The sequence below is a fragment of the Bacillus sp. FSL M8-0266 genome (genome assembly GCF_038613425.1).
Lineage (GTDB): Bacteria > Bacillota > Bacilli > Bacillales > Bacillaceae > Bacillus > Bacillus pumilus.
The window spans coordinates 2705935-2763605 of the sequence record NZ_CP152015.1 but is presented as its reverse complement, the minus strand read 5'-3'; the positions used below and the strand labels follow the sequence as shown (position 1 = coordinate 2763605).

Here is a 57671-nt window from a genome sequence, read left to right as displayed (position 1 = left end):
AAAATCATCACATCCAAAATCGAATGGGATGAAATGAGGGCGCCTAACATCCGCTCAAGAAATACATATTGGAAAGAAAACTGGGAGCCAATAGCAGATCAAGTAGTGCCATTTGAAGAAAGCATCGAAGTAATAGAAGGCATTGAGCTGCATCATACAGGCGGTCATAGCAATGGCCATAGCATCTTAACGCTCACAAGTCAGGGCGAAACAGCGATTCATTTAGCTGACATTATGCCAACGCACGCTCATAAAAATCCATTATGGGTCTTGGCATATGATGATTACCCAATGACTTCAATTCCAGCTAAGCAAAAATGGCAGGCATATGCAGAAGAAAAAAATGCGTGGTACTTGTTTTATCATGATGCGATTTACCGCGCTGTTAAGTGGGATGAAGATGGGCAAATCACACATGAAGTCAAAAGAGAAACAGGGAGATAAAAGATCATCTGCATGTTTTTTCGCCTTTCACACAAAATAACGACAAAATGAACTTGTGAAAGGAAGAGTGCAGGTGAACCAATTTTATCGTGTACATGGTGATGTCATTGAAACACCATTAAGAGGGATGGAAGTCATGTCCGTCCCTTATTTAAACAAAGGGGTTGCATTTACGAAGGAAGAGCGGGAAGAGCTTGGTTTAAAGGGATTTCTACCGCCTAAAGTTTTAACATTAGAGGATCAGGCAAAGCGTGCATATGAGCAGTTCAAGGCACAGCCGGATGAACTTGGGAAAAATGTGTATTTAACATCACTTCATGACAGAAACGAAGTGCTTTTTTACAAATTATTAAATGAGCACTTGGCAGAGATGCTGCCGATTGTCTATACACCGACGGTTGGAACAGCCATTCAGCGTTATAGCCACGAGTATCGAAAGCCAAGAGGGCTTTATTTATCAATTGATGACTTGGAAGGCATGGAAGAGATATTTGCCTCTTACGGTGTGGATGAATCCATTGACTTAATCGTTGCGACAGATGCAGAAGGTATTTTAGGTATTGGAGACTGGGGTGTTGGCGGTATTGCCATTTCAGTCGGGAAACTTGCTGTTTATACAGCTGCAGCAGGCATTGATCCTAGCCGCGTGCTGGCCGTAGTACTTGATGCCGGGACGAACCAAGAAAGTCTCTTGAATGATCCGCTTTATGTTGGAAATCAGCATTCTCGCGTTCGAGGCGAGCGTTATGATCAGTTTATCGATCAATATGTAGAGCTTGCCCGCGCAACCTTTCCAAATGCACTCCTTCACTGGGAAGACTTTGGGACAAAAAATGCACGAGCCATATTGGAAAAATATAAGGAACGGATCTGTACATTTAATGATGACATTCAAGGAACTGGAGCTGTTTCACTTGCTGCGGTTCTGGCATGTGCAAAAGCTTCGAAGGTTCCGCTGAAAAATCACCGAATCGTCATTTTCGGAGCGGGTACGGCAGGGATTGGCATAGCGGAGCAGATCCGTGATGCGATTGTCAGAGACGGAGTCAAAGAAGAGGAATCATATGATCATTTCTGGTGTATTGATAAAACAGGTTTACTTACAGATGATTCGCCTGACATTCAGCCATTTCAAAAGCCATATGCAAGACGTTCTGACGAAGTAAAGGATTATGCCCGTAATGGTCCTAAGCATTCCATTGATTTATTAGAGGTCGTCAAACAGGCTAAACCAACCATCTTAATTGGCACCTCGACAGTAGGAGGAGCATTTACAGAGGAAATTGTGAAAGAAATGGCGTCACACGTAGAGCGCCCAGCCATTTTACCGATGTCGAACCCGACACCTCTTTCAGAAGCAAAGCCTGCAGATCTCATTGAGTGGACAGAAGGTCGCGCCCTTGTGACAACGGGAAGCCCATTTGACCCTGTCGAATATGGTGGCGTGACATATGAAATTGGGCAAGCGAATAATGCTCTTGTGTTCCCAGGGCTTGGTCTTGGAACGATTGTGTCTAAAGCACGCCTCATGACAGATAGCATGTTTGTTGCGAGTGCTGAAGCGATTGCCAGCATGGTCAATGTCGGAAAGCCGGGTGCAGCGATGCTGCCAAGTGTTGATCAGCTTCGAACCGTTTCAGCGACAGTAGCTGTTCGTGTGGCGCAAGCAGCGATCGATGAAGGAATTGCAGAGGAAACGCCTGAGGACCTTATTCAGGCAGTACAGGACGCTATGTGGCATCCTGTGTACAAAAAAATCAAAGCCATATAAAAAAGAAGCTTCGCAAGGACACCCTTTGCGAAGCTTTCTTTATCAAGCCACAGAATCAATGACATCCACAATCATGCCTGTTTTGGCATCAATCATGACCTCGTACTGTTCAAGCTCGCCAAAGGCTGAGCGAGTAATGCCAGATTTGTACACATCAATCGTTTCACCATTTACGTTATACGGTTCTGGTACAGTATAAATCCAAGAGCCATCAATCGGGCCGCGCTGTTTAAAAGCGGATTTCACAATTTTTAATGCTTTTTCAGACGAGATATACGTAGGGAAAAATACTTTCTTTGCAACAATTGCAGCGGCTACGCCAATACTCGCACCAATCAGAACATGTTTTAACTTCAACGTGCTGCACCTCCGTATTGCTGTTTTTTCCATTATACAAAACTTGTCCATTGATGTTAAGGAATCCGAATAGTTGAAAGCATATTCAAAATTTCTGGAGAGATACTTGGAAAACCGAAAGAATTCTTATAGTATAAAGTGAGTGTTATTTTTATAGGAATATATATGGTCATTACATAGAAACGAGGTAAATCGTAGAATGAATGAAGAAACATTGTCGCTTTTCCGAAATTTAACAGAATTACAAGGTACTCCAGGTAATGAGCACCATGTGCGTGCTTTTATGAAAAAGGAACTTGAAAAATATTCTGACGAACTCATTCAGGATCGTCTTGGCGGTGTGTTTGGGGTTCGCAAGGGACCAGAGAACGCACCTAAAATCATGGTGGCTGGTCATATGGATGAAGTGGGATTCATGGTTTCATCCATTACAAAAAACGGGATGATACGCTTCCAAACACTCGGCGGCTGGTGGAGTCAAGTCATGCTGGCGCAGCGTGTCGACGTTCATACCGATCACGGGCCAATTCCTGGTGTCGTCTCTAGTACACCGCCTCATCTTCTAACACCAGAACAAAAAAGCAAACCTGTGAAACCATCAGACATGCTCATTGATATTGGTGCAGACAGTGAAGAAGAGGCAAAAGAACTTGGCGTTCGCCCAGGACAGCAAATCGTGCCTGCAACAGTCTTTACCCCTATGGCGAATCCTAAAAAGATTTTAGCGAAGGCTTGGGATAACCGCTATGGCTGCGGACTTGCGATTGAATTATTAAAAGAAATAAAAGACGAACCACTTTCATGTCATCTGTATTCAGGTGCAACGGTTCAGGAAGAAGTAGGGCTTAGAGGGGCAGAAGTAGCTGCGAATATGATTCAGCCGGATCTGTTTTTTGCTTTAGATGCAAGCCCTGCAAACGATGTGACAGGTGACAAAACCCAATTCGGCCAGCTTGGTAAAGGTGCACTTTTGCGTATTTTTGATCGAACCATGATTACGCACCGCGGGATGAAAGACTTTGTACTTGATACGGCTGAGTCAAACAATATTCCATACCAATACTTCGTATCACCAGGTGGTACGGACGCTGGACGTGTGCATATTTCAAACCAAGGTGTGCCTTCTGCTGTCATTGGAGTGTGTGCTCGCTACATTCACACAAGTCATTCAGTATTGCATGTGGATGACTATGCAGCGGCAAAAGAATTAATCGTCCGTCTTGTGAAAAACTGTGATCAAAGTACAGTGGATTCTATATATCAACAGGTGTAAATGTAATCAAAAGGCTGCCTCTTTCAAGAGAGCAGCCTTTTGTTATTGCTGTTCAAACACGTAAGATAACGCTTTGATCGCTTGGTTCACGGTTTCCACAGTGATATTCGCTTTATTTGATAGTTCCTTTAACGGATGGTGCAGTTCTTTTGGGCGGATCAAAATGAGAGGTTTCCCTTTTGCGATGGCAGCAGATGCATCCATTGCCGTGTTCCACTGTTTATATTTCTCACCAAAGCGGGCAATGACGACGTCTGCCTTGTTTAATAGGATCTCAGTACGGAAATTGTTCAAATCAGAAGCAGCATCATCTTTGAATATGGCATTCGGCTGCTCACCTAAAATGTCCTCACCAATGTGATCGGAGCGGTCATGATTCTCCATTGGACCAACAAATGTCACTGGCAGTTTCAACGATTGGCTTTTCTCCTTGATTTCATCACGCCACTTGCTATGAATTTCTCCTGCTAAATAGACGGTTAATTGCATAACGATCTCCTCCTTTTGTACAAACTTAGTAAAGGTTTGCCCTGTTTCTTTTCATGTTACACAAGAAGTGCTTGATAAAGCAAAAAAAATATGATTATGATATTCATGGTAGAGACTATTTTTTCATCGTAAGAATACTACATATAATAGGAAGGACAGGCCTTTTCGTCTTTCCTATGAGAAAGCAGGAAGACGACGTTGATGACTTATTTGAAAAGAAAGGGAATCTCCCTTTCGCCAAAAGTGTACTTCATTGATGCACTCTCTTATATGGCTTTAGGTCTATTTGCTACATTAGTAGTAGGTCTGATTTTAAAAACAGCAGGCGGTTTGTTATCACTTCCGCTCATCATCAAAATGGGAACACTCGCAATGGGGCTCATGGGACCAGCGATTGGTGTAGCCGTGGCGTACCGGTTACAGGCATCTCCATTGATCATTTTTGCAAGTGTTGTTTCAGGTGCTGCAGGAGCAGAGCTTGGTGGACCTGCTGGAAGCTTTGTCGCAGCATTAATTGGTGTAGAACTCGGCAAACTGGTCAGTGGTGAGACAAAAATTGATATTATTTTGACACCGCTTGTCACCATCATCACTGGTTTTTCCACCGCCGCTTTGATCGGTCCAGGGATTGAAGCCATGATGACAGGGCTTGGCAGGCTCATCATGTGGGGGACTGACCAAAGTCCGCTGATCATGGGCATGCTAGTAGCAACCATTGTTGGACTTGCCCTCAGCTCACCAATTTCAAGTGCTGCGCTTGCACTCATGCTTGATTTAAGCGGTCTTGCTGCTGGTGCTGCAACGATCGGCTGCTGCGCTCAAATGGTCGGCTTTGCCGCTGCAGGCTTTAGAGAAAATCGTTTTGGTGGTCTTGCTGCTGTCGGTATTGGCACGTCAAAATTGCAGCTGCCGAACATTGTAAAAAATCCCCTTATCCTTATTCCGCCGACGATAGCGGGCCTCATTCTCGCGCCAATTGGTATTATTGGCTTTGGGATGGTCAATAATGCGGCAGGGGCAGGAATGGGAACGAGTGGCCTTGTTGGACAGCTCATGACACTGACGGTTATGGGATTTCATCCATCTGTTTTTCTAGCGATTGCTCTTTTGCATATCGTTGGCCCGGCAGTGATTAGTTTGGTAGTATCAGAATGGATGAGAAAGAAAGGCTATATACAATTCGGAGATTTAACCATACAAACTGGAGGAATGAAACATGAAAAAAATTGAATCAAACGAAGAATTACAAAAAGTGATTCAAGAAGACTTAACAGTATTGCTATTTTCAGCGGACTGGTGCCCAGACTGCACCTTTATCGAACCATTCTTGCCAGAGCTTGAAGCAAACTACCCAGAATTTGAGTACTTCTATGTGGATAGAGATCAATTTATTGACACTTGCGCAGAGTGGGAAATTTACGGCATTCCAAGCTTTTTAGTATTTAAAAATGGGCAAGAGATTAACCGCTTTGTCAGCAAGGATCGTAAAACGAAGGAAGAGATTGAAGCATTTTTAACAGATTCTCTTTCTAAATAATGAAAGGAGAGTCTAAATCATGGCAAAAATGACATCAAGACAGCTTGCGAACGAACTCAAAAGCCGTCTGACAAATGACAGCTGGTCACACCAGTTTGACCGAGAAAAAGACACGCTTCGTATTGAAGATAAACAAACAGGCAAAGGGATCACACTAGAGCTCCCGCCAATCATTGCAAAGTGGGAAGTAAAGCCTGATGAAACATTGGATGAGATCGTTTATTATGTGAAAGAGGCGCTAAGTGCCATGAAAGGCGAAGCGCAGCACATCTCAGGAAAAGAAAAGCAAATTTATCCGGTCATTCGATCCACTTCCTTTCCCGAGACATCAAGTGACGAGATTCCGCTCGTTTTTGATGAGCATACAGCTGAAACGAGAATCTACTATGCACTTGACCTTGGAAGCACCTACAGGTTAATTGATGAAAAGATGCTTCAAAAGGAAAACTGGACAAAAGAGCGAATCAGGGAAACCGCAAGCTTCAATGTCCGCTCACTTGAAACTGTGGTGAAAATGGATGAAGTGGCAGGCAACCGCTTTTATTTCTTCCGTGCGAATGACGGATATGATGCAAGCAGACTTTTAAATGAATCGATTTTACAAGAATACGCGCAAAAAATAGAAGGACAGATGGCCATTTCTGTCCCCCATCAAGATGTATTCATCATTGCAGATGTTCGCAATGAATCAGGCTATGATATTTTAGGACAGATGTCGATGAGCTTCTTCGCCAGCGGCACGGTTCCGATTACCGCATTGTCATTTTTATATGATGAGGGCAAGCTTGAACCGATTTTTATTCTTGCTAAAAGCAGACCAAAACAGCAGTAGAAGGGAATTTTGAAGAATGAACGTTTTTTATAATGCAGAAGGTGTAGGCGACACACTCCTTATTTCATTGAAAGATGTGACGAGAGAAGAAGTAGGTCATGAGACGTTTGGAGATGTCGTAAGAATCTTCAATCAAGAAACAAAAGAAACAACAGGTTTTAATATCTTCAATGCGTCCACTTACATGAAAATTGAAGAAAACGGATCTGTACCGCTTTCTGAAACACTTGTTCAAGATATCAACGAAATTTTAAACCGCAATGGTGTCAGTGAAACGTTGACTGTGGATCTATCACCAAAATTTGTTGTCGGTTATGTAAAGGAAAAAGAAAAGCATCCGAATGCAGATAAATTAAACATTTGCCAAGTGGATGTTGGCGATGAAACATTACAAATCGTGTGCGGTGCACCAAACGTTGATCAAGGTCAATATGTCGTGGTTGCAAAGGTTGGGGCAGTGATGCCAAGCGGTTTAATCATCAAAGATGCTGAGCTAAGAGGTGTTCCATCAAGCGGAATGATTTGTTCAGCAAAAGAATTAGATCTTCCAGACGCGCCTGCTGAAAAAGGAATTCTTGTTCTAGAGGGAAGCCATCAAGCTGGCGAACCCTTTCAAGCATAACCTCCCATAAACGGGCACATCAGAGCGAAGATTGTGTTATACCAAAAGTCACTAAGTACGTACTTAGTGACTTTTTTTCATCTACAGACAGCACAAATAGCAAAGAGCGGCACTTTTCTCGCTTTTCTGCATGAAAAAGCAATGGTATACTAAAAATCGCCCAAGAAAACGTAAGGGGAGTTAAAGTGAGTGATAAATGATGAGTTGGTTAGATAAATTTTTTAGTGTATTTTTAGGAGAAGAAAAGAAAGAAGAAAAAGCTGTGAGACCTGAGGAAGGTCCAGTTGCACCAAAGCAGCCAGTTTTTGAACAGCATAAAGAATATAAAAAAATTGAAGATACAAAAGTCTATTATGAATATCCGACAGGCAACTTCCGCTTTCCGCTCGTTCCAGATGAACCTCAGCGTGACGGAGTAAAGCAGGAAAGAAGACGCCCAAAGCAAGGCCAGCCAAAGGCTAAGCAGAAGACCTATGAGTCAAAACAAACGGTTCAGCCTGACATGAATAAAAAGCCATTCAAACCAGAGCAAATTCCATCACCGATCTATGGCTATCATCAGGATATGCGGCCGAAACGAACAGAGTCGAAAGAAGAATCATCTTCTGTTCAAATGAAAGCAGCAGAAACAGCGCAGCGTGTCACCCTGTTATCAGAAGAGGCAGAGCGTGAACGAAATGTCAGACAGCAAATGAACATTCCATCAATACGGAAAGAAAATCGTATGGAAGAAACAGTTCCAGCGCCAGCAGAAGAAAGAGTGGACATGCAAACAGACGTGACCCCGCTTACTTTGCAAGAGGAGCTCGCTTATCACGATCACGTTCAATCAACGATGGAGCGTTTAAATGACGAGCCTTTCATTCAAACAGAGGAAAAAGAGCCAGCCTTTTCTGAGCCTCAAGACCACATTGAAGCTGACTTACATCATCAGCAAGCCGAAGTATATCACGAACCGCCGGTAGAGTCTGAGCCTGTACAGGATGTTTCCAGTGAAAACGAAGAAATACAAGACAAACCGGTAGAACAGTTTGTAGATCATACTCAGGAAATAGAAATAGAACCGTTGACATTCGAAACAGCGGAAGACACGCATTCCGCTATTGAAATGGAAGTAGACATGCCGGCAGAAGAAGTAGAGGTACTAGACGTCATCTCAGCAGAATCAGTCGAGGAAATAGAAGCTGATTCCTTAGAAGACCATCAAGAAGAAGTGCCAGCGGCAGCATTAGAAGAAACAGAGCCAGTTGCCGAGCATGATCTGCAAGAAGAGCAATTGATAGAAGAAGCGGAAATAGTAGAAGATCAAGTGGTGCCAATAGAACAAGAAGCAGACGAACAGACCGCTACTGAACGAGTAGAACCTGTCATAGAGCAGCAAGAAAAGCAAGAACAAGTGCATGAAGTGATGGAAGAAAAACCGAAACAGGCATCTCCTCAGCCACAACGTACAAGTGGACAAACCTCAACGGTTCCTTTTAACGTCATGATGTTAAAAAGTGATCAGCGCGTGCAAGGACAAAAGAAAGCAGCAGATGCCCAAGGATATGTGTTTCCAAGCCTCGCCCTTTTAGACGTACCTCCAGCTCAAAAAGAAGAGGACGGGACATGGGTGAAAGAGCGAGCAGAGCTACTCAATGCCACGCTGAAAAATTTCAATGTCAGAGCAAGTGTCGTTCATGTCACGCAAGGCCCTTCTGTCACAAGGTTTGAAGTACATCCAGAACCAGGGGTCAAAGTGAACAAAATCACGAACCTGTCAGATGATATTAAACTCAGTTTGTCCGCAAAGGATATTCGAATTGAAGCACCGATTCCAGGAAAGAACACGATCGGGATTGAAGTGCCGAACCTTCACAGCAAAATGGTTTTCTTACGAGAGATGATCAGAAGCAGTGCGTTTAGAGACAATCCATCTCCTTTAACAGCAGCACTCGGATTAGATATCTCAGGACAGCCTGTTGTCGTTGATTTGCAAAAAATGCCGCATGGCTTAATTGCTGGAGCAACAGGTTCAGGAAAAAGTGTCTGCATCAATACCATTTTAGTGAGCTTAATGTTTAAAGCATCACCAGATGAAGTGAAAATGCTGTTAATCGACCCTAAAATGGTCGAATTAGCGCCGTATAATCATATTCCGCATCTCGTGAGTCCTGTTATCACTGATGCTAAGACAGCGACAGCTGCTCTGAAATGGGTAGTGGATGAAATGGAAAGACGCTACGAGCTGTTTGCGCACTCTGGTGTGAGAGAAATCAAACGATTCAATGAGCTTGTCAAAGAAAAACAAATGGGTGAAAAACTACCTTATCTTGTCGTGGTGATCGATGAGCTTGCTGATTTAATGATGGTTGCACCAAATGAAGTCGAAGAAAGCATTTGCCGAATCGCGCAAAAAGCAAGAGCGTGCGGCATTCACTTATTGATTGCGACACAAAGACCTTCTGTAGATGTCATCACAGGTCTGATTAAAGCCAATATTCCAACAAGAATTGCTTTCTCTGTCTCAAGTCAGGTAGATTCTAGAACGATCATCGACATGGCAGGTGCAGAAAAGCTTCTCGGAAAAGGAGACATGCTCTTCTTAGAAAATGGCTCCGGCAAGCCGACGAGGCTGCAAGGGAACTTTGTATCAGACCGCGAGATCGATCAAGTGGTGGCACATGTGAGGAAACAGCGTAAGCCTGTGTTCCTTTTCGAACAGGAGGAATTAATGCTCCAAGGCTCTGCGATTACAGATGAAGACGAATTGTTTATGGATGCCTGCCGTTTTGCCATTGAGCAGAATAGTGCTAGTACATCGAGTTTGCAGAGAAGATTTAGAATTGGCTACAATCGTGCAGCCAGATTGATCGACATGATGGAACGCGAGGGCATGATCTCTGGTGCAAAAGGCAGTAAGCCAAGGGAAGTCCTCATGACACTGAGTGACTTAGAACAGCTGATCTAAACAAACCACTTCATTTTTTTCATAAACATGGTATGATAGCACATAGGTGCAATTTTGGAATTGGACGCTTTTCGCATGCCTGTCAGAACGCTTTTTTATGTAAAATAAGCGAAAGCAGGTGTTAGAAATAGGAAAGTTGTCGGATACTAATCATAGTTAATATTGATTAGAATAGGAAGATCGGAAAAAATCTTTATTTGGAGCTGCGATCTGTGAGCCGCTAGAGGCGAAAATCACAAGTTGCAAATTGAAATGAGCGTCATATACTGTAAGTCAGATAGACGTTTGTTGGAGGTACAATTATGACTGTTTATCATTTTGTTGGAATAAAAGGGACAGGTATGAGTCCACTGGCCCAAATTCTTCATGATACTGGGTATACTGTCCAAGGATCGGATATCGAAAAACATATCTTTACACAAAAAGCATTAGAAGAACGAAATATTAAAATTCTTCCATTTGACCCAGATAATATTCAGCCAGGGATGACCGTCATTGCAGGTAATGCATTTCCTGATACACACCCTGAGATTGAACGCGCCCTTTCTGAAGGGATTCCTGTCATTCGTTACCATAAATTCCTTGGAGAATACATGGATACATTCACAAACGTTGCGATTACTGGTGCTCATGGTAAAACGTCAACAACAGGTCTGCTTGCCCATGTGATGCAATCAGCGAAACCAACTTCATACTTAATCGGTGATGGATCTGGTATGGGGAAAGAAAACAGCGAGTATTTTGTATTTGAAGCATGCGAATACCGCAGACACTTCCTCAGCTATCATCCAGACTATGCGATCATGACCAATATTGATTTTGATCATCCTGATTACTTCTCGGATATTGACGACGTGTTTGATGCGTTTCAAAACATGGCACTTCAAGTGAAAAAAGCCATTATCGCTTGCGGTGATGATGAGCATCTGCCTAAGATTCAAGCGAAGGTACCTGTTGTGTACTACGGTTTCAATGAAGAAAATGATTTCCAAGCACGCAATGTTGTGAAAAACACGGAAGGCACTACATTTGATGTCTTTGTACGAAATACGTTTTATGATACCTTCTACATCCCTGCCTATGGAAATCATAATGTCCTTAATTCATTAGCTGTGATTGCATTATGTCACTATGAAGCCATTGATGTAGAACTCATCAAAGGGGCACTAACGACATTTGGTGGTGTCAAACGCCGCTTTAATGAAAAAGTAGTCGGTGAGCAGGTTTTAATTGACGACTATGCCCATCACCCAACGGAGATTGAAGTCACAATTGAAGCAGCACGCCAAAAGTATCCAGACCGTGATATTGTCGCTGTCTTCCAGCCACATACCTTCACACGTACACAGCAATTCTTAAGTGAATTTGCTGATAGTCTGAAAAAAGCGGACTATGTATACCTATGCGATATTTTCGGTTCAGCCCGTGAAAACATTGGGAAGCTGAGTATCGAAGATTTACGAGAAAAAATCCCGCAGGCCCAATTGATTGCAGAAGAAGATACATCTGTGCTGAAAGCGCACAAAGATGGGATTCTGATCTTTATGGGAGCAGGAGACATTCAAAAATATTTGCGTGCTTATGAAAAAGTCGCTGTATAAATACTTAAACGAAAAGTGCCGTTTTGATCGGCACTTTTTTTATTTTGAATAAAATGTGACAAAGGGGCTAAATGTGTCAAGAACTGCTGCTTTTTTTCATTCGCTGTGGACAGGAATTAGCCAATAAGTGTAGAATTATTAATCAATCGGTCATTCTAAGCGATGTTTGAATGATACAACGAGAGGGTATTGAATTAAATATGCCCGCAACAAAGGAGGTATCAGATGATTATTATTCTATATCTAAGCGTTGCACTGATCGCAATTGCTTTCCTCATTCTTGTCATCTACTTGTCCAAAACATTAAAATCCTTACAGCTGACATTAAAGAATGTTGCATCAACTTTAGAAGGTCTTGAAGGTCAGATGCAAGGGATCACCACAGAGACAGCACAGTTGCTACATAAGACGAATCAGCTTGCTGAAGATATTCAAGACAAATCGGCAAAACTCAACACAGTTGTGGATGCGGTGCAGGGAATTGGCGGCTCGATCAACCAATTTAATACAAGCATAAAGCAGGCAGCTGGTGCGGTTTCTTCATCCGTTGAACGAAATCAAGAAAAAGTCACGGATGTGGTAAGCTGGAGTAACGCAGCACTTGAAATTTATAAAAAATGGAAACAACGAAAACACCAAAAATAAACCATTTTCGCATAGGAGGAATAATCATGAGCAAAGACGGAATCAATAGCAAAGACTTTTTGATCGGAACACTTATTGGTGGCATAGTTGGTGCAACAACAGCATTATTCTTAGCGCCGAAGTCAGGGAAAGAGCTTCGCGATGATTTGAACAACCAAGCGAATGCTTTAAAAGACAAAACAGATCAACTCACAACAGATGCAAAGGAAAAAGGCACTGAATATGTGACGATTGCGAAAGATAAAACGTCTGAATTATCTCAGCTGGTGGCAGAGCAGTCAAACCAAATTTTAGACAAAGTGAAAGACATAAAAGAACGTGCAGCTGGAAAAGCTAATCATGTGAAAAGTGAAGCAGAAGATGCGGCAGCTGATCTTGCGAGCGAAGCGTCAGATGTAGCAAATGAAGCCAAAGTAAGAGCACAAGAAGCGAAATCAGAAATTGAAGATGGCATTAAAGATGTCAAAGAAAAAGTAGAACAATCAACTAAAGGCTAACTCTTACTGCACAGAGTGAAGAAGGAGAACATCATGTCAAAACAACTCATTGAAACAGAAGAACAGTTTGATCAACTAACGAATCAAGATGGGACCTTTGTCTTTTTTAAGCACAGTTTGACATGTCCGATCAGTCAAGCGGCTTTTCAAGAGTTTGAAGCATTTGCGTCTGCACATGAAGACGTGCCAACTTATTTCTTGCAAATTCAAAACACAAGAGAGCTTTCATCCTATGTGACAGAAAAGTCAGGGGTAAAGCACGAAAGTCCCCAGGCACTCGTCTTTAGCGGTGGAAAAGTAAAATGGCATGCATCCCACTCAAGCATTACAAAAGAAGCGCTTGAACATAATGTGTAGAAGAAACGTCAGCAATTGCTGACGTTTTTTTGATAAAAAAAGGTTTACTTCAATCAAAACTATGCTATAATCTTACACATAATACTTTATCGCTTAAAAGCGTTTGGGTAATAAAGAAAATTTTCGTGACAATTCCGAAATCTTTGTTTATAATAAACCCTATCATGAGAGAATGAAAAAAAAGCGAGAACAGGCAGAGGAAAGGATGACAAAAATGAGCAACAATGAACTAGAACAATTGAGACAGCAGGCAGATGAACTAAATCTTCAAATCTTAAAACTGATCAATGAAAGAGGAAGCATTGTAAAAGAAATTGGAAAGGCGAAAGAAGCGCAAGGTGTCAACCGTTATGATCCTGTCAGAGAGCGCACAATGCTGAACCAAATTCTTGAAGCAAATGATGGACCATTCGAAAACTCAACAATTCAGCATATTTTCAAAGAGATTTTCAAAGCAGGCCTAGAGCTTCAAGAAGATGACCACAGCAAAGCACTTCTTGTTTCTCGTAAGAAAAAATCGGAAAATACAATCGTGAACATCAATGGAGAAGCGATCGGTGATGGGAAACAGCGTTTCATCGTTGGACCATGTGCTGTTGAAAGCTACGAGCAAGTCGCAGAAGTGGCGGCAGCAGCGAAACAGCAAGGACTAAAACTACTTCGCGGAGGTGCATTTAAACCACGCACAAGTCCATACGATTTCCAAGGACTTGGTGTAGACGGTCTGAAAATTCTAAAGCGTGTAGCGGATGAATACGGTCTTGCTGTCATTAGTGAAATCGTCAATCCTGCTCATATTGAAGAAGCGATTGAGCATATCGATGTCATCCAAATTGGTGCACGAAACATGCAAAATTTCGAGCTATTAAAAGCAGCCGGATCTGTGAAGAAACCAGTTCTTTTAAAACGTGGTCTTGCAGCGACTATTTCAGAATTCATCAATGCAGCTGAATACATCATCGCCCAAGGAAATGACCAAATCATCCTTTGCGAGCGCGGTATCCGCACATATGAAACAGCGACAAGAAATACACTAGATATTTCTGCTGTGCCAATCTTGAAACAAGAAACACATTTACCAGTCTTTGTTGATGTGACGCACTCAACTGGACGTAGAGATCTTCTCCTTCCAACAGCGAAAGCAGCTCTTGCGATTGGAGCAGACGGTGTCATGGCAGAAGTACATCCAGATCCATCTGTTGCTCTATCTGACTCAGCGCAGCAAATGGACATTCCTCAATTCGAAAAATGGTTAGATGCGTTAAGACCACTTGTCAACATTCACGCATAATCATAGATAGAAAAGCCGCCGGATGACTGCCCGGCGGTTTTTCTATGGATAAAGTACGATGAAGATTGGGAATGAAAGGAAAAGAGCACATTGCAAGCTTTAAAAGTGCTTGTTCACAATGTTTTCATTTTTAAAATTCAATAGCATCTGCTAAGATCGTTGTCATAGCTGACGTTCTAGACGATTTTTCATGAAATATGATTCAATTTACAGGTAACAAGCTCATTAAAGTTTGTTTAATTTAGTTATAAAAAGAAAGGGAACGTTTTCATATGGTGAAAAAACGTGTATAATTTCATAAAAGAATGTCATTTTGATGTAGATTGAAAAATTATGTGTCTCTTTTCATCGTTTTAATGACAAATAGGATATTATTTTCCTCGTATCTGACATGTCTCTATCCAATTGGTGAATGCTATAGATATGAAGTGTATTTGAAGGAGTGATTTATGTGAATAATGTTACAATATATGATGTAGCAAGAGAAGCAAATGTAAGTATGGCAACGGTATCACGCGTAGTGAATGGGAATCCGAATGTAAAACCAACAACAAGAAAAAAGGTACTTGAAGCGATTGATCGCCTTGGCTATCGCCCGAATGCTGTGGCACGAGGCCTTGCAAGTAAAAAAACAACAACGGTTGGGGTCATCATCCCTGATATTTCTAGTATCTTCTATTCGGAGCTTGCTCGCGGAATTGAAGATATCGCCACAATGTATAAGTACAACATCATTTTGAGCAACTCAGATCAAAATACCGATAAAGAGCTCCATCTTTTAAATACAATGCTAGGTAAACAAGTAGATGGAATTGTCTTTATGGGTGGAAATATCACAGATGTGCTTGTTGAAGAATTTAAGCGCTCTCCTGTGCCAATTGTTCTTGCTGCATCTGTTGAAGAGCAGGCTCAAACACCATCTGTCAACATCAACTACGAGCAAGCGATTTATGATTCAGTTCAGCTTTTAGTTGAAAAAGGACATAAGCGAATTGCCTTCGTATCTGGCCCAATGTCAGAACCGATTAACTCTATGAGAAAGCTTGCAGGCTATAAGCGTGCGCTTGAAGAAGCGGGCATCGCATTTGACGATGCGCTCGTCGCTGAAGGCGATTATTCGTATGATTCTGGAATTGAATCACTTGCTCACTTGCTTGAGCAGTCTGACAAGCCGACAGCTGTTATTGCGGCTACGGATGAAATGGCGCTAGGTGTCATTCATGGAGCACAAGATAGAGGCGTATCCATTCCTGAGGATTTAGAAGTGATTGGTTTTGATAACACGAGACTTTCTCTCATGGTGCGTCCTCAGCTGACAACTGTTGTTCAGCCGACGTATGATATTGGTGCTGTCGCAATGAGACTGCTGACAAAGCTGATGAACAAAGAGCAAGTGGATGACCAAATTGTGGAACTTCCACACAGAATTGAAGAAAGACAATCAACAAAATAAAACGAAAAAGCAGGCTTACACATCAGTGAATGCCTGCTTTTCTTATGCATTTTTCTTTTCTCGTCTAACGGGCATCAGTGCTTTTTCTACAGTTTGAGCATTTTTTTCTGTGATTTCTGCTTTTCTTGGGATCGGTGGATATAAATCGTCAGGGTCTCCCCATGTGGATGGGAGGGTGACGGGCGATTGTTTATGCCAAGCCTGAACCCAGTCCTGAGGCAGTTCATCAGGCGGTGTAATGCCTTTCATTTCAAGCCAAATCCGGCTCCACGCCCTTGGCACGACACGCCAAATATCATATCCTCCTCCGCCGACAGCGATCCATTTGCCATCACAATATTGATGCGCTAACTCATGGGCAAGTCTAGGAATTTCCTCATATATTTTCATGGTGGCAGATAAATGGGTTAACGGATCATAGTAGTGTGCGTCTGCACCGTTTTGCGTCAAAATCACATCTGGTTTAAAAAAAGCAGCAATTTCAGTCACTGCTGTTCGGTATGCTTCAAGGAACGATTCGTCTTCTGTAAATGCATCAAGCGGAATATTGTAGGCGTAGCCATAGCCTTTATCATGACCTCTTTCCTGTACTTGTCCAGTTCCAGGGAACAAATAGCGTCCCGTTTCATGAATTGAGACTGTACAAACCTCAGGGTCGTCATAGAAGCTGAATTGTACACCATCTCCATGATGGGCATCCGTATCAATATATAAAATTCTTGCACCGTATGTCTTTTGAATATATTGAATCGCCACTGAGCTGTCATTATAAATACAGAAGCCAGATGCACGCCCTTTAAACCCGTGATGAAGTCCACCGCCAAGATTCAGTGCATGCTGCGAGTGTCCCATCATTACTTGGTCAACGGCTGTGAGTGTCCCGCCAACAAGGAGAGAAGCTGCCTCATGCATACCTGCAAACATCGGTGTATCCTCCGTGCCAAGACCGTAGCGCTCACCCTCTGCTGTAGAGAGCTTTCCTTCACTAGCCCGCTGCACAGCTTGAATATAATCGGCTGTATGGACGAGCTTTAATTCCTCAAGGGTCGCCATACGCGGTGCGACGATCTCATCATTTGTTAACGCCTTCATTTTTTGAAGCAGGTCATATGTTAAGTAGACACGAAGCTGATTGAAGGGATGGTCTTGGTGAAACTGGTACGTTTGAAAAGAGGGTGAAAAAACAAAGGTCGCTTCCTTCATTTGATCGTCTGCTCCATAGGCCACAGCACCTTATAGCCTTTTGCACGAATCAGCTTCGTCACATGATCTGCATGCATGGTTTGAAGGCGGAAGACGAGTACTTTAGATGATTCATTTGCATGCGGATACACAAGCACACTCAGCATTTGAATATGCTGCTCCTTTAAAATGGTCGTAATGTCAGCAAGACCTTCTGTCATTTGGTCCACTTCTACCTCTAAGTGTGACCCAGGCTGATCTGCACCTGTCAGTCTGACAAACGTACGAAGCAAATCAGTCTTTGTGATAATGCCTACAAGCTTGCCGCGTCTCACTACTGGAAGGCAGCCAATTCCGTGTTCAAAAAAGACACTAGAAATCTCTTCAACGAAATCAAGCGGATGAGCAGTAATCGTCTCTAATACCATGATCTCTTCAACAGGCCGCTGAATAAAGAGCTTCCTTTTTTCTGTTTCAAATATACTTGGACTGGCATTTTTAATATCTCGATCTGTCACCATCCCAATGACAGAACCTTGATCAGATACGATCGGAATATGCCGAATGTGATGTGCACTCATTTTTTTTATGGCTTCTTCAATCGTATCGGTTTTTCGCAGCGTGATCACATCACGCTCCATAATTTGTTCAATCATCATTGTTTACCAATCCCCTTTGCCAAAAAAACGAATTGAATGTTAATACATAAAGCGTTGATGGAAGCGAAGACGATCGAAACGCTCAATCGAATCAGGATTCACATTTTTCCCGATTCTGGCCATTAAACAATTGGCTGGATGTGAGCTGATCTCTGGCTCGTCTGTTGCAAACCAAACAAGACCGCCTGCGTTCATCATTTTCTCCATCATCTTGCGGTACTCCCACACGTTTTTCTTTGTCCCCTTTAAATCCCAATGCCAGTAATATTCAGTTGTAATGATGATATAATTCTCCATTTGCTCATCCATCATGCTCACATCAAGTAAATGCTTACCAAGTGAGCAGCCTCTAAATGGAGGAGCGACCTCAATCGCGCCAAGCTCGATTAAATTGTCCATGTTGCCCTCTGACCAGCGCTCAAGCGGATCAGGATATAAATACGTGACATAGCCGACAACAAGCTCATCCACTCGTGCAATGATAATACGTCCTTCTGGAAGGTCTGCTATTTCAACAAGTGCTTGTTTCTGTTCCTCTGGCGTGCGAAATGCCGTTAGGCCTTCATGAAACGTATAGTTCGCAAGCTCTGATGCAGGTACCGGACCTTCAATAAGGATGGTACCTGTTTCTCGCTCAATGGTTTTTGAATAATAAGTTTTAGGATGCTCCACGTATCCACCGCCTCAAATTCTAGTGAGTCGTCTCTATTTTATCTTAAAACCTGCAAGAATTAAAACGGTTTCACTATAAGTTTTTTAAAAATTGAGAAAAAAAGTCATCTATACTATAATGGTCATTGTAAACGTATGCAAAGGGGGACTGTTTGATGAAAGTGGAAACGCTACCATCAGTAAAAGGAAACTATCATTTAAATGATTATGAGCAGGCATACAAAGAATTTTCATGGGAGGAAGCAAGAAAAAACTTCTCATGGTATGAAACAGGAAACATAAATGCAGCCTATGAAGCGATTGACAGACATGCGGACTCGTTTCGTAAGAACAAGGTGGCGCTTCACTACAAAGATTCACAGCGGGATGAAAAGTATACGTTCAGGGATATGAAAATCAACACAAATAAAGCGGGAAATTTATTCAGAGAAAAGGCGCATGTGCAAAAAGGGGATCGCGTATTTATCTTTATGCCAAGATCACCTGAGCTCTATTTTCTTCTGCTTGGCGCAGTTAAAATTGGTGCGATCGTTGGCCCGTTATTTGAGGCATTTATGGAAGGTGCGGTCAAAGACCGTTTAGAAAATAGCGAGGCGAAGGTCATTGTGACAACGCCGGATCTGCTTGAACGAATTCCGTTTGCAGAGCTTCCGAAACTTGAATCCGTCATCATTGTCGGCGGTGAAAAGGAAGATATCGATGGCGTTCGGACAATCCATTATGAAGAGGCTTTTGACCAGGCGGCGAAGGACCTTGAAATCGAATGGATGGATGAAAAAGACGGCTTTCTGCTTCATTACACGTCAGGGTCGACAGGTACGCCAAAAGGTGTGCTGCATGTCCATGGTGCAATGGTGCAGCAAGACCAGACTGGTAAATGGGTGCTTGATCTGAAAGAAGACGATGTCTACTGGTGTACAGCTGATCCAGGCTGGGTAACAGGCACAGTGTACGGCATTTTTTCACCGTGGTTAAATGGGGCGACGAATGTCATTTTAGGCGGCAGATTTAACCCTGATACGTGGTATGAAACGATTGAATCACTAGGTGTGACCGTTTGGTACAGTGCACCGACCGCCTTTAGAATGCTAATGGGGGCAGGAGATGACCTCATTCAAAAATATGATCTCAGCTCGCTCCGTCATGTGTTAAGTGTAGGTGAGCCTCTTAATCCAGAAGTCATCCGCTGGGGAGATGCTGTATTTGGCAAACGAATTCATGACACTTGGTGGATGACTGAAACTGGTGCTCAGCTGATTTGTAATTATCCATGCATGGACATTAAACCAGGCTCAATGGGAAAACCGGTTCCAGGCGTAGAAGCTGCGATTGTGGATAATGCCGGAAATGAACTTCCGCCATATCGGATGGGCAACCTCGCCATCAAAAAAGGCTGGCCGTCTATGATGCATACGATCTGGAACAATCCTGAAAAATATGAATCTTACTTTATGCCGGGAGATTGGTATGTTTCAGGAGATTCAGCTTATATGGACGAAGACGGATACTTTTGGTTCCAGGGACGTGTCGATGATGTGATCATGACATCAGGAGAGCGGGTCGGTCCTTTTGAGGTGGAAAGCAAACTGGTCGAACATCCAGCCATTGCAGAGGCTGGTGTCATTGGAAAACCAGATCCGGTCCGCGGTGAAATTATTAAAGCATTCATTGCGCTTAGAAGTGGTTATGAGCAGACAGATGAGCTGAAAGAAGAGATTCGTACGTTTGTGAAAAAAGGACTCGCTGCACATGCGGCACCGAGAGAAATCGAGTTTAAGGACAAACTGCCTAAGACGCGAAGCGGAAAAATTATGAGACGTGTGCTAAAGGCGTGGGAACTGAATTTACCGGCTGGCGACCTATCGACAATGGAAGATTAATTTTTTTCATCAGTTGACTTGATATCAAAAGTATGTTTAAAATGACATTAGTTGAATATGTAAAGGTTTTGACTGAGATTCAGTAGAATCATCTTTCCCTGTCCAAGAGAGCTGACGGCTGGTGCGAGTCAGTACAAAGAGATATTCGAATTACCCTCACGAACCGCTTTTACGAAAAGGAGCATACGTGCTGCCCTGATTAGTGAAAGAACGGATCTGTCCGTTATCAGTGTAAGTGAAAAGATGTGATTTGTTGTCTTTTAAGCAGGGTGGTACCGCGATATATATCGTCCCTTCGTTCATTCGAAGGGGCGTTTTTTATGTTGAATTGTAAAAAAAGGAGAATGAAATATGAGTCAATTGATGGAAGAGTTATCGTTCAGAGGATTAATTCAGCAGCAAACAGATGAAGAAGGTTTAACAAAATTATTATCGGAAGAAAAAATTAAGCTTTACTCCGGTTTTGACCCAACAGCGGACAGCTTACACATTGGTCACCTATTGCCAATTTTAACATTACGCAGATTCCAGGAAGCAGGCCATCACCCGATTGCCCTCGTTGGCGGCGCAACGGGACTAATCGGCGACCCTAGCTTCAAAAAAGCAGAACGTTCACTAAACCCAGCAGAAATCGTCGAACAGTGGTCAGATAAAATCAAAGGACAGCTCTCACAATTTCTTGATTTTGAAGCAGGCGAGAACCCAGCCGTTATCGTGAATAACTACGACTGGATCAGCCAAATGAATGTCATCACGTTCCTTCGTGATATTGGAAAAAACTTCGGTGTGAACTTCATGCTGGCAAAAGATATCGTCAGCTCACGGATTGAGACAGGGATTTCGTACACAGAGTTCAGCTACGTCATCCTGCAATCTTTAGACTTCTTAAACCTTTACAGAAATGAAAACTGTAAGCTGCAAATTGGCGGTAGCGACCAGTGGGGAAATATCACATCTGGACTTGAGCTGATCCGTAAGTCTGAAGCAGAAGGGGCAAAAGCATTCGGTTTAACGATGCCGCTTGTCACGAAAGCAGATGGCACGAAGTTTGGTAAAACAGAAGGCGGCGCCATCTGGTTAGATAAAGAAAAAACATCTCCATATGAATTCTACCAATTCTGGATCAACACAGATGACCGTGACGTCGTGAAATACTTAAAATACTTTACGTTCTTATCGAAAGAAGAGATCGCATCGTACGAAGAAAAAGTGCAAACAGCACCTGAAAAACGTGAAGCACAGCGCCGTCTAGCAGAGGAAGTCACGACACTTGTACATGGCCGTGAATCACTAGAACAGGCAGTCAACATCTCAAATGCGCTATTCAAAGGCGAGATTAAATCTCTTTCAGCCGAAGAAGTCAAAGTAGGCTTTAAAGATGTTCCATCAATGGAGAAAAGTAGCACAGAAGAGTTAACACTTGTCGATGTCCTTGTGGAATCAAAGCTGTCACCATCAAAACGTCAAGCACGTGAAGACATCACAAATGGGGCAGTTTCCATTAACGGAGAGAGACAAACTGATAAAGACTATGTCCTTTCAGCTGAAGATAGAATTGAAAACCAATTTACTGTTTTAAGAAGAGGGAAAAAGAAATACTTCCTTGTGAATTACAAATAAGAACGATGTGCAGCCGGCTGCGATAACCGGCTGCTTTTTTTATGCAACATGAGAGATGAGTGCTCTGTTAAGAGTCTATTAGACGTTAAAAGAGACTTAGTCTAGTCTTTTGGCATTGGCGTTTTAGAAAGTCAAAGGTGCTTTTTCAGTAATTATTTTCTATAAAATAAAGCAACAAACAGTGCCTTGTTCACTTTTCTGACATATTTTTCTTGTATAAAATAGAGTCGAATAAGATGAATTAGGGGGAATGAAAGTGATTTGTTTTAAGAAAAAGAGTTTGCAAATTCTTGTTGCCCTTGCCTTAGTGATAGGTTCAATGGCCTTCATCCAGCCGAAAGAAATTAAAGCGGCTGAGCACAATCCGGTTGTGATGGTGCATGGTATGGGAGGAGCGTCTTACAACTTCGCTTCGATTAAAAGTTACTTGGTCACACAAGGCTGGGATCGAAATCAATTATTTGCTATCGATTTCATAGACAAAACAGGGAATAACCGTAACAATGGCCCGCGTCTATCTAGATTCGTCAAAGATGTGCTAGGCAAAACAGGTGCCAAAAAAGTAGATATTGTGGCACATAGTATGGGCGGAGCGAACACGCTATACTATATTAAGAATCTAGACGGCGGTGATAAAATTGAAAACGTCGTCACACTTGGTGGAGCGAATGGACTCGTTTCACTCAGAGCATTACCAGGCACCGATCCAAATCAAAAAATTCTTTATACATCTGTCTATAGCTCAGCCGATATGATTGTTGTCAACAGCCTCTCGCGTTTAATTGGCGCAAGAAATGTCCTCATTCACGGCGTTGGTCACATCAGTCTATTAGCTTCAAGCCAAGTCAAAGGGTATATCAAAGAAGGACTGAACGGCGGGGGCCAGAATACGAATTAAAGGAAAAATGAAAAAAGACAGCGAAATGTGCTGTCTTTTTTGATGTTATTAGAGAGATTGTGACGAATAGATCATGAGAGAGGCTTTGATGGAGGAACGTGAAAGCAAAAGCATGCAGACGATGACGCAAAAGCTAAAGCTATATTTTTTAGGATACTTTCTTTATTTTTCATGCTCATTTTTCATCATCTATTTCATCTGGATGAATATCGTCAAATCAGTTCAAATGGGAGAGGTGATGTCTAACTGTACCTCGACCATCGCGGTATCTATTACATTCTTGCTAGTGTATGGTTTGTCTTGTTGATTCAAAAACAAGCAAAACATCATGAAGAGAAATAAAAGCATATACAAATGGATCACCATTCCTTACACTACATGTATTGGATAAGAATTTTCGGAGGTGGGCATTTGTGCAGAAGAATCAAAAAGCTTTAATCATTGTGGATGTACAGAAGGCATTCGAGCATGAAAAATGGGGAGAACGAAATAACCTTGATGCAGAGAAGAATATCAGTCGTCTATTGACGTTTTGGAGAGAGAAAGGCTGGAAAGTGATTCATATTCAGCATACAGCTGACAATCCGGATTCTTTATTTCATCCGGCAAATGAAGGGCATTGCTTCAAAGGTATCGCCAAACCGCTAGATGATGAAATGGTGATACAAAAGAAAGTCAACAGCAGCTTTATAGGCACAAACTTAGAGGAACAACTAAGATCAAACGAGATCGACACTGTTGTAATCGCAGGATTAACAACACCGCACTGCGTATCTACAACAACAAGAATGAGCGGCAATCTAGGCTTTGATACATTTCTCATTTCTGATGCATCTGCTGCCTTTGGACTAACAGATCAAAACGGTACATATTATGATCCCGAAATGATTCATCGGCTATCACTTGCTACATTGCATGATGAATTTGCTACTGTCATGACAACAGAGCAAATGATTAGTGATTTGATGGAAAAATAAAAAATCACACTTGAGAAAAACATGGAACAAAAGATCCTCTAGAATTCTAGGGGATTTTTTTTATGATAGATTTTATGGATTTGAACAGTTTCTAGTCATCATGAAAAAAATAGACAAATTTAGCGCAAAATTCAATCAAATTTTCATAAAAGGCTTTTGTCAGAGTCTAGCAAATGATGTTTATTCTACGCTTATCTTTATTCTTTGGATATTTAACTTATCTGCACGTATTTATAGATGTAACATATCTATAATGATAAAGGAGATGAATAACTAATGGGTTGTGATAAGTATAAAAAATGCCCTAAATGTAAACAGAAACTATCAAAATCAAATTGTTGCATCATTTGTGAAACAAAAGTAATTGTAGGACGAAGAGGATTACGGGGATTACGAGGGGTTCGAGGAGCCACAGGAGCGACCGGTCCAACAGGTGCAACAGGCACGGGCACAGGAGCAACGGGAGCCACAGGTGCAATCGGTCCAACGGGAGCCACAGGAGCGACCGGTGCAACAGGAGCAACGGGTGCCGCAGGAGCAACCGGTCCAACAGGTGCAACAGGAGATACGGGGGCTACAGGAGCGACCGGTGCAACAGGAGCAACGGGCGCCGCAGGAGTTACAGGTGCAACAGGAGCCACCGGTCCAACAGGAGATACAGGAGCAACCGGTCCAACAGGTGCAACAGGAGTTACAGGTGCAACAGGAGCCACCGGTCCAACAGGAGATACGGGGGCTACAGGAGCAACCGGTCCAACAGGTGCAACAGGAGATACGGGGGCTACAGGAGCCACCGGTCCAACAGGAGATACGGGAGCAACAGGAGCAACCGGTCCAACGGGTGCAACAGGAGCAACGGGTGCCGCAGGAGCCACAGGTCCAACAGGTCCAACAGGAGATACGGGAGCAACAGGAGCAACCGGTCCAACGGGTGCAACAGGAGATACGGGAGCAACAGGAGCAACCGGTCCAACGGGTGCAACAGGAGATACGGGAGCAACAGGAGCAACCGGTCCAACGGGTGCAACAGGAGATACGGGAGCAACAGGAGCAACCGGTCCAACGGGTGCAACAGGAGATACGGGAGCAACAGGAGCAACCGGTCCAACGGGTGCAACAGGAGATACGGGAGCAACAGGAGCAACCGGTCCAACGGGTGCAACAGGAGATACGGGAGCAACAGGAGCAACCGGTCCAACAGGAGCAACGGGTGCCGCAGGAGCTACAGGAGCGACCGGTCCAACAGGTGCAACAGGAGATACGGGAGTCACAGGAGCGACCGGTCCAACGGGTGCAACAGGAGATACGGGTGCCGCAGGAGCCACAGGAGCGACCGGTCCAACAGGTGCCGCAGGAGCTACAGGAGCGACCGGTCCAACAGGTGCAACAGGAGATACGGGAGTCACAGGAGCGACCGGTCCAACGGGTGCAACAGGAGATACGGGTGCCGCAGGAGCCACAGGAGCGACCGGTCCAACAGGTGCAACAGGAGATACGGGGGCTACAGGAGCGACCGGTCCAACAGGTGCAACAGGAGATACGGGAGCAACAGGAGCAACAGGTGCAACAGGAGATACGGGAGCAACAGGAGCAACCGGTCCAACAGGAGCAACGGGAGCCGCAGGAGCTACAGGAGCGACCGGTCCAACAGGTGCAACAGGAGCAACGGGAGTCACAGGAGCGACCGGTCCAACGGGTGCAACAGGAGATACGGGAGCCGCGGGAGCTACAGGAGCGATCGGTCCAACAGGTGCAACAGGAGATACGGGGGCTACAGGAGCGACCGGTCCAACGGGTGCAACAGGAGATACGGGAGCAACAGGAGCGACCGGTGCAACAGGTGCCGCAGGAGCGACCGGTCCAACGGGTGCAACAGGAGATACGGGAGCCACAGGAGCGACCGGTGCAACAGGAGCAACGGGTGCCGCAGGCGCAACCGGTCTAACAGGAGCCACGGGAGCCACAGGTGCAACAGGAGTAACCGGTGCCGCAGGAGCTACAGGAGCGACCGGTGCAACAGGAGCCACAGGAGCAGGGCTAGCTGAATTTGCATATGTATACAATCTAAGTGCTGAAACAGTAGCTTTAGAGGCCCCGGTGATTTTTGACTCAACTGGAATTATTACTTCTGGTATTACACATGCCCCTGGAACTTCTCAAATTATAGTCACCAATCCAGGAAACTACGAGGTTACTTTTTCAGTTTCTGGCGTAGAGCCAAATCAATTTACCCTATTTGTAAATGGAGGTCCTGTGACGAACACAGTTTATGGGTCAGGAGCTGGTACTCAACAGAATAACGGTCAGGCAATCCTCGCTCTAGCAGCGGGTGACACGCTTACTCTTGTAAACCATACTTCCGCAGCAGCAGTTACTCTTCAAACCCTAGCAGGAGGGACTCAAACAAACGTGAATGCTTCTATTATTATTAAAAAATTAGACTAACTTCAATGTGTAGAAATGCTTTTAGAAGTTTTGTCTGGTGCTCGTCTTGTGTATAGTCTGTTTTCTATATATGTTTTAAATTCATTTGTTCATAGGAGAATGCAAACAAAAAACCCTAGACCACCTTGAACAATCAAGGGATCTAGGGTTTGTTTGACCTCTCTTTGGAGAGTCATGAAATTAACGAGAGTAGAACTCAACGATTAGTTGTTCGCTGATTTCAGGCGCTAATTCAGAACGCTCTGGAAGACGAGTGAAAGTTCCTTCAAGCTTTTCAGCATCGAAAGTAAGGTATTCAGGAACGAAGCTGTTAACTTCAACTGATTCTTTCACAACTGCAAGGTTTTGAGATTTCTCACGAAGAGCAATCGTTTGACCTGGTTTCACAGAGAAAGATGGGATGTCTACACGGCTTCCATCAACAAGGATGTGACCATGGTTGACTAGCTGACGAGCTTGGCGGCGAGTACGAGCAAGGCCAAGACGGTATACTAGGTTGTCAAGGCGAGTTTCAAGAAGGATCATGAAGTTTTCACCTTGTTTACCAGGAAGTTTATCAGCTTTGTCAAATAGTGTACGGAATTGACGTTCGTTGACACCGTACATGTGACGAAGCTTTTGCTTCTCTTGTAATTGTAAACCATATTCAGATAGTTTTTTGCGTTGTCCTGGACCATGTGGGCCTGGAGCGTAAGGGCGTTTTTCAAGTTCCTTACCTGTTCCGCTTAATGAAATGCCTAAACGGCGGGAAATCTTCCAACTTGGACCTGTATAGCGAGCCATAATGTGACTCCTCCTTATTTGTTTTTATTTGTGAAAAATAAAAACCGTCTGTTCTTTGTCTTTTCCGTCATTATGTTTTCATGCATCCTCGCTCCAGCAGCAGGGAGTTACAAGATGCACCTTCATATAGAAGGAACAAAATGATACAAAAAAGCCGAACAAAAAGGCTGCCATATTTCACACAAATTCTATTATATGACGCTGGATAGGAGAAGTCAACCTATTTAAAGGGCAATGGCGATGCTTTGCGTCTGCGAAGAAAACAAAAAAGCAGACAATATGCCTGCTTTTTTGTAAGATTACGCATTTGTAGAGGCGGATAATGCCTTTTGGAGTACCTCGGTAAATTGAATTAAGTAGGTTTCATCTAATTCACTGAAACGGTCTTTCACGGGACTGTCAATGTCGAGCACCCCAATGATCTCTCCATTTACCTTGAGCGGAACGACAATTTCAGATTGTGATGCTGCATCACATGCAATATGTCCAGGGAATGCGTGCACATCAGCGATACGCTGGACTTCACCTGTTGCAAATGCAGTACCGCAAACGCCTTTTCCAGATGGGATACGCACACATGCAGGCAGTCCGTTAAACGGTCCGAGCACAAGCTCGCCGCCTTTAGCCAAATAAAATCCTGCCCAATTGACCTCTGGGAGTGAATGATACAATAGCGCCGCCGCATTTGCTAGGTTGGCAATTAGATCAGGCTCGCCATCTGTAATGGCTTCGACCTGTTTAACGAGCAATTGATAGTCTTTTGATGGATCGCCAGACTGTTTTTCGACATGAAACATGAAAATCTCCTACTTTCTATCTCAAAAATACATAACTTGCGTTTCGCATGTGGGATTTGTCGAGCAAATATAAAAGGAACTTCCGCCTTCATCTTGAAGTATGTACACATGAAGAGGGGTGAGCGGATGAAAGCATCAACAACCGTGCAAACAAAAGACCGTATTATTGAAGCTGCCATCAGACTTTTTAACCAAAAAGGATTTTCTGGAACCTCTGTCCGTGAGATTGCGAAGGAAGCAAACGTCAACGTTGCCCACATTTCTTATTACTTTCAAGGAAAAGGAGGGCTGCTTGAGCAGCTCGTATCCGATTTTTATGAAGGCTATATTCACATGATTGAATCACATATCCATCACATGGAAACTCGTCATGCAAAAGAATGCTTACTACATGTGGTTTTTGATATTTTATCTTATCAGCACAAGCACCGTCAATTAACCCGTTTCGTTTATCGAGAGGTGACGATTGATTCGACGCTCATTAGAGAAATTATGTCGACCTATTTAACGAAAGAAAAATATTTGTTTCAGCTCATCATTGAAAAAGGAAAAAGCACCCATGTGATTTGTGAGCAGCTCTCCATCTCATCTTTTATGATTCAGCTGAAATCACTACTCATGATGCCCTATTTACAGCCGCAATATTTAACGGAGGTGCTTTATTTAAATCCAAATGAGCCTTATTTCTATCAAATGTATTTTAAGGAACTGAGCCGCTCGCTTCATCATTTACTAGAACCAAAAAAGCCGGCATTAGATTCTCATTTAAAACTCATGATGTCTTCGAATTGATCATAAGCATATCCGAGATCTTCCGCTTGATGGGCATCAGACCCAAAAATGAGCGGAATTTTTTTCTGTTTTGCAAGATCAATCATCCATTGATCTAAATAGATACTTCTGGCATATGTTTTACGAAGACCTGATGTATTAAAATCTAAGGACATGCCTTTTTTTTCCGTTTCTTCAAGACAAAGGGTGACCTTTTGACAAAGTGCAGGTGTCATCTCAAATGGGAAAAGCTGTTTAAATTTCTGCACAAGGGTGATATGACCGATTCTATTTGGCTTATAGCGACCTAAAGATGATAGAATAGAAGAGTAAATTTGGTCATAGTAGCTTTGATAGACCTGTTCGATGCTGCCGTAGAGGCTTATTAGCTGCTGGAAGGCATGCTCGTCAAAATCAAGGCAAATATAATCATCGCAAGCAGGAAGAAAGTGAACAGATAAAATGCTATCGTCTAGTTCTGGACCATAGCAGTCTAAAAAGGCACTTGTTTCCTCTTCATACTCTTTGATATAGTCAACCTCAAGCCCAGTTTTTACTATTAATTGGCCTTTGTATTCCTGTTTCAACTGATCCAATTTCGTTATATACGATTCAAGTTCTTGGAGCTTCATGGCACTATCCTGCTCTGGTGTTGGATCATGGAACGATGGAGGCAGAGGGGCATGCTCGGTAAAGGTTATGGAATCAAATCCCTTTTTGATGGCTTTTTCAATATAAGAATGAAAAGAATCAAGCGAGCCGTGCGGGCAAAACGGTGTATGTAGATGTGCATCTTGCTTCAGCATGTCGTCACCTCTTGTCGATATTTTGAAAAACGTCATGTTTATCAGTGAAAATAATGAAAAATCATGACCAAAAATGCTGGTTACATGGTATCATAATAACAATGAAAACGACAGCTTCCGCATACATAAAAGCAGGTCACATGAAGACGTGTGATCAAATGATAGAAAGCACTCAAATACTTTCTTGAAAAACATACATACAACCGTGAATGGATGGTATTGGAAAACATACGATCCTGTTTATAAAAAAACAAATGCAAAGCGGACACGAAAGGGTTCTCAGGTCTACTCGGGACACTTTTACCCTGACATCACTTAGATCACAACAAGGGGGCTCATTATGGAGTTTATCATCGGTTTAATTGTCATTTTGCTTGCTTTGTTTTCAGTCGGTTATTTCCTCAGAAAAAATATATATAAAGAGATTGACCGATTGGAAGCATGGAAAATTGAAATTTTGAACAGATCAATTGTAGAAGAAATTTCAAAAATCAAACACTTAAAAATGACCGGAGAAACAGAGCAATTTTTTGAAAGATGGCGTGCAGAGTGGGACGATATCGTCACAGCCCATCTTCCAAAGGTAGAGGAGCTATTATATGACGCAGAAGAGTATTCTGATAAATATCGATTCTCCAAAGCCAAGCAGGTTCTAACGCATATTGAGGACTTGCTGAGTGCTGCTGATTCGAACATTGAAGACATTTTAAAAGAAATTGCAGACCTTGTCACAAGCGAGGAGCAAAATCGCAAGGACATTGAAAAGGTCAAAGAGCAATATCAAACGGTTCGAAAAAATCTACTTGCGTACAGCCATTTATATGGCACCCTTTATGACAAAATGGAGCAGGACTTAGATGAGGCCTGGGAAGGGATCAAGCAGTACGAGGAAGAAACAGAAAACGGAAACTACATGAAAGCAAGAAAGATTTTGCTTGAGCAAGACCGCAGACTCGACCAGCTACAACTATATATCAATGATGTACCAAAGCTTATTGCAGACTGCAAACAAACCGTACCAGGTCAGCTGACGAAGCTGAAAGACGGATATCAAGAAATGTCAGAAAAAGGATACAAATTGGAACACATTCAGATCACGAAAGAGCTGGAGACTTTAAACAAACAGCTTGCGAGGGCGGAAAAATTGCTCATTGATGAACTCAATTTAGAAGAGGCATCAAGCATTCTGCAAATGATTGATGATGCGATTGAGACGCTGTATGATCAGCTGGAGGCGGAAGTAGAGGCAGGTCAGGAAATCAAAAGCAGAATGCCTGAGCTCACAGAAGCATTCGAAAAGCTCGAGCAAGATCACACACAAACAAAGGCAGAAACGGCTCTTGTGAAAGAAAGCTACAAGCTGACAGCAGGAGAACTCGATCAACAGAAAGCATTTGAAAAACGTTTAGAAGAAATTGAAAAGCTGATGAAACAAATCCGTGAGAAGCTTGATCGTGATCACGTGGCATATTCATTATTAATGGATGAAATCAATCAGCTGGAGACCTTTATCGAAGATGCAAAAGCATTGCATGACACATTTAAAGGTCATCTCCAATCGTTAAGAAAAGAAGAATTACAAGCGAGAGAAACACTGGCTGAGCTCAAAACCATGCTGACAGATACAGTACGCCAGCTGCATAAAAGCAATATTCCAGGTGTACCTGCTGAGATGAAAGAGCGGGCTGAAAAAGCGCAGGAGATGATTCATCAAGTACATGAGCAGCTGGAAAACCTGCCGCTCAACATGCCGGCAGTAAATCAGCAATTAAAAGATGCCTCTGACACAGTCAGAAATGTTGTGGATGAGACAGAAGAAATGCTTGGTAAAGTGGATCAAATTGAACGAATCATTCAATACGGCAATCGTTTTAGAAGTCAAAACCATATTCTTTCAGAACAATTAAAAGAGGCTGAACGAAGATTTTACGCCTATGATTACAACGGATCATTTGATATAGCAGCAGCGGCTGTTGAAAAAGCATCACCCGGAGCTGTTCAAAAGCTGTTAGCTCAGCAAGAAAAAGAGTATCAGCATCAATAAAAAAGCTGAAGTCCTATCAATGGACTTCAGCTTTTTTTATATTATGACGCTTGTTTTTGACGCTCTTCTGAAGCAGAAGAAGTGAAAAGAGAGATTACAAATCCGATCACGATCCCAAGTATTGCAGGGACAATCCAGCCTATGCCAAGGTCATATAAAGGTAGTATTGATTGGAAGAAGTCTTTTATTGGATCGATTGGAAGTTTCGCAGCTGCTAAGCCGTCAAATAAGCTGACGCAGCCTGTTAAAATTAAAGAGAGAGCATATACAGGTCTTCTATGTCCAAGCCACTTATCAGCAAGTGACAAAGCAATGATCACAATCGCTAGCGGATAAATCGCAGTTAAAACTGGTACAGAGAAAGCGATAATATGAGCAAGTCCAAAATTCGAAATGATAAAACTGAATAATGTCACGAGTGTAACGACCATTTTATACGAAAGCTTAGGTAGTAACTTCGAGAAATACTCTCCGCATGATGTAACGAGGCCGATACTTGTTGTTAAACAAGCAACCGTAATCGCAGCACCCAACACAATATTTCCTAAACTGCCAAATAGGAATTGAGAAGACTGAGCCAAGATTTTACTGCCATCTCCAACAAAACCAATGGCGTGTGTACTTGAAGCGCCTAAATAAGCAAGAGATAGATAAACAAATGTTAATCCGCAAGCTGCAATCAGACCCGCTTTGATACAAGCAGATGTCAGTGCCTTTTTACTTGTCACACCGCGTCCTTTAATGGCGTTGATGACAACAACCCCAAACACAATAGAAGCAAGAGCATCCATTGTTTTATAGCCCTCTAAAAATCCTTTGAAAAATGACCCGTTGCTATAGGATACATCAGGTGTGCCAATGACGCCCATCGGCGTTAAAATGGCTTTGACAATAATAAGAAGAATAATCGTAAATTTAATCGGTGTTAACACTTTCCCTACACGATCTACAATCTTCGTTGGATTTAGAGCAAGATAATACGTAATACCAAAAAAGACAAGTGTGAATAAAAGAAGGGAGAGCCAAGCTGGTACACCTGCTAAAAAGGGTAATGCACCAATTTCATATGAAACTGTTCCTGTACGAGGAATAGCGAAAAGTGGCCCAATAGATAAATATAAAATGACGGTAAACGCTGTTCCAAAAGCTGGGTGAGCTTTATCAGCTAATCCTTTCGCATCTCGACCTGTCAAAGCGATTGCAATAATCCCTAGAAGAGGTAAACCGACACCTGTTAATAAAAATCCGCCCATTGCTTTCCATACATTTGTGCCAGCATATTGCCCAAGTTCTGGTGGATAAATCATATTTCCGGCGCCGAAGAATAGAGCAAATAACATAAAACCGATAATAACTGTATCTTTCGTCGACAATGTTGCCTTCATTGAATATAAAGCCTCCAATATTATGTTGAAATATTCTGTTAATTAGTTGCTAAAACCGTTCTTCATTAACATTCACTAATTATAAAGGATGTGCGTCTGATGTCAACATGTGTTTTCGTACAAAAGTCATGAATTTTTCTATTTTAGTATATGGAGGACAATGAAAAAACATCCCCTTCATCTTTGGAAGGGGATGTTTGAAGCATGATTATGATGCGAGCTGTTTAGGCGGGCTAGTAAACATAGAGATGAGTACGCCAATACCTGCGCCGATAATTGCTGGTACGACCCATCCAATGCCTAAATCGTAAAATGGAATGAATGCGTCTAAGAAGGCAGGCAAACCACCGAGATTGTATTTGGCAGCCAGTAAGCCGTCAATAATGGCAAAAAACCCAGTGAAAATCAGGGGTACTGCATAAATCACTCGTCTACCGTTAATCCAGCGGTCAAGGAATGACAATAAAATAATGACAATTGCCAGTGGATATATCGCTACGAGTACAGGGACCGATAGAGAGATGATTTGTGCCAGTCCAAGGTTTGCAACCAATGTGCTAAATAAAGAAACAATGAGTACGATTGTGCGATAAGAAAGTGCTGGGAAAAGCTTTGAAAAATATTCGCCGCATGATGAGACAAGCCCAACACTTGTTGTGAGACAAGCAAATAAAATGGCTACACCAAGGACAATGTTACCAGCAGAACCAAATAAAAAGCTTGCTGATAGTGAAAGCAGTTTGCCGCCTTCATTTGCCCCAACCATTCCGGTTGTATCAGGACTTGAAGCACCGACATAAGCAAGCGAGATATACACTAGTGCTAGTCCAACTGCTGCAACAAGGCCAGCTTTTATACAGGCCGCCGCAAGAGATTTGCGCTCTGTGATGCCTCTTTCTTTAACAGCTGTCACAACTACGATTCCAAATACGAGAGAAGCGAGAGCATCCATTGTTTTATAGCCCTCTAAAAACCCAGTGAAGAGAGGGTTTGCTTTATAAGTCGCATCAGGCGCACCGATCATTCCCATCGGTGTAGCTATGGCTTTAAATACAATAATCGCAATGACCGTTAATAAGATAGGTGTCAACACTTTGCCGATTCGATCAACAAGCTTTGAAGGGTTCAAAGCGAGCAGATACGTAATCGTGAAAAACACAAGGGTGAATAAGAAAAGCGGTACCCATGAAGAGGTTTGTGTTTCAGATAGAAACGGTGCTAATCCAATCTCGTAAGAAACCGTACCTGTTCGCGGGATAGCAAAAAATGGTCCTATGGATAAATACAGAATGACAGTGAAAATGGTTCCAAATATAGGATGGGCTTTATCCGCAAGGCTTTTTGCACCGGTACCTGTAAGGGCGATAGCAATAACTCCTAGAAGCGGAAGACCAACTCCTGTGAGTAAAAATCCACCGATAGCAAGCCAAACATTCTCACCTGCATATTGTCCAAGGACAGGCGGGAAAATCATATTTCCTGCGCCAAAGAATAATGCAAAAAGCATTAAACCAATGGCTAATGTCTCTTTTATACTTAAACTATTTTTCAAAATAGTTCCTCCTTATCCAATGTAATGTGCTAAATTTAAATATTCTGACAATTTAGGTGTTTATGTGCCAATTGCACTATGCATGATATAGTGAAAATGAAAAGTTGTCAACTGCCATTTTCAGAAAATTCTCTGTCTGACTTCATTATGGTAACATATAAATGCATTTATTTTTAAAGCTTTTTGTAAGGAGTCCAAGTATGATTTATCTCGATAATAGTGCAACAACAAAACCGTACCCTGAGGTTTTACAAGTATATCAGCAAGTGAGTGAACGTTTTTTTGGGAATCCGTCTTCGCTACATCAGCTCGGAATTGATGCGAGCCGCTTGCTAAGTGAAACGAGAAAACAAATCCTTCACTATACAGGTTTGAAACAATATGAGGTTATTTTTACTTCTGGTGCAACAGAAGCAAATAACATCGCCATTAAAGGAGCAGCTCTCGCCAAAATGAATCGGGGGAAACATATTGTGACAACAGCAATTGAACACCCCTCTGTCATCGAATCGTTTGAACAGCTGAAGGCTTTATTTGGTTTTGAAATCTCCTATATTCAAGTAAATGAGCATGGCCATGCAGATATGAATCATTTAAAAGAAGTGCTTCGTCTTGATACAGTGCTTGTCAGCATGATGCACGTCAATAACGAAACGGGTGCCATCCAGCCGATTGAAGAAGCTGCTGGCATGATTCGTGAGCATGCTGAAAATGCCCTATTTCATGTCGACGGGGTGCAGGGAATGTGCAGAGTAGCACTTGATAAACAACTGGATGTGGATCTTTTGACGATATCTGGCCATAAAATTCATGGCTTAAAAGGCACAGGAGCGCTCTTTTTAAAGAAAGGTGTAGTGCTCGCACCTTTTATCACAGGAGGAGAGCAGGAATTAGGCCTACGTTCAGGTACCGAAAACCCTGCTGGTGCTGTCAGCTTAGCAAAAGCCATGAAACAATCATTCGAACTGCTGAAAATACATCATGATGAAATGCTAAACTTAAAAACGCAGCTGCAAAAGCAGCTTGGAGAAATAGAAGGTATTGTCATCAGCACACCGCTGACGCAAAGTGCGCCGCATATTGTGAATTTTTCAGTGCCAGGTATTCAAATCGAGGTCCTTCTTCATATGCTTGAAAAAGAAGGCATGTATGTTTCGACAACCTCTGCCTGCTCAGCCAAGAAAAAGGAGCCAAGCCATGTTCTCCTAGCGATGGGGAAACCGGAAGAAGTGGCAAAAAGCAGTATGAGAATCAGTTTGACGTATGGACAAGGACCAGAACTAGCGCCGCAAATCATCACATCGATCGCACAAAGTGTGAAAAAATTAAAAGGAATGAGATAACAACATGAAATATGATCATATTTTAGTCCGTTTTGGTGAAATTTCAACAAAAGGAAAAAATAGAAAGAAGTTTATTGAAAAACTAAGGCAGCATATCCGGTTTGTATTGAAAGACTTTGAAGCATTAAAGTATGCATCTGACAGAGACCGCATTACGATTATGCTGAACGGAGAAGACCCTGAACCGATTTCAGAACAGCTTAAAGGTGTATTTGGCATTCAAAGCTTTAGTCTGGCGGTGAAATGTGAGACAAATCTCGATGCCATTAAAGAAGCATCTTTAACAGCGGTACAGGAAGTGTATGAACAAGGAAATACATTTAAGGTCTCAACGAAACGCTCTTATAAGCAATTTGAACTTGATTCAAATGAAATGAACCGGGAAATTGGCGGACATGTGCTGAAGAATACGGAAAACTTAACGGTCAATGTCAAACAGCCGGATGTGCATTTGCGCATTGAATTAAGAGAACATGCGACATATATTACATTTAAAGATGTCAAAGGTGCAGGCGGACTGCCAGTTGGTTCAAGCGGAAGAGCGATGCTCATGCTTTCAGGCGGCTTTGACAGCCCAGTTGCCGGCTATCAGGCCATGAAACGCGGAATTCAAATTGAAGCTGTACATTTCTTTAGTCCCCCATATACAAGTGAACGTGCCAAGCAAAAGGTCATTGATCTTGCAGAATGTTTAGCGGCATATGGAGGCGAAGTGAAGCTGCACATTGTTCCTTTCACCAAAATTCAAGAGCTGATTCACAAACAAGTACCTGAAAACTATACGATGACATCAACAAGAAGAATGATGCTGAAAATAGCAGATAAAATAAGAGCGAAGCGTGATGCACTTGCGATTATTACCGGTGAAAGCCTTGGCCAAGTCGCAAGCCAGACGCTTGAAAGCATGTATGCCATTAATCATGTCACAAATACGCCAATCATTCGCCCGCTGATTGCGGTTGATAAAAATGACATTATTGATGAAGCGAGACGAATTGGCACATATGATACAAGCATTCAGCCTTTTGAGGATTGCTGTACGATCTTTACGCCGCCGTCGCCTAAAACTAAACCAAAGCTTGAAAAAGTAGAACGCTACGAAAGCTTTGCTGATTTCGAGCCAATGCTTGATGAGGCAGTAGATCAAATCGAAACGATTATCGTCAAAAATGAGAAGAAAGCGGCTGACGAATTCGCTGATTTATTCTAAAATAAAAATTTCATAATAATTACCATAAAATCAATCGCATGAAGTCATGTGTTTCTACACATTCTATATTCACAAGGAGGTGAGAACACATGGCTCAACAAAACAGACAAAGCAGTTCTAACCAATTAGTCGTTCCAGGCGCTGCACAAGCGATCGACCAAATGAAGTATGAAATCGCTTCAGAATTTGGTGTAAACCTTGGACCAGAAACAACAGCTCGCGCTAACGGATCAGTTGGTGGAGAAATCACTAAACGTCTTGTATCTTACGCTCAACAACATATGGGTGGCGGATCTTTCTAAGACACACAATTGAAAAGCTATGGCTTATGAGCGGGATTATTCCCGCTCTTTTCTTTTTGTACATATAAATTGTTAGAATATTTTTTAAAAAGAGGACGAATGGCGAAAATTATGGCATAATACTAGGAGTAGGTCCTAATTCAAGCATTTTTCAGTTATGAATGTTAGAATAGGTAAATTGAAACATGAATGGTTTCATAGAAAGAGGCAAAAAGGAGCTGTACCATGAAAAGAGAAGACTTAATTGCACCAGAACAATATAACTTAGTCAGCGAGATTGAAGCATTCAGTCATAACCGCGAGAAAATGGCTCTGCACTGGCAGGACGGAAATGGCGGGGAAGCACATGTGACTTATGCAGCTTTAGTGGAAGATGCCAATAAAATCGGACATGTGTTGTTAGATGCAGGCTTTAAAAAAGGCGATAAAATCATTGTGATGGTGCCGCGCATGCTAGAGGCATACAGCATTTATTTGGCTATTTTGAAAACAGGGATGGTCGTCATTCCTTGTTCAGAAATGCTGCGTGCAAAAGATTTAGATTACCGAATTGAACATGCAGAAGCAAAAGGAGCGATCGTTTACTCTTCATTCATTCAATCGTTCGATGGAACCAATCAGCCAAACGATTTTAAAACATTCTCAATCGGTGAAAACGATCATGGCTGGACAAACATTTTCGCGCAAAAGGAAGAGCAATCAAGCGAGCTGCAAATGGCTCCAACAACACGCACAGACATGGCGTTCTTATCCTATACATCAGGTACAACTGGTAACCCAAAAGGGGTTGTTCATACACATGGCTGGGCATATGCACATTTACGCACTGCTGCCAAAGCATGGCTCTCCATTAATGAAGGAGATAAAGTGTGGGCGACAGCAGGACCAGGCTGGCAAAAATGGGTGTGGAGCCCTCTCTTATCTGTGTTAGGAAGTGGCGCAGAAGGCTTTGTATACGGAGGGAAGTTCAATCCAAATACGTACTTAGAGCTACTTCAAAAAAATGAAATCAATGTCCTATGCTGTACGCCGACAGAATACCGATTTATGGCGAAAGTAGATGACTTGAGTCAATACGAGCTTCCAAAGCTGCATAGTGCCGTGTCTGCGGGAGAGCCGCTGAACCGTGAAGTCATTGATACATTCAAAAAGCATTTCGATATAGAAGTACGAGATGGCTATGGCCAAACAGAAAGCACACTGCTCGTAGGGGTGCTAAAAGGAATGGACATCAAGCCTGGTAGTATGGGCAAACCAACACCTGGTAACGAAGTCGAGATCATTGATGAAGACGGCAACGTATGCGTTCCTGGAGAAGTTGGTGACATTGCGGTTCATCTCGAAACGCCAGCGCTATTTAAGGAATACTACAAAGATGAAGAGCGTACAAAGGCGCAGCGTCGCGGGAATTACTTTATTACCGGTGACCGAGCGAAAAAAGATGAAGATGGATACTTCTGGTTTGAAAGCCGCAGAGACGATATCATCGTCAGCTCAGGCTATACCATTGGGCCGTTTGAAGTAGAAGATGCGCTGATTAAACACCCAGCAGTTAAAGAATGTGCGGTTGTGGCTAGTCCAGATGAAATCAGAGGATCCATCGTGAAGGCATATGTTGTCCTGCGTGATGAATCAGCGCAAAGTGATAAGCTGATCAAAGAGCTGCAAACACATGTCAAAAACACAACAGCACCTTACAAATACCCAAGAGAAATTGAATTCATTGACGAACTGCCAAAAACACCGTCAGCGAAAATCCGTCGTGTCGAGCTGAGAGAAAGAGAGCTTGCACGTAAAGGATCATGATGAATAAACGAAAAGCGTTTGGATGAAAGCATCCAGCGCTTTTTTTATGGAAAATTAAATCTGCTGGAAGTGATTATGTTGTTTTATGTTAAAATGTGTAGGAATTGCTGGAAAAGGAGAATGTTAGAAGATGTTCATTGCCATCGTTCATGGAATTGTGCTTGCCTTTGGCCTCATTTTACCATTGGGCGCACAAAATGTATTTGTGTTTCAGCAAGGAGCGCTTCAGCCGCGATTATATCAGGCCTTACCTGTTGTTATCACTGCTGCTCTTTGTGACACACTTTTAATTACGTTAGCTGTCATTGGAGTTTCTGTTGTGGTGTTCACCATTCCTATGCTGCAAATGTGTCTTTATCTCATTGGATTTTGTTTTTTAGTTTATATGGGATGGTCTGTGTGGAACACAAGCTCATCAACAGATGCTAAAGAGCAGCGGGAATTCATGCCTGCGAGAAAACAAATTCTCTTTGCCTGTTCAGTTTCACTTTTAAATCCCCACGCCATTCTCGATACCATTGGCGTGATTGGAACAAATTCGCTTCAATATAACGGGGCAGAAAAACTGGCATTTACACTCGCTTGTATCATCGTGTCCTGGTTATGGTTTATTGGGCTCGCTCTTTTAGGGAAAATGCTAGGGAAGTTAGATACAAACGGTAAGTGGATGAACCGTATCAATAAAGCTTCAGCGGTCATGATCTGGCTTGTCGCGTTATATATTGCGTATCAATTGGTTGTATAAAAGTACATAGAGGATAAAGCAAAGAAGCGCTTGGGAGGTAAGATCCGGCGCTTTTTTGTGTATTGGAAAGGCTCTTCAGCCAGTATCACTATCATCGCAAGAGGAAGATCACATTCAATTGCCTATAGGAAATGATAAGAAATAGGGTATATGATACATTACCACTAGTGGGTTTTATTAGCAAAAAGGACTATTACATTATTTTCCTTTAGAGGTTATAATTTTTATGAAATTTGCTAAAGGAGGATATATGATGAAGTTAAGAAAAATGTTTTGTGTGTTAATGTTTATAGCACTTTTATTCGGACAATTTCCTGTAGGAAAAGCTATTACTATAAAAGAGGACGAGTCTTTTAAAAAGATACAAAATGATAAAATAGAAGAAAAACTCATAAAAAAGGCAAAAAAAAGCTCTCAATTTTTAAAGGCAAAAGAATTAGCCCAAAAGAAAGGTTATCTATTAAATGGAGAAAGTGCAGCGGTTCATCTGAACGCTGCTGAAACGGATGTTGTTTACTTTTATCTTAAAAAGAAGAAGTCAGATAATCAGCTGTTAGACAATGTTTCCTTCATTTCAGTTTCATTGAGCCAAATAAAAGCTTACTATATTCAACTTGCAGAATACGATGAGAAAGGAAATTTGCACTCATATTTCTTCCAAAATGGAAAATTGAAAAATAAGTTCCATATCAACCAAAAAGGGGAGTTTTTAAAAGGATCTTTTACCTATGGTGAAAATGGTGCAAAGCAAGATATGATGGAATTAAATAAAAAAATTTTCCAGGCAGATGATTCAGAAATTCAAACGAGTTTTAGTTGGAACAAGTTTTGGAACTGCTTAAAAAAGCAAAGCGGCCCGAATGAATCTCTTCCGCTACGTTCAATGGTTTTAGGAGCGTGCTATTATATTTGTTTAACGGGACCTGCTAGCTGTATAGCATGCGCAGTGATTAATGGAGGAATATCTGCAGGAATAGCCGGTTATTGTGTGAAAAAAGTTTGGTGAATGGGGGTTTTAGAATGGCTCATAATGAACAGCGCAAGGGAGTAGTTCTTGCTGTTTTTGATACGTTGACATTTGGTATACCAGTGCTGCTATGGAATTTATATAAGAATACAAATACAACATTGAAATTCATGATTCCAATTATTCCTATTGTTGGTTTCATTACGTATCTTTTAGCATCTCTTCATTAATAAAATAAAAAACCTTTGCATGAGCATACCGCTCATGCTTTTTTAGATTTTTTTTTAAAGATTGTTCGGTTTAAAAGACGGAGAGCTTGTACGATGTCATCCACCTGTTCTATATCTGAGGAAGAGAGACGGTCTATCAACATCTTTTCGATATACATGAAGGCTTCGTTCATACAAGCGCGGCCTTGGTCAGACAGCGTAATGACATGCTTTCGTTTATCAACTGGGTCTTCCTTTTTATCTATCAATTGTTTTTCGTGTAGTTTTTTTAGTTCTCTGCTGACATTCGGAAGAGACATGTGCTGACATTCGGCAATTTCACTAGGCGTAAGCGGTTCGCTGACTGCTAGCTGCTCTAGTATTAAGTATTGCAAGGTCGTTAAGTTAGCTGGTTTGACTTTGTTCATCAGGTCATGTTTTAGTTCTGAAAAAGTAGAAGCAAATGCTACGAATTCCTTGAAGAAATGGGGATGCTTCATGTTTATCACCTCCTACGTAACATACCAAAATTATTATCAAAAAACAATTATCATTTGACAACTATATAACGAAGGTATATCCTTTAGTTATCAAATGATAATAAAAGGAGATCATACATGAATGTACTCATTATTTATACTCACCCCCATCACAATAGTTTAAATGGTGCTTTTTTAAAAGAAATTATGAAAGGCAGTGAAGAAAATCCACTAGTTCATGAAGTGAAAATCATCGATTTATACAAAGAAGAATTTGATCCCGTGCTGATTTTTAATAAAGAGAAAAAAAGGCGTGACATGCATAAGGACCCTGACATTCAGGTGTATCAGGAGAAGATCAAATGGGCGGACAAAATCGTGTTCGTATATCCTATTTGGTGGGGAAGACCTCCAGCCATGCTGCTTGGCTTTATTGACCGCATGTTTGCTGCGAATTTTGCTTATCGTCAAACAGGCGGGCTGTTTCCAGAAGGACTGTTAAAAGGAAAAAGTGCTGTTTGTATATCGACGATGCAAGGACCAACCAACTACCCTTTGTTCTTTTTGCAAAATGCACACAAGATCTTAATGAAACGAGCCCTTTTACACTATGTCGGAATCAAACCTGTGAAGTTCTTTGAGTTCGGCATGATGGAAAGCCCAAAAGGAAAACATGACGTCAAATTAAAACGTATTTACAACTATTTCAGAAAAATCAGCTCATAAAACAGTTAGCGAAGTCACTTTTCTTCTAATTCGATCCTTTTATGTTTTAAAATAACAGTGAGGGTGGGAGAACTCTTCCTCGTCATTTGAAAAGGGGGATATGGATGAAGAAAACATTGTTTAAAGATGCAGCGCTTTTAACTCTTGATCCAACTTTAGGTTTTTTAGAAAAAGGAGATTTATTAATTGAAGGGACACACATTTTAGAAGTCGGACCTTTAATTGAAGCAAATGATGCCGCCATTGTTGATGCGTCCGATATGGTGATCATGCCAGGGCTTGTGGATACACATCGTCATGTGTGGCAGTCTGTCATCAGAGGCATAGGCACAGATTGGTCTTTGCAGACATATTTGAGCAAAATCTATTATGGGAACTATGGTGCGATGAGACGCCCATCTGACGATCGAATTGCGAATTATTTAGGGGCATTAGAGGCGTTAGATGCCGGAGTGACCACATTTCTAGACTGGACGATGATCAATTCAATGGATCATACAGAAGAACTCATCGGAGGGTTGAAAGATGCGGGCATTCGAGCTGTTTTTGCTTTCGGTTCCTCTGGAGATGCTGAGTATTGGGATAGGGGGAGCACGCTCACCAATATGGAGGACGCAGCACGCGTGAAAAAAGCACATTTTCAATCATCAGATCAGCTTTTGACAATGGGGCTTGCGATTCGTGGACCAGAGTTTTCTTCATGGGAAACTTCAGTATTTGAAATTGAAACAGCCCGGTCGCTAGATGCTCTATGCAGTATGCACATTGGCTTTGGGAACTGGGGAGCGGAGGATCGTTCGATTGAGCTGCTTCACAAAGCAGGGTTACTTGGACCTGACCTCAACATGGTGCATATCAATGCAATCGATGCGGATCAAATGAAGATGCTGGCAGATAGCGGAAGCTCCATATCCATTACACCTGAAATTGAGATGATGATGGGTCACGGTTATCCTGTCACAGGGCTTGCGATCGAACAAGGTGTTCTTCCAACGCTCGGTGTAGACGTGGTCACAGCGACAGGCGGTGATTTGTTTGCTCAAATGAAATTCGGGCTTCAGGCAGAGCGTGCGATCCAAAATCAATCATTGCTGATGGAGGGCATCATGCCAGGACCTGAACTTGGGATTTCTGCTCATCAAATGCTTGAAGCTGCGACGATCAATGGAGCTCGTGCATTACAGCTTGATCATAAAATTGGCTCGCTCACACCTGGAAAAGAAGCTGATTTCATTCTGATCGACCGGACAAGCATGAATCTTCTGCCGATGACAGACCCTGCTGGAGCGGTTGTCCAAACGGCACATCCTTCAAATGTTGATTCTGTCTATGTGGCTGGAAAAGCAGTGAAACGAAACGGAAAGCTTGTCGGTGTGAACCTAGAAGAGGTCAAACGGAAAGCTTATGCGGCAAGAGATCATATTCTATCGCATAAGTTTGAATCAACTCCATCATAAACAAACATATCCCCATAGGCAACTGCCTATGGGGAATAAATTACAAGGATTCTTTAATGACCTTTTTGTAATACTGGACAGATAGGAATCCGAAGATAGAATATAAAACCGTATAAATCGACATGACGATGAGCATTGGTGTCCACAGTTCACCGCCGAATAAAAACCAGCCTGACTGTATTGCAAAGTAGCTGTGCAGTAATCCGATGATGAGCGGAATCCCAAAGTTAAATAGCTGTTTGAGCCGAATGCCTTTTAATAGATCTTTCTCTGTAAAGCCAAGCTTACGTAAGATCGTGTACGAGCTTTGTTCCTCTTCACTTTCATTCATCTGTTTGAAGTATAAAATACAGCCTGATGTGACAAGGAAGCTTAGGCCTAAAAATCCGAGGACAAACATCATCAGTCCCATTGTTTGTTTCTGCTGCTGAGCTGAAGCTAATTGAGACATGCTGTCATCACCTAGTTTTAAAGAGGTAAACACATCATTGGCTTGTTCAAGGTTTTGATCATCTTTTATATTGACCGCGTTATATTGGTTATTCTCAAGCTGCAGTTTAGGATCTTTCTGCTGGTCAAGCTGCTCAAAGACACTTTGACTTACGATGGCAACAGGCAGACCGCCAAAAGTGAACTTGTAAGAAATGATGTAATCTTTTTTCATATCAATGACTTTTAAATCAAGCGGTTGCTTGATAAGAAGTTTCACATCACCCGAGCTTTGAATCGGCATGAATTTCTTCAATAAATCACTGTAGCCGCTTAAGATGACTTCGTTGTTTTCAACATGAATATGAGGTGCATTTTTCTCACTGATCACAGGCAGTGTCAAGACTCCTGGATCCTTCTTCAAACTTTGTAATTCCGAATCCATGATCTTCTTTGCGTCAAAATCCGCTTGAATGACCTTGAACTGCTTTTTTTCATATGCAATATGCTTGTCTGAAAGTGCACGAGTGAAGGTGGCTGCTTCCTTTTCAGAGCCCATGACAAAATGTGATGGAATCTGTTGTTCAGCCGTTTTTTCTGCTGAGTAATAGGAAATGTAGCTTAAAGATAACAACCCGATCGCAAGAGCAGATACGGTTGTAATAATCGTTAAAAGCAGTGCACTTGATTTTAACCGGAACATAATAGATGACAAAGACAGGACTTCATGAATGGCGAGATAGCCATTTTTTCTTTTCCGTACAATATTGGCAATGAAAGAAACAGAGCCTTTATAAAAAAGAAAGGTACCGATAATGACAGAGGCTAGAATATAAATCATGGCTGAAAATAACTCAAGCATGGACGTATATGAGCCGCTAAAAAGCTGAGAAGAAATATAATAGCCTGAGCCGATCAAGACAATACCGAAAACCCCAATGATGATTTCAAACACAGAGATTTTTTTCACACGCTGCTCTGTAGAAGACGTGGTTCTAAACAAAGATAAAATCGTCTGTCTATTAATAAACCATCTATTTCTTAACATAATTAATCCATAGATGATGAAAAAGACGATGAGTGTCTGCAAAAGGGCCATGCCTGAAAAATGCAGGTTGGCGATGGCATTCACGCCGGTTACTTTAAATAACACCATCAGCATGAGCTTTGAACCGATAAATCCAGCTATGATGCCAACAGCCATTGAGAACACGTAGAGGATAAAATTTTCTGCATTGAGCAGTTTGGCAATTTTTTGTTTCGTCATGCCAATGAGCTGCAGGAGACCTATTTCTTTCCCTCGGCGTTTAATAAAAATGCTGTTCGCATATAACAGGAAGATGCCGACGATGGCAATGAGCAGGACCGAAGCGGCTTTAATCGACGCACCGCCCTTAATGGACCCTTTTACATCATCAAGTGCTGGTGAGTACTGCAAGGTGACAAAAGAAAAGTAGAGCGCCACACTAAATACAAGAGCGAACACGTATAAGTAGTAATTTTTCAAATTTTTCTTCAGGTTTCGGAAGACGAGCTGATTAATGTTCATGCTTCACACCGCCTAAGACACCTTGCGTTTTCATAATATCCTCGAAAAACATCTTTCTCTCTAAAGCACCTTTATTTAACTGAGTATAGATTTGCCCGTCCTTGATAAAAATGACGCGTCTTGAATAGCTGGCTGCGACAGGATCATGTGTCACCATGACAATGGTTGCTTTTCGTTTTTGATTGAAATCTTGCAGCTTATTGAGTAAATCAGATGCAGATTTGGAATCAAGCGCTCCAGTAGGTTCATCTGCGAAAATCAGACTCGGCTCATGAATGAAGGCACGGACCGCTGATGTCCGCTGCTTTTGTCCACCAGAGAGTTCATTCGGGTATTTGTCTCTTAGTTCATAGATACCCATGTCCTCCGCAAGCTGTTGAAAACGTTCGAAAGCTTCTTTCTTCGGCGTTTTGGAGATAGATAATGGCAAGAGGATGTTCTCTTTGACCGTGAGTGTATCAAGTAAGTTATAATCCTGAAAAACAAAGCCAAGCTGCTTTTTTCTGAATTCTGCGAGCTGCTGATCCTTCATTTGCGTCATCTCAGCATCTGCGATACGAATGGATCCGCTGGACACATGATCGATCGAGGACAATACGTTCAGAAGGGTTGTTTTCCCCGAGCCTGATGGCCCCATGATGCTTACGAATTCTCCGGCTTCAATGGTCAAGTCAATGCCACTCAGCACCTCTTGTTTGTTGAATTTATTTCCGTAGCTTTTATATATTTTGCGAGCTTCTAAAATGTTCATTTGTCGATCCCCTTTTCTATTTAATTGATACCTCTAGTATAAAAAGAAGCCCGCCGCTTTTCCTTCGATTTGGCGAACAAAACAGACGAGCATGTGACATTGTTGTCACATGCTCGCAATATGCACAAAATCATTCTTTTTCGGAAAAATGAAGGTGAAGGTTGTGCCTTGATCTATCGTGGAGTTGACCTCGATCTTGATATGAAGAGCGTCTGCTCCTTTTTTTGTTAAATAGAGTCCCATTCCTGTTGAGGCTGTGTCATTGTGATGTCTTGTTGAGGTAAAGCCTTTTTCAAAAATACGTGGAATGTCTCTTGGGTCAATTCCTCTGCCTTGATCTGTAATCGTCAGCATCACTTGGTCATCCATTTTCTTGCTTTCAATGGCAATATCGGACGAATGACTGTACTTGACTGCATTTGTGAGTACCTGCCTGATCATAAAGGATAACCATTTTGTATCACTTAATACGTGACGTTCTTCTAGCGTGATTTCAAAGCCGATTCCTTTTTGCATGCACCATGATTGGAGCGCTTTGATTTCCTTCGCTATGATGCTTTGCAGGTCCAGCTGTTCAATAAATAAATCATTTTCGATATGACGTATTCTGCTTTGATGCAGCTGGGCATCGAGTAATAAATGAATTCTGAGCCATTCGTACGTCATATTCGATTTCAGCGGCTGTTCTGTTAAACGGTCAATCATTAAGTGCATCGCTGTGAGAGGTGTTTTCACTTCATGTATCCATGAGAGCAATTCATCCTTCTCTTCTTCAAGGGCGATTTGCTGCTCTGCTGCCATTAGCCTGTAGCGGGCAATTTGCTCAGACGTCGCATCATGTACAAGCTGTTCAAATGGGGAAGATGGAGTGAGCCGCATTTGATGATCAATATGATCGTCCCATTCTTTCAGACGCTCATAATACGCCGTTTCTTTACGGTATCGGAAAAAGAGAAAGACGATCATGAAAAACGTAGATAATAACACAATATAAAAAAGCGACGCCATTGGAATGGTCGTATCCAAATAAGCAACAAACAGAATGAGGAGCTGCAAACCAAGAAAGAACAGGATCCAGCTTCTTCGTTCTTTTAAAAATGCTTGCAGCATCATTGATCATCCTTTTCTTTTGCAAGATAGCCTTGGCCCACTTTTGTTTCAATGTAGGTGCCAAGGGAGATCTCATCTAGTTTTTTTCTAAGGCGATTGACGTTTACGGTCAGTGTGTTGTCACTGACAAACCGTTCATCCTCCCACAATGCTTGAATGAGTGATTCACGGCTGACAATATGATTTTTATGCTGAATCAATTCCTTAAGAATAAACAGTTCATTTTTTGTTAATTCCACTTCACCGTGGTCATTTGTGACGGTGTTTTTTTCTAGATCAATCGTAGCGCCGCACCATACCTTTAGGCTAGCCGGTTCTGCATTATAATCATGCACGCGGCGAAGAACAGCACTGACTTTGGCAATGAGCACGTCAAAGTGAAAGGGCTTTTGTACAAAATCATCGGCACCGAGCTGCATTGACATGACCATATCAGCAGGATGGTCACGAGAGGAGAGGAAGATGATTGGTACATTTGAATGATGCCGAATCATCCGGCACCAATGAAAGCCATCGTATTTTGGCAGCTGTATATCAATAATGACGAGATCAGGCTGAACAGAAGTGAATTCCTGCATAACCTGTTGAAAATCGTGAATCCCATAAACATCATAGGACCAGTTGACTAGACGTTCTTTGATTTCTTGGAAGAGGGTTGTATCGTCCTCAATGAGTAGAATTTTAAACAAAACCAGCACCACACTTTTTGTATTCGCTTGTATGTCATTGTAGCGGAAAAAAGATGCTGCCGCTAGAAGCAGATAAGAAAAAAGCAAGGGAAGGGGTCCCTTGCTTCTGTTTATTTACCTAAAAAGTGCTTTTTAAAGAATGATAGTTGATACTCGAGTGTGAGCGGATCATTAAAATAGAATTCTTCTGCATTTGCCACATACACACGATGTTTTTTCACAGCTGGTATGGACTTGTAAATTTCACTGTTTTGATAGGAATTGTCCATTTCGCTGTTTTTACTAATGATCATATAGTCTCCAGCAAATTCAGGGATGACCTCTTGCGAAACTGCATAGTAGCCAGCTTTTAATGCTTTTTCTTTTACTTTTTCAGGCATTTTTAGTTTCATTTCTTGGTAGAGAATTTCTGTGCCGCGGCCCCATGCATCTCCAAACACGTAAAGATCTTTTGTGCCGCTTTCAAATACAGAAACCGTCGCATCCTTACCGATTTTTGCTTTGATTTCTTTTCCAGCTTCAGCTGCGCGTTTTTTAAAATCTTTTACCCATGATTTGGCTTCTTTTTCTTTGTTTAATACTTTTCCAATTTCAATATGCTGCTGAAGGTAATCGACTTTGTTATACGTAAACAAGACGGTTGGTGCGATTTTTTTTAGTTTTTCTACATTTTTTGTATTGCTTAAGCCAATGATGACATCAGGCTTTAGCTTCATGATTTTTTCCACATTCTCATCCGACACTTCTTCCACATTTTTTAATTCCTTTTGGAAGCGTGGGTTCTTTTTTGACCAAGAGTCGACGCCGACCAGGTTCACACCAAGTGACTTGACATTACCTGTGTAGGAACCAAGTACAACGACACGTTTTGGATGCGCTGGCAGCTTCACAGGGCCATTTTCAGATTCATATGTAATCTTGTCTGATGATGTTGATTGATTTCCTTTATTTGAGGAAGAGCTGCTGCTATTGCCACATGCGCTCAATGCAAGTACAAAGATGAGCATCAGAGGGAACAATATTTTCTTCATGAATGTAGACTCCTTTGAAATCGGCACATTAGCCGGGTATTTGATTGTATGAGTGATAATGATAATTATTATCACTTGGATATCATATCATAGAAGTACGGTCTATTGTCAATTACATTTTGATAGTTGGTGATAAAAAATAGGAGGGGAGATTTTTGGTAGAAAAAAAAGATCAAGGCACCGTATGACCTGATCTTTTTTTATTTAAACCAGCCTTTTTCTTTAGAGCGTGTGATAGCCTCAATACGGTTTTTGACTTCTAGTTTATCTAAAATAATGGAAATGTAGTTACGGACAGTGCCGCTTTTAATGCTGAGTTCCTTTGCGATCTCTTTCGTGTTTTTGCCGTCTGCGACGAGTTCAAGGACGGATTTTTCTCGTTGGGTTAAAGGATTTTCGTCGCTATATAAGTCTTCCATTAATTCAGGGGCGTATACCTTTTTTCCTTTCATCACGCTGCGAATGGCACTTGCCAGATCTTCGCTTGGGCTGTCTTTCAGCATATAGCCGCTAACGCCAGCTTTCAGCGCCCTTTGGAAATATCCAGAACGGGCAAAGGTCGTTAAAATGATGATTCTCACATCTGATTCCTTGAGTTCTTCGGCTGCATCCAGTCCCGTTTTCCCTGGCATTTCAATATCCATTAAACAAATATCAACGGGGTGTTTTTTAGCAAAATCAATGGCGTCCTGGCCGTTTGTGCCTTTTCCAACAACCGTCATATCATCTTCTAAATCAAGTAGTGAACCGAGTGCACCAAGCAGCATTTGCTGATCCTCTGCGATAAAGATGTTGATCATTTCATCCCCTCCTTGTCTTTTGCTGCTGAATCATTTGGAATGCTCATGATCAGCTTTGTTCCGTTCTTTGTCTCAATACGCAGGCGCCCATTTGCAAATTCCAATCTTTCTCTAATTCCTAAAAGGCCATGACCCTTCGTTTGAGAGGGAGGATAATCGCCTTTAAATGTCCCGTTATCCTCAACGGTAATGATGGCTTCCTTTGATTTTTGATGAATAGTGATTTTGCAGACGGTCGCATTACTATGTTTGACGACATTTGTCACAGCCTCTTTGATGCACATGCTCACAATGTTTTCGTTAAGAAGAGAGATGTGTTTTGGCGCTTCCTTTTCATCATAGATCAATTCAATTCCAGCTGCTTCGAGAATTTGCTCAATGTTCGACAGTTCATCCTTGATCCGAATACCTTTCATGGAGGAAACAATTTTCCGCACTTCATTGAGAGACGTTCTGGCTGTTTGCTGGACGCTTTTCAGCTCGGCGCGTGCCTGCTCTGGGTCTTTATAAACCAGTTTTCGGGCAAGATCACTCTTTAAACCGATGAGGGAAAGCTTTTGTCCAAGGGTATCATGCAGATCACGTGCAATGCGCTGCCTTTCTTCAATTTTTACAAGGTCAGCAATACGTTCATTGGCATCTTCTAATTTCTCTTCGAGCCGTTCACGTTCCTTCCTGCTTCGAATGCTGAGAGGGAGGAGAATGGCACTAATGAGTGTAATGAGAACCAAGGGAATTTGCGTGAGAAACCAGCCCTTTTTTAAGATCAGACTGAAGTTTACCGCAATGGCGGCGCTCCCGACATGAATATAGTATAAGATATAGAAAGGTACTTTTCTTTTAATATGCCCATTGAAATAGGCGATGCAAAAAGCGAAATAAATGTAGCTGTAGAGTATGACATAGCCAGTAGAAATCGCAATCAAGAGAAGGCCTAATACATATAAAGACCAGCCTTTTGCGATAAAGGCAAAACGATAGACAGCGAAAAAGACAACGTTCAAAATAATGCCGATCACAATGCCTAAAGTCGAAGGAGCCTTAATGATAAAATAAAAGGGAAGGATGAAAAAAATGGCCCATATATACGGGGATATCCCATGCAATTTTTGAATTTTAAGTTGTTTTTTCATCCGTGAATCACCTTTTCCATTTTTTCATTCTTTTTCACTACTTTAACAAATTGAACACGTTATCGCATCCTGTAAATACCAACAAGCTCCTTCTATTGTAAGAAAGAGCTTGCGTCGTTTATGCATTCTTCTTGAGAATGTCTCCTTTGATGACAGGTGTGCTTCTCGTCTGACGTGCTTCTTTAAAGGTAACGAATGCTTTCGTTTCTTCATCCCAAAGTCTAAATTTCATTGACTCGATACTTGTTTTTAAAGTGATGGTTGGAACATTTTGAAGCGGCTCACTATGCTCATGTGCATGCTCCAAGTGATAATTTGGTACCCTCGGACTTAAATGATGGACATGGTGATAACCGATATTACCTGTTAACCACTGAAGAAGCTTTGGCAATTTGTAAAAAGAACTGCCTTCTACAGCTGCCTGCACATAATTCCAATTCTCATCTGCTTCAAAGTAAGAATCCTCAAACGTATGCTGCACATAAAACAGCCATACACCGATTGATCCAGAAATCAGAAAGATTGGACCTTGGACAAGTAACAAACCTTCCCAGCCAAAAAGGAGATAGGTAGCTCCTGCCAATAAAACAATTGATATGTTTGTGAAATACGTGTTCCAACGCTCTTTTTTACGAGCATTTTTGACGTTGAAACGGTTTTGAAACAGGAAAACAAAGATCGGTCCTAAAATAAACATGACAAAAGGATTGCGATAAAATCTGTAGCGGAATTTCGTCCAAGCTGATGCTTCTTGATATTCTTTGACTGTCAGGAGCCAAATGTCGCCAGTACCTCGTTTGTCTAGATTACTGCTTGTGGCATGGTGAATTGAATGATCTCTTTGCCATTGAAGATAAGGGAAAAGGGTGAGTACACCCGTTATGAAACCAAACAGGTGATTCAGTGGCTTCTGTCTGAAAAAGGATTGATGGCAGCAGTCGTGAAAAATAATAAAGACACGTACTAAAAAACCAGCTGCAATAACCGCAAAGAAGAGGGTTAAAAGATAGGAGATGTTCAGGCTATAATAGGCAAGAAACCAAAGCCCCAAAAATGGAATAAATGTATTAAGGAGTTGCATGATACTTTTTTTTGAATCAGCACCAGAAAATTGACCAACTTGTTTTCTTAAAGTCGCTTGCTTCTGTGTGTTTGTTGAAGTCGTCATGAACGTTCAAGTCCTTTCCGTTTCTTTCTACTTCAAAGTATAGAAGGAAAGGTGTCATGCTCATAGTAGCACCCATCATGTATTCGATATGACATTTGTCATGTTGATTGCAGGAAAGGCTGACGGTATCAAGGTTTGTAAGCTTATTTTATTTTAAATAAAAAAGTAAAGGCGATTAGCCTTCACTTTTTATGAACGTGCTTCATGAACTTTTAATTGCTTGCCTTTAATGGTTGTGTGGCGCATGGCATTCAGCACAAGAGGGCCTTTACCGTTTAAAATATCGACATATGTTTTTGTATCTTGAATGGTAATAATCCCAATGTCATCAAAGGCAACGCCTTCTATTTTGGCAATGGTCCCAACGAAATCAACAGCCCGCAGCTTCTTTTTCTTCCCGCCGTTAAAATAAAGCTTCATTATATCCTTTTCAACGCCTGCCTGTTTATTTTCCTTTTGAATCGGCGTTTCAATCTTTTCTTCAAAGCGTTCTACATGCTGCTCTGCGTCTTCCTTTGTTGGGTATGGCTGCGTCTTGAAATCAATACCTGCTTCCTGCTTTAATTCATCAATCAGAGGCTTTGCATTATTGGTCATAAACGCAATGGTTTTTCCGCTTTTTCCCGCTCTGCCTGTTCTTCCTGTTCGGTGAATATAGCGCTCTTTTTCATAGGGGAGGTCATAATGAATCACATGTGTCATATCACTGACATCAATGCCCCGGGCTGCTATATCGGTTGCGATCAAATAACGGAATTCGCCGTTTTTGAATTCATCCATGACAGCGAAGCGGTCTTCTTGTCTCATGCCTCCATGAATTTTGTCACAAGGCACATCCCATTCATCCAGCTTCATCGTGAGTTCATTCACTCGGTCCTGTGTATTACAGAAAATAATGCAGCTATCTGGATTTTCAATGACGATCGTACGCTGAAGAAGAGAGAATTTCGCTTCTTCTTCCGTTTCAATCACGGTGTGGGTGATTTGTGGTACAGACGTTTCCGCGCGTGCTATTTCAATTACTTTTGGTGATTGTAGAAACTGTTCACTTAATTTCTTCATCTCATCAGACATGGTCGCTGAAAAGAGCATTGACATGCGCTTTGGTGGCAGATACTGAATAATAGAAGAGACTTGATCAATAAATCCCATGTTCAGCATTTCATCCGCTTCATCTAACACGAAAAATTTAAGGTTTTCTAAGGAAAGAGTACCTTTCTCAAGGTGATCTAAGACTCGTCCTGGTGTTCCGCACACAATGTGGTTTTTTTGTGCAAGCTCTACTTTTTGAGCTTGGAAAGGGGCTTTTCCATAAATGGCAGTGGCTTTGATTCGTTTCAATCGTCCAAGGCTTGTGAGATCCTGTTTGACCTGCATGGCGAGTTCTCGCGTTGGAACGAGGATAAGGGCTTGAGGTTTATTTTCAGCCCAATCGACCATTTCACAAATCGGGAGACCATAGGCTGCGGTCTTGCCGCTGCCAGTCTGAGATTTGACAATCAAATCCTGCCTTGAAAAAGCAACGGATAATGTCTCGTGCTGAACAGGTGTAGGTGTATGGAAGTGAAGTGCTTTTAGCGCTTGTTTTAAATCATCGCTTAATGGATATTGATCAAATTGTTGTAATGTCATCGAGTTCTCCTTTTCGTACATTCATACTTGTGACATCATACCATAATCATGACCGGGAATGAAAAAACATGAAAAAAAGCCCCATAAAGGAGCTTTTTTGATTAAAGGAATCTGCGTTTTACTTTTTCCCAGTAGGAGTTGTCTTTTAATTTCACCGTTTTAATGACTTTTCCTGAAAGGCCGATGTCAATTTGTTTGACATGTTTCGTGCCAAGCGCTTCGTTATCAAGCCCGATAATCGGATGGTCGTTACCGTCCTGCACAACCTTCAGCGTTAGCTTGCGGTCACTGCTTAAGATGAAAGGAGCACCCAGTGTACGATACGAGTTGTTGTTTAGAGATGCGAGCTCTGTGACTTGCATACAAGGGAGCATCGGATCAACCACTGCGCCATTTACCGATTTGTTGTAGGCTGTTGAGCCAGTCGGAGTAGAAATAATCATTCCGTCTCCTCTAAATGTTTCAAAGTGGAAATCATCTATATACACATCGATCACAAATGTTTTAATAATGCTTGAGCGGATCGACAGTTCATTTAAGCAATGGAACTGGTTTGTACTGTCAACGCTTACATCAATGATCGGATATTTTCTCACTTCAATCTGTTCAGTGTTCATGGCATCAATCATTTTATCAAAATGTTCTAATGAAAAATCGCAGTATAGATGCGAATTCTCTGTTTTTGATACCCCTACATACAGGCAGTCATCCCGGAAATTCGTTTTACGGACTGCTTGAAGAAATGTGCCATCTCCGCCAATTGAAGCAATAATATGGGCATCCTCTGCACGCTTGACGACTTGAAAGCCTTGATCGGTAGCGAGCTTCTCCAGAGAAGAAATGTGTCCATCCAATTCATGATCTTTTTTGTAAAAGAAAAATACATTGCGACGATTGTCTGTCATTGACGTTCTCCCCTTCGTTGTCAAAAGTAGATTTAGAGTAATAAAGGGCTTACATATGAAGCCTTGCTCACATTTTACACTTTTTTCATATGAAAGTAAAAACATTAGAAAAACCTTCATGATGGTGGCATTCATTTTTAGAAATGAGTCAATGTAAGGGATTTGAAAAGGGCAGAATTTGAGCATAATTGAATAGCTGTTTTCTCATGAAAGAGTGGATTAGGTGTTTCGTTGTGGTGAAGCTCTAGCCTATTAGATGCAGAGAGAGGAGAAAAAAGCCAATTTTTCGTCATGCGTATCACTTGGCAGACGATGTAAAGTTGATCGTGAATAAAGAGAGGTGCTATCATATGATGAAATGAAATGTAAAAAAACCACAATTCCTGTGAAACATTTCATGTGAATATTCGTATCAATGAAGAGAGACAAAAAGGAGGAGAAAAAGATGAATGCGAAAAGATGGGTAGCGTTAATCATTGCACTTGGAGTTTTCGGATTTTCAATTGTGATTAGTGTCACGACGGCTTTGTATGAAAGCTTCAATGACAATAAAATGAGCTATCAATTTGGGGATGAAATAGAAGAAAAGGTACTAGAGGATGGAAGTGGTGCTGGAAAAATAGCGGTTCTTGAGATTAATGGAACCATTCAAGATAATGGCGGCGCATCAAGTCTATTAGGCGGAGAAGGTTACGATCATCGTGCATTTCTTAAGGAACTAGAAAAAGCGAAAGATGATGCTTCAGTAAAAGGTGTACTGCTGCGCGTCAACTCTCCTGGCGGCGGTGTCTATGAAAGTGCAGAAATACATAAAAAATTAGAAGAAGTGAAAAAAGCGAAGAAGCCGATTTACGTCTCCATGGGCTCAATGGCAGCTTCTGGCGGTTACTACGTATCAACTCCAGCCAAGAAAATCTTTGCTTCACCTGAAACATTAACAGGATCGTTAGGTGTGATCATGCAAAGCTTGAACTATTCAAAGCTGGCAGATAATTTAGGTATTAAATACGAAACAATTAAGAGCGGAAAATTCAAAGACATCATGTCGCCAAATCGTGACATGACAAAAGATGAGCGCGACATCATGCAAAGCATGGTCGATAACTCGTATGAAGGATTTGTCAAAGTCATCTCTGAAGGACGCGGCATGTCAAAACAGAACGTCAAGAAAATTGCTGACGGCCGGGTCTATGACGGAACACAGGCGAAATCCAACGGATTAGTCGATGAGCTTGGATATTATGAAGATGCAATTAAAGCAATGAAGAAAAATGAAAAAGGGTTAAAAGGAGCGACAGTGATCAGCTATTCTCAAAGCTTTGGCTGGAACTCTCTCTTCAATATGAGTGCAAGCAAACTTTTTAAAAGCATCACAAAAGAGATCGTCGATTTAAACCGGATCATGCATAAATTCTTCATTCACATGAGAATTGTATCGTTTCACTGGTCAACATGGATCGGCTTTCATGACGCCGCTTTAACAGGTGTAGCAGCCGGCGGGGTGTGGTCAGTGAAAGGAGCACTGCTTGCCTTTATGCAGGAGCATCTCACCTTTAAGCATAAACCGGTATATGAAGTCATTCCTGCCTTTCAGCACAATGTGTCACAAACCCAGTTTACATGTATAGCTTATTTTCGTATTGGACATGCTATGCTTGCAGCCATTCGTTTACTTGTCCATTGGTTAAAAGGAAGAAAGGCGAGAAAAAGTGCCTCTCTTCAAGCAACGAAGAATGAATCATCTGTTTAAGGAGGAACCCGAAAATGGCAGATCATCCAATCCAAGGTCTTATGAAGACAGCGATGGAAAACTTAAAAGAAATGATAGATGTGAATACGATCATCGGCGATCCAGTCGAAACACCTGACGGCAGTGTCATCCTTACTGTATCGAAGGTTGGTTTTGGATTTGCAGCAGGCGGCAGTGAATTTAACGGGAACCAAAAGAAAGAAAAACGTTCTGATGATCAAGAACGAAAAGAACCGAGACTCCCATTTGGCGGAGGAAGCGGCGGAGGTGTGTCTATTACACCAATCGCCTTCTTAATTGTCGGAACAAACGGCGTTCGAATGCTTCATTTGGATGAACATACACATCTGCTTGATAAAATATTGGATTCTGCTCCTCAAGCAATTGAACGTCTTCAGCACATGTTTAAGAAGGATGAACGGGAGAACCGTCATAAAGAACGAAAACTAGATGACATAGACCTTTAAAAAGTTAGCTGCGCTGCAGTTAACTTTTTTTTCAAAAGCGAAGATTAGGCTTTGCAGTTTTTTGCTTTCTCTACTATGATAGAACCATACATTTGATAAGGGAGGAATTGTTTTGGCATCGATCACATTTAAAGGGAGTTCTGTCACGCTTGTAGGAAATGAAGTAAAAGTAGGCGAGCAGGCTCCGGATTTCACGGTATTAACGAACTCACTAGGGGAAGTTTCACTTTCTGATTTAACAGGAAAAGTGACGATCATCTCAGTGATTCCTTCTATTGATACAGGTGTGTGTGACGCACAAACAAGACGTTTCAATGAAGAGGCAGCCGGTTTAGGTCCGGTCAATATCTATACAATTAGTGCAGACCTTCCATTTGCACAAGCACGCTGGTGCGGAGCAAACGGAATTGAAAATGTCGAAAC

Annotated in this window: 54 protein-coding genes, 1 pseudogene and 1 other annotated feature (2 of these 56 only partly in view); of the genes and pseudogenes, 34 read left to right on the top strand and 21 right to left on the bottom strand. The window is 41.9% G+C overall.

The annotated features are described in order from the left end of the window. Both MKY83_RS14190 and MKY83_RS14185 read left to right on the top strand, forming a co-directional pair. Positions 1-444: the 3' portion of an MBL fold metallo-hydrolase gene (locus MKY83_RS14190; protein WP_185107155.1), read on the top strand. Its footprint begins 405 nt before the window's first position; the window shows 444 of its 849 coding nt (coding positions 406-849); its start codon lies off the left edge, out of view; the stop codon is at positions 442-444. Between the two features lie 73 nt (positions 445-517). Beyond that, the gene (locus tag MKY83_RS14185) at positions 518-2215 is read left to right on the top strand and encodes an NAD-dependent malic enzyme (RefSeq protein WP_185107153.1); all 1698 of its coding nucleotides are present in this window, start codon (positions 518-520) and stop codon (positions 2213-2215) included. Between the two features lie 42 nt (positions 2216-2257). On the opposite strand, the gene MKY83_RS14180 is transcribed toward MKY83_RS14185, so the two are convergent. Beyond that, complete coding sequence (locus tag MKY83_RS14180; RefSeq protein ID WP_065098623.1) at positions 2258-2572, bottom strand: PepSY domain-containing protein; 315 nt, start codon at positions 2570-2572, stop codon at positions 2258-2260. A gap of 199 nt (positions 2573-2771) precedes the next feature. Between MKY83_RS14180 and MKY83_RS14175 the strand changes: the two genes are divergently transcribed. Next, on the top strand, positions 2772-3845 hold the full coding sequence (locus tag MKY83_RS14175) for a M42 family metallopeptidase (protein ID WP_106066874.1): 1074 nt from the start codon (positions 2772-2774) through the stop codon (positions 3843-3845). 42 nt (positions 3846-3887) lie between these two features. Here MKY83_RS14175 and MKY83_RS14170 read toward each other — a convergent pair whose 3' ends face one another. Then, positions 3888-4334, bottom strand: a complete 447-nt coding sequence (locus MKY83_RS14170) for a YtoQ family protein (protein ID WP_044142201.1) — start codon at positions 4332-4334, stop codon at positions 3888-3890. 201 nt (positions 4335-4535) lie between these two features. Between MKY83_RS14170 and MKY83_RS14165 the strand changes: the two genes are divergently transcribed. The 11 genes from MKY83_RS14165 to ccpA all read left to right on the top strand — a co-directional run bounded on the left by MKY83_RS14165 (position 4536) and on the right by ccpA (position 16119). Next, positions 4536-5564 (top strand): PTS sugar transporter subunit IIC, encoded by a 1029-nt coding sequence (locus MKY83_RS14165; protein ID WP_065098621.1) that lies wholly within the window; start codon positions 4536-4538, stop codon positions 5562-5564. Then, on the top strand, positions 5551-5871 hold the full coding sequence (locus MKY83_RS14160; protein WP_003217665.1) for a thioredoxin family protein: 321 nt from the start codon (positions 5551-5553) through the stop codon (positions 5869-5871). The genes MKY83_RS14165 and MKY83_RS14160 overlap by 14 nt, the downstream gene beginning before the upstream one ends. A gap of 19 nt (positions 5872-5890) precedes the next feature. Continuing rightward, positions 5891-6703, top strand: a complete 813-nt coding sequence (locus MKY83_RS14155; RefSeq protein ID WP_044142203.1) for a DUF1444 domain-containing protein — start codon at positions 5891-5893, stop codon at positions 6701-6703. Positions 6704-6719: 16 nt separating this feature from the next. Further along, positions 6720-7325 (top strand): YtpR family tRNA-binding protein, encoded by a 606-nt coding sequence (ytpR, locus tag MKY83_RS14150; protein ID WP_044142204.1) that lies wholly within the window; start codon positions 6720-6722, stop codon positions 7323-7325. A gap of 196 nt (positions 7326-7521) precedes the next feature. Beyond that, entirely contained in the window at positions 7522-10275 is a 2754-nt protein-coding gene (locus MKY83_RS14145; RefSeq protein WP_326848220.1) for a DNA translocase FtsK, read from the top strand. Positions 10276-10577: 302 nt separating this feature from the next. Next, the gene (gene murC, locus MKY83_RS14140; protein WP_065098618.1) at positions 10578-11876 is read left to right on the top strand and encodes a UDP-N-acetylmuramate--L-alanine ligase; all 1299 of its coding nucleotides are present in this window, start codon (positions 10578-10580) and stop codon (positions 11874-11876) included. Positions 11877-12101: 225 nt separating this feature from the next. Next, positions 12102-12521 carry a DUF948 domain-containing protein gene (locus MKY83_RS14135; protein ID WP_024424855.1) on the top strand — a complete coding sequence of 140 codons (420 nt, stop codon included), beginning with the start codon at positions 12102-12104 and terminating at the stop codon, positions 12519-12521. A 26-nt stretch (positions 12522-12547) separates the two neighbouring features. Beyond that, positions 12548-13018, top strand: coding sequence for a YtxH domain-containing protein (locus MKY83_RS14130; protein ID WP_106038071.1), 471 nt, complete (start codon positions 12548-12550; stop codon positions 13016-13018). 33 nt (positions 13019-13051) lie between these two features. Beyond that, complete coding sequence (gene ytxJ / locus MKY83_RS14125; RefSeq protein ID WP_003217729.1) at positions 13052-13375, top strand: bacillithiol system redox-active protein YtxJ; 324 nt, start codon at positions 13052-13054, stop codon at positions 13373-13375. 214 nt (positions 13376-13589) lie between these two features. Then, positions 13590-14666 carry a bifunctional 3-deoxy-7-phosphoheptulonate synthase/chorismate mutase gene (locus tag MKY83_RS14120; RefSeq protein WP_003217626.1) on the top strand — a complete coding sequence of 359 codons (1077 nt, stop codon included), beginning with the start codon at positions 13590-13592 and terminating at the stop codon, positions 14664-14666. A gap of 451 nt (positions 14667-15117) precedes the next feature. Beyond that, positions 15118-16119, top strand: a complete 1002-nt coding sequence (gene ccpA, locus MKY83_RS14115) for a catabolite control protein A (protein WP_034665514.1) — start codon at positions 15118-15120, stop codon at positions 16117-16119. A 42-nt stretch (positions 16120-16161) separates the two neighbouring features. Here ccpA and MKY83_RS14110 read toward each other — a convergent pair whose 3' ends face one another. From MKY83_RS14110 to MKY83_RS14100, 3 genes are read right to left on the bottom strand one after another with little or no spacing between them, the layout of a single operon-like run. Continuing rightward, the gene (locus MKY83_RS14110; protein ID WP_065098616.1) at positions 16162-17322 is read right to left on the bottom strand and encodes an acetoin utilization protein AcuC; all 1161 of its coding nucleotides are present in this window, start codon (positions 17320-17322) and stop codon (positions 16162-16164) included. Beyond that, complete coding sequence (locus tag MKY83_RS14105; RefSeq protein WP_044142210.1) at positions 17319-17960, bottom strand: CBS and ACT domain-containing protein; 642 nt, start codon at positions 17958-17960, stop codon at positions 17319-17321. The genes MKY83_RS14110 and MKY83_RS14105 overlap by 4 nt, the downstream gene beginning before the upstream one ends. Before the next feature lie 39 nt (positions 17961-17999). Then, on the bottom strand, positions 18000-18632 hold the full coding sequence (locus MKY83_RS14100; protein WP_044142211.1) for a GNAT family N-acetyltransferase: 633 nt from the start codon (positions 18630-18632) through the stop codon (positions 18000-18002). Positions 18633-18787: 155 nt separating this feature from the next. On the opposite strand from MKY83_RS14100, the gene acsA reads away from it, so the two are divergent. From acsA to MKY83_RS14075, 5 genes are all read left to right on the top strand, one after another. Next, positions 18788-20512, top strand: coding sequence for an acetate--CoA ligase (gene acsA, locus MKY83_RS14095; RefSeq protein WP_342487432.1), 1725 nt, complete (start codon positions 18788-18790; stop codon positions 20510-20512). Between the two features lie 59 nt (positions 20513-20571). After that, positions 20572-20810, top strand: a binding site (T-box leader). A 53-nt stretch (positions 20811-20863) separates the two neighbouring features. Then, positions 20864-22132 (top strand): tyrosine--tRNA ligase, encoded by a 1269-nt coding sequence (tyrS, locus tag MKY83_RS14090; protein WP_106065767.1) that lies wholly within the window; start codon positions 20864-20866, stop codon positions 22130-22132. 250 nt (positions 22133-22382) lie between these two features. Beyond that, complete coding sequence (locus tag MKY83_RS14085) at positions 22383-23030, top strand: triacylglycerol lipase (RefSeq protein WP_065098612.1); 648 nt, start codon at positions 22383-22385, stop codon at positions 23028-23030. Positions 23031-23443: 413 nt separating this feature from the next. Beyond that, on the top strand, positions 23444-24007 hold the full coding sequence (locus MKY83_RS14080; protein WP_106066878.1) for a cysteine hydrolase family protein: 564 nt from the start codon (positions 23444-23446) through the stop codon (positions 24005-24007). Between the two features lie 276 nt (positions 24008-24283). Beyond that, positions 24284-26452, top strand: coding sequence for a collagen-like protein (locus MKY83_RS14075; protein ID WP_342490532.1), 2169 nt, complete (start codon positions 24284-24286; stop codon positions 26450-26452). 180 nt (positions 26453-26632) lie between these two features. Here MKY83_RS14075 and rpsD read toward each other — a convergent pair whose 3' ends face one another. Both rpsD and MKY83_RS14065 read right to left on the bottom strand, forming a co-directional pair. Beyond that, the gene (gene rpsD / locus MKY83_RS14070; RefSeq protein ID WP_003216816.1) at positions 26633-27235 is read right to left on the bottom strand and encodes a 30S ribosomal protein S4; all 603 of its coding nucleotides are present in this window, start codon (positions 27233-27235) and stop codon (positions 26633-26635) included. 299 nt (positions 27236-27534) lie between these two features. After that, the gene (locus MKY83_RS14065; RefSeq protein WP_065098609.1) at positions 27535-28032 is read right to left on the bottom strand and encodes a GAF domain-containing protein; all 498 of its coding nucleotides are present in this window, start codon (positions 28030-28032) and stop codon (positions 27535-27537) included. A 126-nt stretch (positions 28033-28158) separates the two neighbouring features. Between MKY83_RS14065 and refZ the strand changes: the two genes are divergently transcribed. Beyond that, positions 28159-28824, top strand: coding sequence for a forespore capture DNA-binding protein RefZ (gene refZ, locus MKY83_RS14060; protein ID WP_044139330.1), 666 nt, complete (start codon positions 28159-28161; stop codon positions 28822-28824). Here refZ and hisJ read toward each other — a convergent pair. Continuing rightward, the gene (gene hisJ / locus MKY83_RS14055) at positions 28794-29609 is read right to left on the bottom strand and encodes a histidinol-phosphatase HisJ (RefSeq protein WP_106066880.1); all 816 of its coding nucleotides are present in this window, start codon (positions 29607-29609) and stop codon (positions 28794-28796) included. The genes refZ and hisJ overlap by 31 nt on opposite strands. Before the next feature lie 340 nt (positions 29610-29949). Here hisJ and ezrA point away from each other — a divergent pair, with 340 nt between their 5' ends. Next, the gene (ezrA, locus tag MKY83_RS14050) at positions 29950-31653 is read left to right on the top strand and encodes a septation ring formation regulator EzrA (protein ID WP_044139328.1); all 1704 of its coding nucleotides are present in this window, start codon (positions 29950-29952) and stop codon (positions 31651-31653) included. 41 nt (positions 31654-31694) lie between these two features. Here ezrA and brnQ (MKY83_RS14045) read toward each other — a convergent pair whose 3' ends face one another. Together brnQ (MKY83_RS14045) and brnQ (MKY83_RS14040) are read right to left on the bottom strand one after the other, a co-directional pair. Further along, positions 31695-33038, bottom strand: a complete 1344-nt coding sequence (gene brnQ / locus MKY83_RS14045; RefSeq protein WP_217013066.1) for a branched-chain amino acid transport system II carrier protein — start codon at positions 33036-33038, stop codon at positions 31695-31697. 208 nt (positions 33039-33246) lie between these two features. Then, positions 33247-34590 carry a branched-chain amino acid transport system II carrier protein gene (gene brnQ / locus MKY83_RS14040; RefSeq protein ID WP_342487430.1) on the bottom strand — a complete coding sequence of 448 codons (1344 nt, stop codon included), beginning with the start codon at positions 34588-34590 and terminating at the stop codon, positions 33247-33249. A gap of 200 nt (positions 34591-34790) precedes the next feature. Here brnQ (MKY83_RS14040) and MKY83_RS14035 point away from each other — a divergent pair, with 200 nt between their 5' ends. The 7 genes from MKY83_RS14035 to MKY83_RS14005 all read left to right on the top strand — a co-directional run bounded on the left by MKY83_RS14035 (position 34791) and on the right by MKY83_RS14005 (position 41193). Beyond that, entirely contained in the window at positions 34791-35933 is a 1143-nt protein-coding gene (locus MKY83_RS14035; protein WP_342487429.1) for a cysteine desulfurase family protein, read from the top strand. A gap of 4 nt (positions 35934-35937) precedes the next feature. Further along, a complete protein-coding gene (thiI, locus tag MKY83_RS14030) occupies positions 35938-37143 on the top strand; it encodes a tRNA uracil 4-sulfurtransferase ThiI (RefSeq protein ID WP_185107145.1) in 1206 nt (401 codons plus the stop codon). Between the two features lie 89 nt (positions 37144-37232). Continuing rightward, the gene (locus tag MKY83_RS14025; RefSeq protein WP_003216385.1) at positions 37233-37445 is read left to right on the top strand and encodes an alpha/beta-type small acid-soluble spore protein; all 213 of its coding nucleotides are present in this window, start codon (positions 37233-37235) and stop codon (positions 37443-37445) included. A 225-nt stretch (positions 37446-37670) separates the two neighbouring features. Then, positions 37671-39251 carry an acyl--CoA ligase gene (locus MKY83_RS14020; protein ID WP_065098602.1) on the top strand — a complete coding sequence of 527 codons (1581 nt, stop codon included), beginning with the start codon at positions 37671-37673 and terminating at the stop codon, positions 39249-39251. 130 nt (positions 39252-39381) lie between these two features. Next, entirely contained in the window at positions 39382-39996 is a 615-nt protein-coding gene (locus MKY83_RS14015; protein ID WP_065098601.1) for a LysE/ArgO family amino acid transporter, read from the top strand. Positions 39997-40249: 253 nt separating this feature from the next. Next, positions 40250-41002, top strand: coding sequence for a hypothetical protein (locus MKY83_RS14010; RefSeq protein WP_065098600.1), 753 nt, complete (start codon positions 40250-40252; stop codon positions 41000-41002). A gap of 14 nt (positions 41003-41016) precedes the next feature. Further along, on the top strand, positions 41017-41193 hold the full coding sequence (locus tag MKY83_RS14005; protein ID WP_185107143.1) for a hypothetical protein: 177 nt from the start codon (positions 41017-41019) through the stop codon (positions 41191-41193). Positions 41194-41225: 32 nt separating this feature from the next. Here the strand turns inward: MKY83_RS14005 and MKY83_RS14000 are convergent, their stop codons facing one another. Then, positions 41226-41672 carry a MarR family transcriptional regulator gene (locus tag MKY83_RS14000; protein WP_065098599.1) on the bottom strand — a complete coding sequence of 149 codons (447 nt, stop codon included), beginning with the start codon at positions 41670-41672 and terminating at the stop codon, positions 41226-41228. A 117-nt stretch (positions 41673-41789) separates the two neighbouring features. Between MKY83_RS14000 and MKY83_RS13995 the strand changes: the two genes are divergently transcribed. Then, a complete protein-coding gene (locus MKY83_RS13995) occupies positions 41790-42377 on the top strand; it encodes an NAD(P)H-dependent oxidoreductase (protein WP_185107139.1) in 588 nt (195 codons plus the stop codon). A gap of 104 nt (positions 42378-42481) precedes the next feature. Further along, the gene (locus MKY83_RS13990) at positions 42482-43834 is read left to right on the top strand and encodes an amidohydrolase family protein (RefSeq protein ID WP_106066883.1); all 1353 of its coding nucleotides are present in this window, start codon (positions 42482-42484) and stop codon (positions 43832-43834) included. A gap of 40 nt (positions 43835-43874) precedes the next feature. Here MKY83_RS13990 and MKY83_RS13985 read toward each other — a convergent pair whose 3' ends face one another. From MKY83_RS13985 to MKY83_RS13940, 10 genes are all read right to left on the bottom strand, one after another. Then, the gene (locus MKY83_RS13985; protein WP_106066884.1) at positions 43875-45812 is read right to left on the bottom strand and encodes an ABC transporter permease; all 1938 of its coding nucleotides are present in this window, start codon (positions 45810-45812) and stop codon (positions 43875-43877) included. Further along, entirely contained in the window at positions 45802-46563 is a 762-nt protein-coding gene (locus tag MKY83_RS13980) for an ABC transporter ATP-binding protein (protein ID WP_044139317.1), read from the bottom strand. Before MKY83_RS13980 ends, MKY83_RS13985 begins: the two co-directional genes overlap by 11 nt. Before the next feature lie 105 nt (positions 46564-46668). Continuing rightward, complete coding sequence (locus tag MKY83_RS13975; RefSeq protein WP_065098595.1) at positions 46669-47673, bottom strand: sensor histidine kinase; 1005 nt, start codon at positions 47671-47673, stop codon at positions 46669-46671. Continuing rightward, entirely contained in the window at positions 47673-48362 is a 690-nt protein-coding gene (locus tag MKY83_RS13970; RefSeq protein WP_148660152.1) for a response regulator transcription factor, read from the bottom strand. Before MKY83_RS13970 ends, MKY83_RS13975 begins: the two co-directional genes overlap by 1 nt. A gap of 110 nt (positions 48363-48472) precedes the next feature. Next, positions 48473-49393: an iron-hydroxamate ABC transporter substrate-binding protein gene (locus MKY83_RS13965; RefSeq protein ID WP_106066886.1), complete on the bottom strand. Its 921-nt coding sequence runs from the start codon at positions 49391-49393 to the stop codon at positions 48473-48475. Positions 49394-49593: 200 nt separating this feature from the next. Continuing rightward, positions 49594-50193: a response regulator transcription factor gene (locus MKY83_RS13960; RefSeq protein WP_044139312.1), complete on the bottom strand. Its 600-nt coding sequence runs from the start codon at positions 50191-50193 to the stop codon at positions 49594-49596. Beyond that, complete coding sequence (locus MKY83_RS13955) at positions 50190-51326, bottom strand: sensor histidine kinase (protein WP_106066887.1); 1137 nt, start codon at positions 51324-51326, stop codon at positions 50190-50192. Before MKY83_RS13955 ends, MKY83_RS13960 begins: the two co-directional genes overlap by 4 nt. A 118-nt stretch (positions 51327-51444) precedes the next feature. Further along, entirely contained in the window at positions 51445-52494 is a 1050-nt protein-coding gene (locus MKY83_RS13950) for a fatty acid desaturase (protein ID WP_106066888.1), read from the bottom strand. Positions 52495-52683: 189 nt separating this feature from the next. After that, positions 52684-54126: a DEAD/DEAH box helicase gene (locus tag MKY83_RS13945; RefSeq protein ID WP_106066889.1), complete on the bottom strand. Its 1443-nt coding sequence runs from the start codon at positions 54124-54126 to the stop codon at positions 52684-52686. A gap of 101 nt (positions 54127-54227) precedes the next feature. Then, positions 54228-55031 carry an NAD kinase gene (locus tag MKY83_RS13940; protein ID WP_003216672.1) on the bottom strand — a complete coding sequence of 268 codons (804 nt, stop codon included), beginning with the start codon at positions 55029-55031 and terminating at the stop codon, positions 54228-54230. A 445-nt stretch (positions 55032-55476) separates the two neighbouring features. Between MKY83_RS13940 and sppA the strand changes: the two are divergent. From sppA to tpx, 4 genes and pseudogenes are all read left to right on the top strand, one after another. Next, a pseudogene (sppA, locus tag MKY83_RS13935) lies at positions 55477-56400 on the top strand (signal peptide peptidase SppA); the annotation flags it as partial. After that, positions 56374-56781: a DUF2953 domain-containing protein gene (locus MKY83_RS13930; RefSeq protein ID WP_342490548.1), complete on the top strand. Its 408-nt coding sequence runs from the start codon at positions 56374-56376 to the stop codon at positions 56779-56781. The pseudogene sppA and the gene MKY83_RS13930, both read left to right, overlap by 27 nt. 14 nt (positions 56782-56795) lie before the next feature. Next, positions 56796-57248: a GerW family sporulation protein gene (gene ytfJ, locus MKY83_RS13925; RefSeq protein ID WP_003216488.1), complete on the top strand. Its 453-nt coding sequence runs from the start codon at positions 56796-56798 to the stop codon at positions 57246-57248. 112 nt (positions 57249-57360) lie between these two features. Beyond that, a protein-coding gene (tpx, locus tag MKY83_RS13920) for a thiol peroxidase (protein ID WP_003216787.1) crosses the window boundary here: on the top strand, positions 57361-57671 show its 5' portion. It continues 190 nt past the right edge of the window; the window shows 311 of its 501 coding nt (coding positions 1-311); its start codon is at positions 57361-57363; its stop codon lies off the right edge, out of view.

Bases quoted from the DNA above. Each gene is read 5' to 3' on its own strand.
- MKY83_RS14175 (WP_106066874.1), top strand. From the start codon at position 2,772: ATGAATGAAGAAACATTGTCGCTTTTCCGAAATTTAACAGAATTACAA.
- MKY83_RS14170 (WP_044142201.1), bottom strand. From the start codon at position 4,334: ATGCAATTAACCGTCTATTTAGCAGGAGAAATTCATAGCAAGTGGCGT.
- MKY83_RS14165 (WP_065098621.1), top strand. From the start codon at position 4,536: ATGACTTATTTGAAAAGAAAGGGAATCTCCCTTTCGCCAAAAGTGTAC.
- MKY83_RS14160 (WP_003217665.1), top strand. From the start codon at position 5,551: ATGAAAAAAATTGAATCAAACGAAGAATTACAAAAAGTGATTCAAGAA.
- MKY83_RS14155 (WP_044142203.1), top strand. From the start codon at position 5,891: ATGGCAAAAATGACATCAAGACAGCTTGCGAACGAACTCAAAAGCCGT.
- ytpR (WP_044142204.1), top strand. From the start codon at position 6,720: ATGAACGTTTTTTATAATGCAGAAGGTGTAGGCGACACACTCCTTATT.
- MKY83_RS14145 (WP_326848220.1), top strand. From the start codon at position 7,522: ATGATGAGTTGGTTAGATAAATTTTTTAGTGTATTTTTAGGAGAAGAA.
- murC (WP_065098618.1), top strand. From the start codon at position 10,578: ATGACTGTTTATCATTTTGTTGGAATAAAAGGGACAGGTATGAGTCCA.
- MKY83_RS14135 (WP_024424855.1), top strand. From the start codon at position 12,102: ATGATTATTATTCTATATCTAAGCGTTGCACTGATCGCAATTGCTTTC.
- MKY83_RS14130 (WP_106038071.1), top strand. From the start codon at position 12,548: ATGAGCAAAGACGGAATCAATAGCAAAGACTTTTTGATCGGAACACTT.
- ytxJ (WP_003217729.1), top strand. From the start codon at position 13,052: ATGTCAAAACAACTCATTGAAACAGAAGAACAGTTTGATCAACTAACG.
- MKY83_RS14120 (WP_003217626.1), top strand. From the start codon at position 13,590: ATGAGCAACAATGAACTAGAACAATTGAGACAGCAGGCAGATGAACTA.
- MKY83_RS14110 (WP_065098616.1), bottom strand. From the start codon at position 17,322: ATGAAGGAAGCGACCTTTGTTTTTTCACCCTCTTTTCAAACGTACCAG.
- MKY83_RS14105 (WP_044142210.1), bottom strand. From the start codon at position 17,960: ATGATGATTGAACAAATTATGGAGCGTGATGTGATCACGCTGCGAAAA.
- acsA (WP_342487432.1), top strand. From the start codon at position 18,788: ATGAAAGTGGAAACGCTACCATCAGTAAAAGGAAACTATCATTTAAAT.
- tyrS (WP_106065767.1), top strand. From the start codon at position 20,864: ATGAGTCAATTGATGGAAGAGTTATCGTTCAGAGGATTAATTCAGCAG.
- MKY83_RS14085 (WP_065098612.1), top strand. From the start codon at position 22,383: ATGAAAGTGATTTGTTTTAAGAAAAAGAGTTTGCAAATTCTTGTTGCC.
- MKY83_RS14075 (WP_342490532.1), top strand. From the start codon at position 24,284: ATGGGTTGTGATAAGTATAAAAAATGCCCTAAATGTAAACAGAAACTA.
- rpsD (WP_003216816.1), bottom strand. From the start codon at position 27,235: ATGGCTCGCTATACAGGTCCAAGTTGGAAGATTTCCCGCCGTTTAGGC.
- MKY83_RS14065 (WP_065098609.1), bottom strand. From the start codon at position 28,032: ATGTTTCATGTCGAAAAACAGTCTGGCGATCCATCAAAAGACTATCAA.
- refZ (WP_044139330.1), top strand. From the start codon at position 28,159: ATGAAAGCATCAACAACCGTGCAAACAAAAGACCGTATTATTGAAGCT.
- hisJ (WP_106066880.1), bottom strand. From the start codon at position 29,609: ATGCTGAAGCAAGATGCACATCTACATACACCGTTTTGCCCGCACGGC.
- ezrA (WP_044139328.1), top strand. From the start codon at position 29,950: ATGGAGTTTATCATCGGTTTAATTGTCATTTTGCTTGCTTTGTTTTCA.
- brnQ (WP_217013066.1), bottom strand. From the start codon at position 33,038: ATGAAGGCAACATTGTCGACGAAAGATACAGTTATTATCGGTTTTATG.
- MKY83_RS14035 (WP_342487429.1), top strand. From the start codon at position 34,791: ATGATTTATCTCGATAATAGTGCAACAACAAAACCGTACCCTGAGGTT.
- thiI (WP_185107145.1), top strand. From the start codon at position 35,938: ATGAAATATGATCATATTTTAGTCCGTTTTGGTGAAATTTCAACAAAA.
- MKY83_RS14025 (WP_003216385.1), top strand. From the start codon at position 37,233: ATGGCTCAACAAAACAGACAAAGCAGTTCTAACCAATTAGTCGTTCCA.
- MKY83_RS14020 (WP_065098602.1), top strand. From the start codon at position 37,671: ATGAAAAGAGAAGACTTAATTGCACCAGAACAATATAACTTAGTCAGC.
- MKY83_RS14015 (WP_065098601.1), top strand. From the start codon at position 39,382: ATGTTCATTGCCATCGTTCATGGAATTGTGCTTGCCTTTGGCCTCATT.
- MKY83_RS14010 (WP_065098600.1), top strand. From the start codon at position 40,250: ATGAAGTTAAGAAAAATGTTTTGTGTGTTAATGTTTATAGCACTTTTA.
- MKY83_RS14005 (WP_185107143.1), top strand. From the start codon at position 41,017: ATGGCTCATAATGAACAGCGCAAGGGAGTAGTTCTTGCTGTTTTTGAT.
- MKY83_RS14000 (WP_065098599.1), bottom strand. From the start codon at position 41,672: ATGAAGCATCCCCATTTCTTCAAGGAATTCGTAGCATTTGCTTCTACT.
- MKY83_RS13995 (WP_185107139.1), top strand. From the start codon at position 41,790: ATGAATGTACTCATTATTTATACTCACCCCCATCACAATAGTTTAAAT.
- MKY83_RS13990 (WP_106066883.1), top strand. From the start codon at position 42,482: ATGAAGAAAACATTGTTTAAAGATGCAGCGCTTTTAACTCTTGATCCA.
- MKY83_RS13985 (WP_106066884.1), bottom strand. From the start codon at position 45,812: ATGAACATTAATCAGCTCGTCTTCCGAAACCTGAAGAAAAATTTGAAA.
- MKY83_RS13980 (WP_044139317.1), bottom strand. From the start codon at position 46,563: ATGAACATTTTAGAAGCTCGCAAAATATATAAAAGCTACGGAAATAAA.
- MKY83_RS13975 (WP_065098595.1), bottom strand. From the start codon at position 47,673: ATGCTGCAAGCATTTTTAAAAGAACGAAGAAGCTGGATCCTGTTCTTT.
- MKY83_RS13965 (WP_106066886.1), bottom strand. From the start codon at position 49,393: ATGAAGAAAATATTGTTCCCTCTGATGCTCATCTTTGTACTTGCATTG.
- MKY83_RS13960 (WP_044139312.1), bottom strand. From the start codon at position 50,193: ATGATCAACATCTTTATCGCAGAGGATCAGCAAATGCTGCTTGGTGCA.
- MKY83_RS13955 (WP_106066887.1), bottom strand. From the start codon at position 51,326: ATGAAAAAACAACTTAAAATTCAAAAATTGCATGGGATATCCCCGTAT.
- MKY83_RS13950 (WP_106066888.1), bottom strand. From the start codon at position 52,494: ATGACGACTTCAACAAACACACAGAAGCAAGCGACTTTAAGAAAACAA.
- MKY83_RS13945 (WP_106066889.1), bottom strand. From the start codon at position 54,126: ATGACATTACAACAATTTGATCAATATCCATTAAGCGATGATTTAAAA.
- MKY83_RS13940 (WP_003216672.1), bottom strand. From the start codon at position 55,031: ATGACAGACAATCGTCGCAATGTATTTTTCTTTTACAAAAAAGATCAT.
- MKY83_RS13930 (WP_342490548.1), top strand. From the start codon at position 56,374: ATGAGTGCAAGCAAACTTTTTAAAAGCATCACAAAAGAGATCGTCGAT.
- ytfJ (WP_003216488.1), top strand. From the start codon at position 56,796: ATGGCAGATCATCCAATCCAAGGTCTTATGAAGACAGCGATGGAAAAC.